The 57671-nt window shown below is 66.2% G+C and carries 43 protein-coding genes (1 of these 43 running past the window's edge); 19 read left to right on the forward strand and 24 right to left on the reverse strand.

Annotated elements, in window-relative coordinates:
* Positions 1–530 (forward strand): IS3 family transposase (locus IEX05_RS13850; RefSeq protein WP_188702868.1); only part of this gene is annotated, 530 nt, incomplete at its 5' end.
* 128 nt (positions 531–658) lie between these two features.
* On the opposite strand, the gene IEX05_RS13855 is transcribed toward IEX05_RS13850, so the two are convergent.
* From IEX05_RS13855 to IEX05_RS13880, 6 genes are all read right to left on the reverse strand, one after another.
* Positions 659–2119, reverse strand: a complete 1461-nt coding sequence (locus IEX05_RS13855; RefSeq protein ID WP_188702870.1) for a lipopolysaccharide biosynthesis protein — start codon at positions 2117–2119, stop codon at positions 659–661.
* 1 nt (position 2120) lies between these two features.
* Positions 2121–2996, reverse strand: coding sequence for a glycosyltransferase family A protein (locus IEX05_RS13860; protein WP_188702872.1), 876 nt, complete (start codon positions 2994–2996; stop codon positions 2121–2123).
* Entirely contained in the window at positions 2996–4066 is a 1071-nt protein-coding gene (locus tag IEX05_RS13865; protein WP_188702874.1) for a polysaccharide pyruvyl transferase family protein, read from the reverse strand. The genes IEX05_RS13860 and IEX05_RS13865 overlap by 1 nt, the downstream gene beginning before the upstream one ends.
* On the reverse strand, positions 4059–4886 hold the full coding sequence (locus IEX05_RS13870; protein WP_188702876.1) for a polysaccharide pyruvyl transferase family protein: 828 nt from the start codon (positions 4884–4886) through the stop codon (positions 4059–4061). Before IEX05_RS13870 ends, IEX05_RS13865 begins: the two co-directional genes overlap by 8 nt.
* 82 nt (positions 4887–4968) lie before the next feature.
* Entirely contained in the window at positions 4969–5769 is an 801-nt protein-coding gene (locus tag IEX05_RS13875; protein WP_188702877.1) for a glycosyltransferase, read from the reverse strand.
* 239 nt (positions 5770–6008) lie between these two features.
* On the reverse strand, positions 6009–7172 hold the full coding sequence (locus IEX05_RS13880) for a glycosyltransferase family 4 protein (protein ID WP_188702879.1): 1164 nt from the start codon (positions 7170–7172) through the stop codon (positions 6009–6011).
* 176 nt (positions 7173–7348) lie between these two features.
* On the opposite strand from IEX05_RS13880, the gene IEX05_RS13885 reads away from it, so the two are divergent.
* On the forward strand, positions 7349–8383 hold the full coding sequence (locus IEX05_RS13885; RefSeq protein WP_188702881.1) for a glycosyltransferase: 1035 nt from the start codon (positions 7349–7351) through the stop codon (positions 8381–8383).
* Positions 8384–8777: 394 nt separating this feature from the next.
* Here IEX05_RS13885 and IEX05_RS13890 read toward each other — a convergent pair whose 3' ends face one another.
* Both IEX05_RS13890 and IEX05_RS13895 read right to left on the reverse strand, forming a co-directional pair.
* Positions 8778–10097 carry an ISL3 family transposase gene (locus IEX05_RS13890; protein ID WP_229661338.1) on the reverse strand — a complete coding sequence of 440 codons (1320 nt, stop codon included), beginning with the start codon at positions 10095–10097 and terminating at the stop codon, positions 8778–8780.
* Positions 10098–11444: 1347 nt separating this feature from the next.
* Entirely contained in the window at positions 11445–13508 is a 2064-nt protein-coding gene (locus tag IEX05_RS13895; protein ID WP_188702883.1) for an acyltransferase family protein, read from the reverse strand.
* A 368-nt stretch (positions 13509–13876) separates the two neighbouring features.
* Between IEX05_RS13895 and IEX05_RS13900 the strand changes: the two genes are divergently transcribed.
* The 5 genes from IEX05_RS13900 (at position 13877) to IEX05_RS13915 (ending at position 20029) form a co-directional block, all read left to right on the forward strand.
* Complete coding sequence (locus IEX05_RS13900; RefSeq protein ID WP_229661339.1) at positions 13877–14827, forward strand: glycosyltransferase; 951 nt, start codon at positions 13877–13879, stop codon at positions 14825–14827.
* A 9-nt stretch (positions 14828–14836) separates the two neighbouring features.
* A complete protein-coding gene (locus IEX05_RS13905; protein WP_188702887.1) occupies positions 14837–15091 on the forward strand; it encodes a hypothetical protein in 255 nt (84 codons plus the stop codon).
* A 78-nt stretch (positions 15092–15169) separates the two neighbouring features.
* On the forward strand, positions 15170–17254 hold the full coding sequence (locus IEX05_RS13910) for an acyltransferase family protein (RefSeq protein WP_188702889.1): 2085 nt from the start codon (positions 15170–15172) through the stop codon (positions 17252–17254).
* 148 nt (positions 17255–17402) lie between these two features.
* Positions 17403–18548 (forward strand): hypothetical protein, encoded by a 1146-nt coding sequence (locus IEX05_RS15350; RefSeq protein ID WP_229661340.1) that lies wholly within the window; start codon positions 17403–17405, stop codon positions 18546–18548.
* Positions 18545–20029 (forward strand): glycosyltransferase family 2 protein, encoded by a 1485-nt coding sequence (locus IEX05_RS13915; protein WP_229661341.1) that lies wholly within the window; start codon positions 18545–18547, stop codon positions 20027–20029. The genes IEX05_RS15350 and IEX05_RS13915 overlap by 4 nt, the downstream gene beginning before the upstream one ends.
* A gap of 7 nt (positions 20030–20036) precedes the next feature.
* Here IEX05_RS13915 and IEX05_RS13920 read toward each other — a convergent pair whose 3' ends face one another.
* The 4 genes from IEX05_RS13920 to IEX05_RS13935 form a co-directional block, all read right to left on the reverse strand.
* Positions 20037–20582: a Dps family protein gene (locus IEX05_RS13920; protein ID WP_188702893.1), complete on the reverse strand. Its 546-nt coding sequence runs from the start codon at positions 20580–20582 to the stop codon at positions 20037–20039.
* A gap of 106 nt (positions 20583–20688) precedes the next feature.
* Complete coding sequence (locus IEX05_RS13925) at positions 20689–21993, reverse strand: HipA domain-containing protein (protein ID WP_188702895.1); 1305 nt, start codon at positions 21991–21993, stop codon at positions 20689–20691.
* A 3-nt stretch (positions 21994–21996) separates the two neighbouring features.
* Entirely contained in the window at positions 21997–22398 is a 402-nt protein-coding gene (locus IEX05_RS13930; RefSeq protein WP_188702898.1) for a helix-turn-helix transcriptional regulator, read from the reverse strand.
* Positions 22399–22513: 115 nt separating this feature from the next.
* Positions 22514–23470, reverse strand: coding sequence for an acyltransferase family protein (locus IEX05_RS13935; protein WP_188702900.1), 957 nt, complete (start codon positions 23468–23470; stop codon positions 22514–22516).
* A gap of 226 nt (positions 23471–23696) precedes the next feature.
* Here IEX05_RS13935 and IEX05_RS13940 point away from each other — a divergent pair, with 226 nt between their 5' ends.
* From IEX05_RS13940 to IEX05_RS13980, 9 genes are all read left to right on the forward strand, one after another.
* Positions 23697–24125, forward strand: a complete 429-nt coding sequence (locus IEX05_RS13940) for a helix-turn-helix domain-containing protein (protein ID WP_188702902.1) — start codon at positions 23697–23699, stop codon at positions 24123–24125.
* Positions 24126–24172: 47 nt separating this feature from the next.
* Positions 24173–24757 carry a PIN domain-containing protein gene (locus IEX05_RS13945; protein WP_188702903.1) on the forward strand — a complete coding sequence of 195 codons (585 nt, stop codon included), beginning with the start codon at positions 24173–24175 and terminating at the stop codon, positions 24755–24757.
* Positions 24758–24870: 113 nt separating this feature from the next.
* Entirely contained in the window at positions 24871–27237 is a 2367-nt protein-coding gene (locus tag IEX05_RS13950) for a glycogen/starch/alpha-glucan phosphorylase (RefSeq protein ID WP_188702905.1), read from the forward strand.
* A gap of 10 nt (positions 27238–27247) precedes the next feature.
* Positions 27248–29134, forward strand: a complete 1887-nt coding sequence (gene glgB / locus IEX05_RS13955) for a 1,4-alpha-glucan branching protein GlgB (protein ID WP_188702907.1) — start codon at positions 27248–27250, stop codon at positions 29132–29134.
* On the forward strand, positions 29131–30414 hold the full coding sequence (gene glgC, locus IEX05_RS13960) for a glucose-1-phosphate adenylyltransferase (protein WP_188702910.1): 1284 nt from the start codon (positions 29131–29133) through the stop codon (positions 30412–30414). Before glgB ends, glgC begins: the two co-directional genes overlap by 4 nt.
* Positions 30414–31808, forward strand: coding sequence for a glycogen synthase GlgA (glgA, locus tag IEX05_RS13965; protein WP_188702911.1), 1395 nt, complete (start codon positions 30414–30416; stop codon positions 31806–31808). The genes glgC and glgA overlap by 1 nt, the downstream gene beginning before the upstream one ends.
* Positions 31805–33703, forward strand: a complete 1899-nt coding sequence (gene glgX, locus IEX05_RS13970; RefSeq protein WP_188702913.1) for a glycogen debranching protein GlgX — start codon at positions 31805–31807, stop codon at positions 33701–33703. The genes glgA and glgX overlap by 4 nt, the downstream gene beginning before the upstream one ends.
* Before the next feature lie 63 nt (positions 33704–33766).
* Positions 33767–35506, forward strand: coding sequence for an O-antigen ligase family protein (locus tag IEX05_RS13975; protein WP_188702916.1), 1740 nt, complete (start codon positions 33767–33769; stop codon positions 35504–35506).
* A 13-nt stretch (positions 35507–35519) separates the two neighbouring features.
* On the forward strand, positions 35520–36557 hold the full coding sequence (locus tag IEX05_RS13980) for a hypothetical protein (protein WP_188702918.1): 1038 nt from the start codon (positions 35520–35522) through the stop codon (positions 36555–36557).
* Between the two features lie 484 nt (positions 36558–37041).
* Here IEX05_RS13980 and IEX05_RS13985 read toward each other — a convergent pair whose 3' ends face one another.
* The 3 genes from IEX05_RS13985 to IEX05_RS13995 form a co-directional block, all read right to left on the reverse strand.
* A complete protein-coding gene (locus tag IEX05_RS13985) occupies positions 37042–38112 on the reverse strand; it encodes a glycosyltransferase family 2 protein (RefSeq protein ID WP_188702920.1) in 1071 nt (356 codons plus the stop codon).
* Positions 38109–39299, reverse strand: a complete 1191-nt coding sequence (locus tag IEX05_RS13990; RefSeq protein WP_188702922.1) for a polysaccharide biosynthesis protein — start codon at positions 39297–39299, stop codon at positions 38109–38111. Before IEX05_RS13990 ends, IEX05_RS13985 begins: the two co-directional genes overlap by 4 nt.
* Positions 39300–39485: 186 nt before the next feature.
* The gene (locus tag IEX05_RS13995) at positions 39486–40442 is read right to left on the reverse strand and encodes a glycosyltransferase family 2 protein (protein ID WP_188702923.1); all 957 of its coding nucleotides are present in this window, start codon (positions 40440–40442) and stop codon (positions 39486–39488) included.
* 70 nt (positions 40443–40512) lie between these two features.
* On the opposite strand from IEX05_RS13995, the gene IEX05_RS14000 reads away from it, so the two are divergent.
* Together IEX05_RS14000 and IEX05_RS14005 are read left to right on the forward strand one after the other, a co-directional pair.
* Positions 40513–42729, forward strand: a complete 2217-nt coding sequence (locus IEX05_RS14000) for a carbohydrate binding domain-containing protein (protein WP_188702924.1) — start codon at positions 40513–40515, stop codon at positions 42727–42729.
* A complete protein-coding gene (locus IEX05_RS14005) occupies positions 42726–45191 on the forward strand; it encodes a DUF4012 domain-containing protein (protein ID WP_188702925.1) in 2466 nt (821 codons plus the stop codon). Before IEX05_RS14000 ends, IEX05_RS14005 begins: the two co-directional genes overlap by 4 nt.
* Positions 45192–46113: 922 nt before the next feature.
* Here IEX05_RS14005 and IEX05_RS14010 read toward each other — a convergent pair.
* From IEX05_RS14010 to rpsL, 5 genes are all read right to left on the reverse strand, one after another.
* On the reverse strand, positions 46114–46860 hold the full coding sequence (locus tag IEX05_RS14010; protein WP_188702926.1) for a VanZ family protein: 747 nt from the start codon (positions 46858–46860) through the stop codon (positions 46114–46116).
* A gap of 141 nt (positions 46861–47001) precedes the next feature.
* Complete coding sequence (tuf, locus tag IEX05_RS14015) at positions 47002–48195, reverse strand: elongation factor Tu (protein WP_188702927.1); 1194 nt, start codon at positions 48193–48195, stop codon at positions 47002–47004.
* A gap of 170 nt (positions 48196–48365) precedes the next feature.
* On the reverse strand, positions 48366–50480 hold the full coding sequence (gene fusA / locus IEX05_RS14020; protein WP_188702928.1) for an elongation factor G: 2115 nt from the start codon (positions 50478–50480) through the stop codon (positions 48366–48368).
* 96 nt (positions 50481–50576) lie between these two features.
* Entirely contained in the window at positions 50577–51047 is a 471-nt protein-coding gene (rpsG, locus tag IEX05_RS14025; RefSeq protein ID WP_114117334.1) for a 30S ribosomal protein S7, read from the reverse strand.
* Between the two features lie 5 nt (positions 51048–51052).
* Positions 51053–51421 (reverse strand): 30S ribosomal protein S12, encoded by a 369-nt coding sequence (gene rpsL, locus IEX05_RS14030; RefSeq protein WP_114117335.1) that lies wholly within the window; start codon positions 51419–51421, stop codon positions 51053–51055.
* 233 nt (positions 51422–51654) lie between these two features.
* Here rpsL and IEX05_RS14035 point away from each other — a divergent pair, with 233 nt between their 5' ends.
* Positions 51655–52290, forward strand: coding sequence for a spermidine/putrescine ABC transporter substrate-binding protein (locus tag IEX05_RS14035; protein ID WP_188702929.1), 636 nt, complete (start codon positions 51655–51657; stop codon positions 52288–52290).
* A 1-nt stretch (position 52291) separates the two neighbouring features.
* Here IEX05_RS14035 and IEX05_RS14040 read toward each other — a convergent pair whose 3' ends face one another.
* The 4 genes from IEX05_RS14040 to IEX05_RS14055 form a co-directional block, all read right to left on the reverse strand.
* Positions 52292–55789 carry an ATP-binding cassette domain-containing protein gene (locus IEX05_RS14040; protein ID WP_229661342.1) on the reverse strand — a complete coding sequence of 1166 codons (3498 nt, stop codon included), beginning with the start codon at positions 55787–55789 and terminating at the stop codon, positions 52292–52294.
* Between the two features lie 54 nt (positions 55790–55843).
* The gene (locus IEX05_RS14045; RefSeq protein ID WP_188702931.1) at positions 55844–56308 is read right to left on the reverse strand and encodes a DUF6121 family protein; all 465 of its coding nucleotides are present in this window, start codon (positions 56306–56308) and stop codon (positions 55844–55846) included.
* 115 nt (positions 56309–56423) lie between these two features.
* Positions 56424–57545 (reverse strand): ABC transporter, encoded by a 1122-nt coding sequence (locus IEX05_RS14050; RefSeq protein WP_188702933.1) that lies wholly within the window; start codon positions 57543–57545, stop codon positions 56424–56426.
* A gap of 107 nt (positions 57546–57652) precedes the next feature.
* Positions 57653–57671 carry the final stretch of a hypothetical protein gene (locus IEX05_RS14055; RefSeq protein WP_188702935.1) on the reverse strand. 1778 nt of this gene lie beyond the right edge of the window, so 19 of the gene's 1797 nt are visible here — the last part of the coding sequence; its start codon lies off the right edge, out of view — the gene reads right to left on this strand; its stop codon occupies positions 57653–57655.

Genomic DNA, 57671 nt, shown 5'->3' on the forward strand with positions numbered 1-57671 from the left:
AGCGTCACCGGTTCGTGGCGTCCCGGCCGAACCAGCTCTGGCTGACCGACATCACGGAACACAAAACGAGCGAAGGTCGGCTCTATCTTTGCGCGATCAACGACGCGTTCAGCGGCCGGATCGTGGGCTACTCGATCGACCCGAGAATGAAGGCATCTCTCGCGGTCCGCGCCGTCCGTAACGCTGTCAGGATGCGCGGGAACGTGAATGGTTGCGTCGTCCATTCGGATAGAGGATCGCAATTTCGAAGCAGGAAACTGCGCCGCGAACTCGCCGTCCATAATCTCGTCGGATCGATGGGGCGGGTTGCGTCCTGCGGCGACAACGCGGCAATGGAATCGTTCTTCAGCCTGCTGCAGAAGAACGTCCTGAACCGGCACTCCTGGGCCACCCGCGAGGAGCTGCGCATCGCGATCGTGACCTGGATCGAGCGGACCTATCACCGCAGGCGTCGCCAGGTCCGTCTGGGCCGTTTGACGCCGATCGAGTTCGAGACCATCATGAACAACGACCTGACCCTCGCGGCCTAACCAGAACTGTCACCAGTTCCTACATCAGACCCCCATGGAGCCCGCGCTACCCTGTGCCTTCGCAAGCATAAATGCACCAAGCCTCATACCACGTGGATGTAATCTAGCCGGCGAGGAAAGGGGATCAATCATTTGCGCTTAAAGGCTTTCGCAAAAAGTGGACGAATGGCGGACCTATTCTCATCTCCCGCCAGGAACCAAACCGTCACCGCGTAGCCTGTCAATGCAACAATTCCGGTGGGCACCGCGAACGTTAGCAAGGACCACTCAGATTGCGCCCAGGGCGTTAGTTGCAATAGAAGTACCGCCGCCACCCATGGCGCAACGGCGACAATCACTTTAGCAAGTTGAAGAAGGTACCGTCCTACTTCGAGCTGAATTACCTTGCGGAGCACCCAAAGTCGCACAGGCCACACGAACACGCGTGCCCACCGCGAAATTACGACTCCCGCGATACCCATCGGTAACAGCGCGAAAAGAAGCGCGACTCCAGCCGCGTTTTGCATTGCCGAAACCCAGAAAGCGGCTTTCGCGCGGCCACGCGCGAGCAAAGCCGCCCGATCGAAGTACATCACAGCGGAGAGCCCCCATCCCGCAGCAAGGCCCCACAGAATCGGAATGGCCGGTTCCCAACCATCTCCAAAGGCAACCGGAATTATCTGATGCGCGTAGGCTGCAACGAATCCAAAGATTGGCATCCCAACTGCGCCCGCAACAAATGTCATTTGGCGGAAGATCCGATTGAATCTTGGAAGGTCGTCCTGAACACGTGACAACGTGGTGAGCGACATCCTTGCAATAACAGTTGTGACCAACTCCGAAAGGATCGTACCGAGTCGCTGAGCAATGAAATAGTAGCCCAGCGTCACAGGGTCGAAAAACACGCCGATGACTATCTTATCAATGTTGGTCTGAACGGCGTCTAGTAACTCTGTTCCCATGATACTGAGTCCAAGAGGCGCCATTTCTCGGAGCGCAGCCGTCGAGTAGGCAAACTGCGGGCGCCACTCAGATGCCGCCCAAAGAGCTACGCACGCGACTATCGCTGTCGCTACGTTCTGCACTACAAGCGCCCAGACCCCGCCCCCGAGGAATGCTACGGGTAACGACACAGCGGCGCCCGCAACCGCAGCTACCACTTGCCGAATCGAAAGAGCCTTAAAACCGAAGTCTCGTTCTAGGAGAGCTGCTGGTGTTTGTGAGATTGCAGATATCGGCAGCACCGCGCCCATGACACGCAGAACAGGAACAAGTTCATCGTTACCAAGCAGGCTTGCAATGAGCGGCGCCGTGAAGAAGAGCGCGACATACAGCACCACCGCCAATAGAAGTGACGTCCAAAAGGCGGTAGACGCATCATGCTTCCCTAGCGTTTTGCGCTGCACGAGTGCTTTCGAGAAGCCTGCGTCGACCAACACTTGAAGAACGGCCACCACAGACATGGCTAGCGCGATAATGCCAAATCCGGCTGGACCGACCAACCGGGTAAGTACCGCCATGACCACGAGTTGAAGAAGACGTGATCCCCAACGCTCAAGCACTACCCAGCCGATTGAACTTGCGACCTTATTGCCCAGCTCGCCAGACATCTCAGTTAGCCCTTACGAACATCTGGCGAGCCCGACGAAGCGCCCGCGTAAACAACGACGCGAGACTCTGCCCCAAGGCTACAGGTCCGATGCAACGCCAAATAGTGGCGGCCTTTTTCTTACTAGATGGAATCCCGAACTCGTCGGCTAGCAGGCGATCCCACGGCTTCGCCACACCTCGAAGCTCCTTGCCGGAGTGATTTTCGCCCGTGTCCACATGATAAACAGCGCCCCTAAATGGCAGCTCACGGAGCTCGACGCCCCGTTCCCGAAACCAAGCGGCGGCGTTACGGTGGGCGCCGAGGACGGCCGGCAGCGTTTCGCCGTACGCCGAAAGAACTTCCTCCTGGCTGGAACTAATAGAAACGCCTTGTGGCACCGCATAGGCATCATAAGGGAGAATATGAGAAGTGCCGCAGGTTCCATTGAACCCGTCTTGCTTTCTGTACCCATTTCGCGCTTGCGAATAGACCCATCCTCGACGAATTACCCATCCGGAGGAACCTGGGTTGTCGTGCACGAAACTAACAATAGACCGATGAACAAAATCGTCGGCATCAAAGATCATTACCCAGTCCGGGTTCTTCTCCTGAGCTGCAATAAGGCCGAGACCGATCTTACTGCCCTTATCCCGAACGAATCCCGACCTATCCGCATGCGGCCCATGAACAGGAGCCGGAGGGTCAAAATCGACATTCACGTACGTAACTTTGTCGCCCATGGAAAAATCAGGCTCTCGGTTTCCGACTACGTATACGTGATAGTCGCTCGAAGTCTGAAGTGCAATCGATTCCAAGGTCTGACGCAGGAGAAATTCGTTGTACGAATAGTCCGTCGCGTTACGCGGATGACGCATACTTGTTACGAAAACTAACATCAGCGCTCCAGAACCTCGATCGTCGCGGCTCGCGCGTCATCTAGACCGACCACGTATGTCGCTGTTTCAAACCGCCCGGTGTAATCATCGAATACGCCGCCAAGCTTCTTGTAGTTATTATCTAAGAGAACATTAGGAATTCCTAGCAGTGAGGCGAGCACATGTGCATGGAGCCGATCGACGACAATAATCTCGCGTCCCACGTACAGGCGGACTGCGTCTTTCACATTTCGTCTGTTAAGAACGCCCAGAACTCTCAACATTAGATTCGCGGGGACAACGGGAATCGGGGCGCCAGTCTTTCGACGCAACCGCTTAATCTGCCAGTCAAACCAGGCGATACGTCGCGCGAACTTCCACTGGGGTGAGAATCCGGCGACCCTGGCCCAGTCGGTTTTCTCGATCGCAATGCCATCGAGCCAAGTCTCTGGGATACCCTGGAGACCGGATGCTGACTCATGGTCAGCCCTTGCGATGGCCAGTGCCGGAGCTCGCGTTGGCGTTTCGCCCTCCGGAACAATAGGTGTATAACCGAGCGCCATGTCAGGGCAAAAGATCGTTTTCACGCCTGGCAACTGCGTCGCCGCGCGCTCCATGGAAAGCGAGTCTCTGATGAGGGTTACAAAGTTCTTGTGATTTGCCAGGCGCGCGTTTGCTAGTGCTGCTCTCGATTCATCTGCGAAGAAGATGGACTGCGACAACTGCACGATCTTGTACTCCGGGAGTTCCTGCACGACTCGTTCACGGAGTCTCTGATGTCCTTCCCAGAGATCCCCAAAATTGCCGCCGCCGTGCAGTAGTACCACGCCCCCGTCCACGGGAAGCCGGCGTCGCACATCACGAGAATCATATCCCCGAATATCGGTGGCATACTTGATGCGCACTCCCAATAACTTCAGGTAAGCAAGCTCACCTTCCCAGATCAGCGAGTCTCCGATGTTCCGCTGATTGGGAGCATCGATGATCACGACTTCTCGGGCGCCGTCGAGCACGCCCTCGAGAATGGAAAGAGTCTGGTTACGAATATCACTCAGCGCTCGCTGGTCATTCGTACTCATCATTTTATGCATCCCTATCCATTAACGTGGAACCATTCGAATCGCGGACAAATAGGTTGTATGGCAGAGCCTCCACGAGGGCCGATTCGTCGTAGCTCAAAGGGTCGCTACCTCCCGCCCGAACTGCAGCTTCCACTGTTTCCGCCGGTTGCTGAGGATCGCGGCCTGACCCGAGGTAATAATCCTCATACTTGAACGGGTGTTCATGAACAGACTTGATAAGGCGTGCCGGAACACCAAGCGCATCGGCGAAAACCATCGCGTGAAGCGATGACCCTACAACAAGTTCGCTACGGGAGATCTCCGCGACTATCTTCTCAGGGGTTTGGAGTGGTGAGACCAAGTCGGGATGGCCACGGTAGATATTCATATCATTAAAGTTCGGAATCAATGCGACTGATCGACTCTTCTCTGACACAATCGCACTTCTAAGGCTAGGTACATGCTTGATCAGCAGCCCGGGGTCGCCGAACACCTTCGGCACGTCGACGCCGTTATTCTCGAGCACGGCTGCGGTCCGTGGACCACGCACCGCATGAACCACGACACCTTTCATATCAACCAGCTCCATAGGGCGCTTCGCGTTGATTCCCGTTCCCCATACGTGGTCGCCCGGCCTCACGAAGTGCATGACTGAACCGACTGAAAACAACCGGGCGTTGTCCGTACCGCCCGTCTCGCGGTCGATTCCTCGCTCCCGCAGGAGTGAGTCCACAACTAGTGGGCCGATCTCGTCACCGAAGTTCGGAACGGCCCGCTTTCGAATACGACGAATCACGGGCAGATTCAGCAACGGTGGCCGGTACTGCCAAGAGTAAAGGTCAATCGGCATCCCGCTTCTCCTTGTCGTCGCTGCCACGCGTCCCCTCAGCATAGACAGTGCCGTCTGGAGACTCAGTTGGAGCCCCTCGTGTTCACCCGAACACGGCAAGTTCGCGTGCGACGGCCTGCGCAGATGCCTCGATCGTCAGGTTCATCGCATTTCGCACGAGGTGGTCGGAGTACGTCCTCCGTAGCGCCTCGTCGCGGTGCAGGTCACGGAGTGCGTCCGCCCACGGTCGCTGGTCGGAGACGGGCAACACGAACTTGCGACGTAGCTCATCGTCAGTCACGAGCATTTTTGCGACGCCGAAAGCATCGCTGACGACGATTGGAATACCACTCATCGCGGCCTCCAGAGCGCTTCGTCCAAATGCTTCTCGCGTCGAGGTTCCGACATATGCGAAGGCGTTCTCCCAGAGCTGATCGGGTCCCGCCCATCCAGCGACCTCAATGTTACTGGGTGCGCTTATTCGGAGCTTATCTTCGAGCACCCCGCTTCCAAACATTTTGCCTTCAAATTCTTGATCTCGGAGCGCCTGGAAGAATAGTTCCGGGTTCTTATCCTGGTTATACCTGGCGGCCCATACGGCCGTTGACCGCGTGCCCTCCCCATTCCAGCGCCTCGGAATCTTCGCAATACCAGCCGTGACGAGCTTCGTTTCTTTTCCGTGCCCCATGTCGTCTCGCAGCGTTTGCGTTGTGGCCCAGACTGCGTTGGCGCGGCTCAGCGCGGTTTGTTCCAGTGTTTTCCAGATGATCCGCTTGACGCGACTGGCTTCACCTTGGGCGGGCCATGGTAGTCCGCGGACGAAGGCGATCCAGTCTCTTCTTGTCAGCGCCAGCGCCATATCTGTTTGAGGGATCAAGCTCACGATCATGTCGGCTGCGTTCACTGCGGGGTGTCGAAGCAAAGCGCTGCGCAATGCCCAAACACCCGAGGGACCGCTAGGTTCGGCAACGACTTCGTCTACCCACTTCGGGTCATTGCTCGGTCTCTGCCCTTTGGCTGACGCTGAAACCCCTAGCAGGAGCCTCCAGTCGTTTCCTTGAGAACGTCCGGCCTCTATAAGTTCTCGGGCGGATCGATAGACTCCGCTCCTCGCGGTCAAGGGCATCGCGACGAAGACCACCTTCACGACGCGTTCCCAGCCGCTCGACGGAACGCCTGCTCGTGGGCGAGCAGGATATCTTCCTCGCTTGGAATACTCGGATCGGCTACAACAGCATCTCGAATACGCTTTCGGAGGCTTTCGCTACCAACCACTCGCTGAAGGCTCGAAGAGAGGGCATCTACGTCGCGAGGCTTCACGACGATGCCGTTCCGTTCGTGGTCGACCCACTCCAGGGGTCCGCCTTCTCCCGCTACCACCGCTACTTTTCCGCGAGCAAGGTACTGAAGCACGTTCTGGCCAAGCGGCTCTGGTCGTATCGAATACTGTACGCAGATGTCGAGTGAGTCAACGGCCGCCTGCACATCGTGTTCGAAACCGGTGAAGTGCACGTTCTTCAGTTCAAGATTCTCGACGAGTAGACGAAGATCGCGCTCATAGTCGGAGTGCCCGAACGCCGCGTCGCCGATGAGTACGAGTTCTGCTTGCTGGTCAAGCGCTGCTCGAGCGTACGCTTCGATCAGCAAATTCTGGCCCTTCCATGGGTCAAGCCTCGCTACCATGCCGATGCGCAAGCGCCTCTCGGTTTCCTCGGGCGCTTTATTCACGCGTTGGACACCATACGGACTAGGGGCGACCTCTATAAACTGATCGCTGCGAAGTCGGGAACTCACGACCTCCGCTGTGGACTCAGAGTTTGCGATAAACCCGTGCGCTCGTCGCATCACGATCGTCGTGAAGGCGAGATGGCCAAGTTTCCCGATCGCATCGGGCTCCATCCTGTCGCGGAGGTGGACAATTAACCGCTTTTTGGTCCCGAGCGTTGAAAGCGCCGCGTATAGCGACGCGCGCGTCGAGTTGGCGTGTACGACATCGGCGGCACGGAAAGACTTGGTTCGTCGTACGTCGAGCGCTTGGCGAAGGACGCCCCATGCGAACGAAAACATCCCCACCAGCCCCGCGGCTGAAGCCCCCGGCGCCTGTGGTGCTCCAACTTGCTCAAGCAACTCGAGATGAGGGGCGGAGTCCTCGAACACGCCAGCCTCTCCGACGGGCATCACCAGCGACGCATCCCAGCGTCGATACTTGCTCGAGAGTAGTCGCGCAAGGGCGAGCTCCGCTCCTCCACGCTCACCCGTATGAGCCAGGTGAACTACAGACAGCGTCGAAGGTTCTATGGATGTCACGGGGCCACCCTATGCAGAAATCCTTACAAGGAACAGCACCGTGGCTCCATGGCGGCGCGCGGCCAATGGGCGCGCCTCCTTGCCGGGACCGTCGCGGAGGGTTCGCACCGGCGGCTCTTCGATACGCTAGGACTGCCAGCAGGTGCGGTCAAGCACCATCTTTTCCAAGGAAGACTATGCCCGAATCTGTCCCAATTACCGTGATGCAGTCGTTGGCCGCACCATCGCAGAACAAGCCGACTTCCAATCCGTACACACGCTTGCTTGTCGAATCCATGCCGGCAGAGCGGGTCCACACGAAGTACTTTCGCTGGTCTGGGTTTCTCTTCGATCAATTTGACGTGCTCCACGTGCATTGGCCGGAGGTACTCGTACGGCACCCGCGCAAGATCGTGCACTTTGCCAAGTGCGTCGCATTACGCATTTTCCTAGCGCGCATCCGGCTGCAGAAGAAGGCTATCGTCCGCACAGTGCACAATGTCGAGCCTCACGAACCGGGCTCGAGGATCGAATCGAGGGTTCTCGCGGCTCTAGATCGTCAAACGGATGTGCGTATCGTACTCAATGAGGCGACGCCGAATCCGTTAGGCACCCCGACTGTCCTCGTTCCACACGGACACTACAGGGACTGGTATGACGAGCCGTCGAGCGACCGCATCGTCTCCGGCAACCTCCTTACCTTCGGTTTCATCCGAGCATACAAAGGGGTCGACGATCTACTCTCAGCCTTTCGTGAGACAATGGACCAGAGCCTAACACTGACAATCGCGGGACGAGCCGATAGTCATCAAACCTCTAATTTCATTGAAGAACAGGCAGCACTAGATTCCCGAATCTCGCTTGATCTCCGCTTCATCCCTGACAACGAACTGGCCTCACACATCGCCCGGGCCGAAGTCGTGATACTCCCATACCGAGAAGTTCACAACTCTGGTGCTGCGTTACTCGCGCTATCGATGAATAGACCAGTGCTGATGCGGCGTTCTGATTCCACTTTGCTTCTTCAGGCGGAGTTCGGCGCGGAGTGGGTAATCTTGTTCGACGGAATTCTCACCCACGAAGTAATCGAACGTACAGTGTCAGCGATCCGAGCGACTCCTCGTTCACCTCGCGCTGATATGTCTTCTCGGGAGTGGCCCTTGCTCGCGGATAAGACCATCCAAGCTTATGAGATAGCTCACAAGCGGCATTCAAAACGGAACATTCACTGAACAAAAAGCTCGGTGTATGTGCGGAACACGGGTCCAGTTGCGGACCGCCACCGGGAAACGCAGTCCGATTTTCTACAGATGAGCATTTCAAAGTCGGTTCGTACGGGCGCATCGCAATTGTGGGTATGGCTGGGGTTTTAAGCGGCCTGCCCACGTAGCGAATATGCGACGCAGTTCGTTAGGTTGCGGAAGCCGAGTGCGGCGCCGCGGAGGTGCTCGGGTCGATCATTGATCGCCTCGGCGGATCGCTGGCCGGTGCGGGGCGATCGATGAACACGAGGATGTTCGCGGTTCAAGCGTTCAGCAAGCGGCCGAGGCGGAGCCGTTTCGCGAGCGCGCACGGCACTCCGGTGGGAGATCCTCGATAACGGGCTCTTGGGACATTGGGTGGGGGTCATGGGGTGAGTCCGCCGGCGGCGAGGAGCATGCGGAGGCGGTAGTTGTGCTGGTTGCGGTAGCCGCGGGCGAGGCGGCGGTGCAGCTCGATGATCCCGTTGACGGCCTCGGTGCCGCCGTTCGATGACCTCCCGGTCGTGAAGTAGGCCAGGAACGCAGCCCGCCAGCGGCGGAGGGTGCGGCCGAGCCTCGCGATCTCCGGGATCGGGCAGGTGCGGAACGAGTCGACGACCTTCTGCGCGATCCGCCGCCCCTCGGCGAGGTCTTTCTGGTGGTAGGCGGAGCGGAGTTGCTGCGCGCACTGCCATGCGACGAACACCTCGTCGTGCGCGGGATCGGCCTCGATCGCCGTCGCGAGCCTGATCCGCTGCTTCTCTGTGAGGTTCTCGGCCCCGGCGCGGAGGATCGTCTGGATCCCGTAGAGCGGGTCGCCCTTCCGACCGCGATGTCCGAGGGTGTCCTGCTGGACGCGGCGGCGCACCTCGTCGACCGCTTGCGTGCCGAGTTTCACGACGTGGAACGCGTCGAGCACCGCGGTGGCGTCCTCGAGCTTGTCGTCGATCGCGGTCTTGTAGCCCGCGAACGGATCAAGGGCTGCGACCTTCACATTGCGCCGGAAGCCGTCGCCGCGGCCTTCGAGCCAGGACGCATACGCCTTCCCCGACCGGCCGGGCACCAGATCCAACAGCCGCGCCCGCGTCTTTCCGCGCTCGTCGCGGCTGAGATCGACCATCCCGGTCAGCTCCTTCGGGCCGCGCTTGCGGGGGTCGACGTGATGCCAGATGTGCTCATCGACGCCGAGCGTGGTGACCCCATCAAACCGGGACTCATCGGCCGCCAACGTGACGAGCTCGGGCTCGACAGCGCGCCACACCGTCTTCCACGACGTCCCCAGCTGCCGGGCAAGTCCTGCGATCGTGGCGTGTTCGCGCCGCAGTTGTCCGATCGCCCAGCCGATGGCTCGGTTGGTGATCGACCCGCGCCTGGCGACCAGACCCGGCAACGGCTCCGTGAACGTCTTCCGCTCGCATTCCTGCTCACCGCATCGCCAGACCCGCTGTCGCCACACGACTCGCACCCGCATCGCGCCGGGCACGTCATGAAGCACCCGGCGGCGACGCCCGCGACCGACAGCTACGACCCCGCACGACGGACACCCCGTCGGGATCGCGGGACTCGAGACCGTCACGACCAGCAGCCCGTCGCGGCGGTCGACGTGCTCGACATGAACGCCGTCGAGGCCAAGCAGGAGGTCGCAGCGGGAACACGGATCAGCGGCAGAGCGCGCGTCAGCGCACCCCGAAGTAGGGTGAAGCACGTCGAGGTCCTCGTGATAGATCAGGGAGTTAGCGCTTCTGATCCTCGGGGACCTCGACCCCTACCCGCCAACCATCACCCGGCGAGCCCTAACCCACCGGATGTCCGAAGAGCCCGATAACGGCGTGCATTACGTTCGTTGCGAGCTCGCGCTCGTGCTCGGGGTTGGCGGCGACCATGCGCTGGTAGGCGCCTCCGGTCGCTTCGATCTCGACGTGCTCGGAACCGCCAATCAGCACTTCGAGTCGCGCACAAACGTTCGGCAGGCAGCGCCGCGTTGGTCTGGAGAGTAGTACGGGCGAGTCTTGTAGAGTGGGGCGTTCTTCTGCCCGCGGTGACCGCGAAGGCACTCCTGAACGCGCCGGCGGCAGGTATCGAGTTTGTCACCGGCGACATAGACGGTGTCGAAACGACTCCACCACCGTCACCACGTCGGGAAGGGCGTCCACAGCGACGGTCCTGAGGCCCGTGGCCTCGTTCATGGTGACGAGATCGGCCCGCTCGCGCCCTTGCCGGGAGGGGACGCGCGCCAGGTACTGAACAATGATATCAAGCGCCAGCGCCCTCAACCATGTCCATGAACCTGGACGGCCTCGTCTTCTCGCGGACTGTGGTGAGGTCGATGACCATGGTCATATATCTGCCTCCGAACCGCGCATGACACCAGACGAGTTCGCCGACGCCGAGCACGTGAGCGCCGTTTAGCGTGCTGGTTCGTCGATCAACACGCGGCGTCCTTCGATAGTGATCGTGCTGTCCGCGGTGAGCCAGGGCACTTACTGGGCAAGCACCGATGCGGAGCACGACAAAAGTGGCCGAGCACGAGTGCTTCCAGCGCGCATCGCAACCCAGGTCGGGATAGCTCCGCGCGCTCCGGTGTTGCCGCCGTGGTCCTCACACCAGGAGCACCCGCATCTAGCGCACCCGTGGCAGCGGACACGAATGAGCCGCATCGTCGGGCGATACCCGAACGGCTCCTGGCAAGAGGACGCGTGTCCGACCCACTCGGAAGCGCTTGATCGCCACGGGCCCATCACGAATCCAACCCGGCAACGGAAACTCGCTCTCCGCCCGCGCCGGCTCGAGACGTTGCCGACGGCGACAAGCCCGCGGTCGTCGAGGCTGTAAACATGATCAGGTCGAAGGCGCATGAATTCATGCGTACTACACCTCGAGGCCGTGGCGAATTAGCAGTTTAGGAACTTTCAGCCTTTGGCGGACACAAGCGGTACCCCGCCGACAAAACGCTCGCCCCATGCGCGCCCACCTGCGATTAACCTTGTACTTGCAAAATAATCTCTGTACACGAAGTGTTATCTCTGCCATGGGCCGGATGGGTACGCAAGTACTATAGTTTCGGCCCCACTTCGGCTTTGAATATGTTGCTAAGACGGGCCGAGAAACGGCTCGACAGATGTCCACCGTCCGCCCGTGTGAGGGTGTTGCCGATGAGGGCCGGACAAGTCCCACCTTCGTCGCAGGTCCACGACATCATGTCAACCGTCACGAAACCGTGCTCCTCAGCACTTTCGAGTTTAAACTCTTGCAATGCGCGCGTCGTAGCCGGCGGTTTTTCATCGTTACAGTCCCGCGGCCCGGTGAAACCGTTACGGGGCTTACAATTAGCGTTTGGCGGCGACTCAATCATCACTATTCTTCCCAGATAGGCCTGGGCAAGATCATCGTAGGAGTGGTCGACCGCTTCCCTGTAGATCTCCGACCGATCCTCAGACCCCTCGATCCCGTACATGCGGTTAAAGGTCGTCACTGTCGCGTCAGCAACTATTACTACATCGGGAGATATTTGCTGAATGAGACCCAAGTTCTTTTCGTTATGCGACTGACATTCTTCGAAAACCTTTGAACTTCCGCTACGCACGACCGCGACATCTACGACAGGGCACTGCGACAGGGTCAACGGAAGAATCCGATACTCGTCTCCGAAGGCACCGCGGAGTCCCTGCAATAGGTGGGTCGCGAACGAGTCGCCGATCACAACCATTGTTTTTTCGCTACTAGCGTCTCCGTACACGCACCGCTCACGCGCAGACTCGGAATCCACATCGATGCAATTGTCGACGACCCATTCTTCGGCTTGCGCGTCTCGGCCGCCCACCTGATCCGGTATCGGCCATGATCGCATACCGAGCGTCGCGTCAACTTCGCTCTGAAGCTCTTCAAGAGAACCGTAAGGAGCCTGGGATATCTGAGCCTCTTCGATTTTGGAGTCGATGATAGATACGGATGCTATAGCTACCGAAGAGATGGCTACCATACCCGTGATTGCAAATCCGTAGGAACGAGCGGAAGCACTCCAGAAGTTCCGGCTCCGGAACGGATCTTCGATCAATTTCTTTGAAATCCAAGCAATCGCCAGCATGATGACGAAAAGAGCTACTCCTCCCTTTAAGCCGATCGCGTGTCCCGCGACTACTGGATAAAGGACGACAAGTGGCCAATGCCATAGATAAAGCGAATATGAAATTTCCCCGATCCATTGAACGGGACCACTGCGCCCTAACAATGTCGCACTCCAGACACTGTCGTTGTCCGCCGCCCAAATGACAGCCGCAGTCCCAATGACCGGAAGTAGGGCAGTGAAGCTCGGAAAAGGCACGCTGCTGTCGTATTTAACTACTGAGTAAATGATCGCCGCCAAACCTCCCCAGCCAACAATGAGGTGCAGCTTCGTGCCCGATGGCGTTCTTGGCGGCTCGGCGAAACGGGAGGGCAAGAATGCAAGTAATCCACCAACAGCAAACTCCCATGCGCGCGTCGGCGTTACAAAATATGCACTAGCTGACGAAATTTCAGTCCAAAGAACTGACGTCACGAGCGAGGAGACGCATACAAATACGAGCACCCAGAGGATCGTTTGCTTTTGCGCCTTACCACTTCTTTTTAGTACGCGCGATATCAGCAACGCCGTCATGATTAGTAGCGGCCAGAACACGTAGAATTGTTCCTCTACCGACAGCGACCAGTAATGTTGCACGAGCGACGCCGAGTTTTCTGCGGCCAGATAATCGACCGAATCTGCCGCCAGCGCCCAGTTTTCAAAGTAGAGAGCACTCGCGATGATTTCTCGAAGACCCTGTTTCCATTCGCTCCACGGCAGAATGACGAGCGTCCCGACGAGAGCGAACACCAGCACAGTGAACGCTGCCGGCAATAGCCGCCTAATTCGACGAGCCCAGAATCTCCCGAGCCGGATTGTGCCTTCCCTGGCAACCTCGCGAAGTAGATGTGATGTAATCAGAAATCCTGAGATCACAAAGAAGACGTCGACGCCTACGAATCCTCCAGTAAGCCTGGAGGGAAAGAGATGAAATATGACAACCGCAAGCACGGCGACGGCCCGCAGTGCTTGAATTTCCTGTCGCATGCCACGCGCCTGAGCTGTACGCGTCATCTGTCGGGTTCCTCCCCAGTTAGCCAGCGGCGATCAACATCCGCCTGAACGTTGTGCGGATGATCCGCGTTGTTCCAACCAGCATCACCGATGCACAGCAAGCCGTTATCAGCCTGCAGAACGTCGCCGATCATAAAAAGGGGGATGGATGCCGGTTGCCTTTTCTCGCATAGTGCGCGAAAAACCCTTCAGACCAGCGCTTTTCCGAGCTCTTACGTCGTGGGCGACCAGCCACTCGCGCCTTGATGCCTAAGATAGATTACTCAAGTATCGCAGCTAGACGTATACGTGCCAGCCAGGGTAGAGGGTGCTATCCACGGCACGGCCAAAGCACCCGTCGCTCATCTCATAGACCTAAACTGGCTCAAGTGACAACCTGGATTGACCGCCGCTGGGCCGGCCAGCACGGCATTGGTCGCTATGCATCAGAGCTCTACGCGCGTCTGACGGTCGAAGCGCAGGATCTGCCCGTCTCCGGGCCCACTTCCCCCGGAACCGTAACATTCAACGCGGTGCCGAAGGGTCTGATCTACTCGCCCGGATACGGTGCGTTCGCGCGCGCCGAGCGCGAGCTCATTACGGTGCACGACCTCATCCACCTGAAGACCGCGTGGCCGGGTCGGGCGAAGTACCTCGCGTTCTACAACCTCGTCGCGAAGCCCGTGATCCGCCGCACCGGCGCCGTGATCACGGTCTCCGAGACCTCCAAGCGCGAAATCGAGAACTGGATCCGGGATCCCCGGGTCGAGGTCGTCAACGCCGGGCTCGGAGCCTCGGCCGCGTTCCACCCGGGCGTCGAGTTCGTCGTGCCCGAACGGCCGTACCTGCTCTACGTCGGCAACATGCGCGAACACAAGAACCTGCGCACCGCGATCGCGGCGCTGACGCACGTTCCCGATGCCGAGCTGCGCCTGCTGATCCCCGCAGACGAGCACGCGGACGCGCGCGCTGTCGCGACCGCACACGGCGTCGCCTCGCAGCTCGTGTTTCTGGATCCGCTCGACGACGATGCGCTCGCGCTGCAGTACCGCGCGGCGGCGGCGACGGTCATGCCGTCGACGCTGGAGGGCTTCGGTCTGCCGCCGCTCGAGAGCATCATGACCGGCACGCCGGTGATCTACTGGGAAGGTTGCGCGGCCGTCGCCGAGACCTCGGACGGGCGTGGCTGGGCGGTATCGTCCGCCTATGACGCGGAAGAATGGGGCTCGGCCTTCGCCGAGGCGCTCTCCTCCCCCACGCGCGTCGACGCCCCGGTCGGGCGCTACGACTGGGCTGCCACGGCGGGCATCGTGGACGATGTGTTGAAACGGCTCGCCTAGGCTCGAAGCGTGCCCTACATCGTCATGCTGCGCCCCACGGCGACAATCGAATTCGAGGTGCCCGAGCGCGATGGCCTCGACTACTTCAATGAAGATGCCGCGCGACTGCTGCCCGAGGGCCACGAGCTGATCGACATCGACCGCAAGCGCGGTGTCGCCATCGCGCGGTCGACCGAGACGAAGGCCGTCACGGTCGACCGCATCGAGGACGCCTTCACCTGCGCCCCGGAGGGCTGGCAGGCACTGAGCGTGCGCCCGGCGTAGGGGCCGATACCCCACTCCTGGGTTCGTTGCCCCGAACCGCTTTCAGCTTCTGGTTCCGGGCCTCGTAGAATACCCATCATGCTCGCGTCGACGACGAGCGCCCGCGTCGAAGCGGCGCCAGCAGCTAAACACCACCGTCGGCTCGATGTACAGGGCCTGCGGGCCGTTGCCGTTCTCGCGGTGATCGCGAATCACGCAATGGGATGGCCCCGAGCCGGGTTCCTCGGCGTCGATGTCTTCTTCGTCCTGTCCGGCTTCATCATCACCTCACTGCTCCTGCGCGAGCATGAGCGCACGGGCCGCGTCTCGTTCGCCGACTTCTACCGCCGCCGCGTCAAGCGCATCTTCCCTGCGGCGACGTTCGTCCTCGCCGTCACTGTGGTGGCGAGCTGTCTGGTCTTCGGCGGCGAGCGCGCGCGGCAGATCGGCTTCGACGCCGTCGCCTCATTCTTCTTTGTCGGCAATTGGCGCTTCGCCGCCGAGGGCGTCGACTACTGGGCAGCCACCGGCGAGACGTCGCCCCTCCAGCACTACTGGTCGCTCGGCGTCGAGGAGCAGTTCTATCTGGTCTGGCCCGCGGTCCTCGCACTCGCAGCCTTCATCGCCATCCGTCGCGGAGCACGCGTGCGCGTCATCACCGGTGCGGTGCTCGCGATCGTTCTTGCCGGATCCCTCGCCTGGGGGTTCTGGCAGACCGGCGCTCAGCCGACGGTCGCCTATTTCTCGTCGCTCACCCGCGCGTGGGAGCTGGCGCTCGGCGCACTCATCGCCGTCGCGGGGCCCGTATTCGAGCGTATGCGCGACGTGCGGCGCGCGCCACTCGCATGGTTCGGCGTCCTCGGCCTCGGTGCGTCGTTCCTGCTGCTCGACGAGGCCGGCATGCCCGTGCCGGGCGCGCTGCCCGCGACCCTCGCGACCGCGGCAATCATCGTCGCCGGCACGGGTGGCAATCCGCCCGAGCTCTGGCCGCTGACGAATAAGGCGACGGTCGCCGTCGGCGACTGGTCGTTCTCGCTCTACCTCTGGCATCTGCCGGTCATCATCTTCCTCGGCACGATCGTCACGGTGCACGAGCGCAAATTCCTCGTCGCCGTGCTCGCCATCACGTTCGTGCTCGCGATCGCCACGTACTACCTGATCGAGAACCCGCTGCGGCGAGCGCGCTGGCTCACCAGGGGTAGCGGGCGGCTCTCCTGGGTCGCTACCGGCGTCACCGCTGTTGCCGTCGTCGCGGGCGTCGCGACCACCGCGCTCGTCCCCGCGCCTATGGCCGCGATCGGCACCACGGCCATCGGCGTCGCCCTGCCGCTCACCACGCAAGAGCAGGTCGAGGGCAAGCTGCGCGAGGCGCTGCAAGACACCGAGTGGCCCGAGCTCACGCCGACGATGGCCGACGTGGCCGCTGCTGGTCTGCCCGAGGAGGACCAGGAGGGCTGCAGCAACGTCGATCTCACGGATCCGTCGGCGTGCAACTTCACCCACGAGGGCGCGACGCACACCGCCGTCGTGATGGGCGACTCGACCTCGATTGTGCTGCTCCCGATGATCCGCAAGGCGCTCGGTGACGACTGGAACGTCAAGGGGCTCATGATGGCCGGCTGCTACCAGGTCGACATCACGCGCTGGTACGACAGCGACGAGGCGAAGGAGGCGTGCGAGGCTCACAAGCCGGCCGCGCTCGACGAGGCCCACGCGCTCGACCCGGATCTCATCATCGTCAGCAACCTCTACACGGGCGTCTACCACCTGGATCCGCCGGCCGATGCGCTTGGCGGCGGCGGGTCGTACCGCTGGGCGTTCGAGACCGAGAAGCTCGCCAGCCAGCTGAAGCAGGTGACGGACGACGTGGTCTTCGTCGCCTCGCCACCGCGCCGGGAAGAACAGATCGGCTGCGCGGTCGCGGGCAGCGTTCCCGCCGACTGCGTGCACACCGTCGATGACCTCTACCGCGAGGTGACCGAGGGCGCCGGGGCCGCCGTCACCGCAGCGGATGCCACGTACCTCGCAACCGAAGAATGGTTCTGCGTCGACGGCAGGTGCCCCGCCTTCGCGGGCTCGACGCCGACGATGCGCGACGACATCCACATGACTCGCCAATACTCGGCACTCCTGGCGCCGCTCCTGCGCGACCGCCTCGAGGAAGCAGGCGTGCTGGGCGACTGAGAAACATACAGCCGCGCCCCTTATCAGCGAGCGCAACCACCAAACTGAAACGGCTGGCCTAAGCTCGAAGTGTGCCCTATATCGTCATGTTATGCCCCGCCGGGTGGCTTGACTTGAGCGTACGGCCCGCGCAGAAGAACTTGATTCCATGACCTTCCGTGCCCCGATGCCGACAGCGACGAGACGACGTGTCAACGAGCCGTTCCCGGCGAAGCCCTGGAGCCGCTGGCTGTTGCGCGCGGGGCTCGCGGCGCCCTTCGTCGTTATCGCCGTTTTGCTGATTCAGGATTCCGCTCTCCTCTCTCGCAGCGTCAACGGAACAGTCGAGGCGCGCGTCGACACGATCGACTGGGGCCGCGCCGACCTCAACTGGGTCGCAGACCTCTACCCGCCATTCGGAACCCTGCTCGTGCAGCTGATTCCTGGCGGGGCTGCCGGTCTCAGTATCGTCGGCGCCCTCGCCGCAGGTTGGTTCCTGCAGTACCTGATCCAGACGCTGCGCGAGCGCCGCTGGCAGCGTCGAAACATCGTGCTGACAGTGCTCGCTGTCGGCGGCAACCCGGTCTTCGCCTACCTCGTTGTCGGCGACCTCCTCGGCTTCCTGGGACTCGCATCGTTCAGCTACGGCACCATCGAGATGTACCGATTCATCATGCGCAGGAACACCGATGCCGGCTTCCGCGCGGGCGTCTGGTTCTTAATCTGCTCGCTCGTGGATCCGTCGGGTCTCCTCCTCATCGTGGTCGCGATGTTGACGGCGCCGGCGTTGACCGTCGCTCGGGCCAACGAACGAGGCGCGCGCCTGGCGAACATCGCGGTAATCTTCTACCCCACGATCGCGGCAGCTGCCACCATCATGCTGATGCAGGCGATCTACCTGAACGATCCGTTCGCGCTCTACTCGCGAGCCATCACCTACTCCCCCGAAAACTGGTCGGTCTTCGCGACGCTCTTCACGACACCGGGCGGATGGACGACCCTCCTCGCCGCGCTCTTCGGCGCCGCCGTCGCGGCCCTGGGCCGCAGATACGTCCTCGCGTTCATCGCACCCCTCGTGCTCGTCGCAATTCTGCTCGGGCGCGCGCTCGGGCTCGTTCCGTTGCAGGGCGTGGGCTACGTTCTGCTGACCACGACGATGATTATCGTCACGCTACTCCCCAGCCTAAGCGGGCGACTTCGGCGCACCGGTGTCAGCGTCGTGCTGTGCGCCTTCATCGTGCTCGGCTGGGTCACCGGTCTCGTGCGCGCACCAATTGTCGAGTGGTTCGTTTCATTTACCGGAGGCATCGCATGACCGGGCAGGTTACCCCCTCGACGCCGATCGTCCCCTCGGAGCAGACTGCACACGCCGCCGCCGAGGGGCTTTACGAACACGATCGGCTGCGATCTGGCAAGTACGTCCTCTCCACCGCGCAGAAGATCGGCGGCACGATCGCGATCGTCACCATCGTTGTGGTCGGCGTTCTCTGGCTGAGCAAACTGTTGCAGGCATTCCTCGTCGTCTTCAGCCTCGCCTTCCTCGCCGCCACGGCCTTCAAGTTCATCGTCTCGGTGCGCGGTGCCCGCTATGACGTGATCGAGCGAATATCATCGGCGCAGATCGCCGAACTTCGCGACGAAGAACTGCCGGTCTACACCGTGCTCGTCCCCGTGTTCCGTGAGGCCAACATCGTGGGCCAGCTCGTGCGCAACCTGGGTGCGCTCGACTATCCCACCGACAAGTTGGAGGTGATGATCCTCACGGAGGAAGAGGATCAGGAGACGCGCGACGCGATCGCCGCATCGAATCCGCCCGCACACTTCCGCGTCGTCCGCGCGCCGAAGGGGCACCCCCAGACCAAACCGCGTGCGTGCAACGTGGGCCTGGCGCTCGCACACGGTGACTACCTTGTGATCTACGACGCGGAGGATCGCCCCGACCCGGACCAGCTAAAGAAGGCGCTCATCGCGTTCAAGCAGAACGGTGACGAGGTCGCCGTCGTGCAGGCAGCGCTGAACTACTTTAACGACCGCGAGAACCCGCTCACGCGGATGTTTACGCTCGAGTACTCGTACTGGTTCGATTACATGCTCCCCGGCCTCGAGCACGATCGCCTGCCCATTCCTCTCGGCGGCACGTCCAACCATTTCCGCGTCGACGCGCTGCGCGAGCTCGGCGGTTGGGATCCCTACAACGTCACCGAAGACGCCGACCTTGGGATCCGCGCGAGCGCGCTCGGATATCGCGTCGGGGTGATCGACTCGACGACGATGGAAGAGGCCAATACCTCCATCCCGAACTTCATCCGACAGCGCTCGCGCTGGATCAAGGGCTACTTGCAGACGTCGCTCGTCCACGCACGGCGCCCTGTGCAGCTGATCCGCGAGGTCGGCGTCGTGAAATTCTCCGCCTTCGCGTTGCTGATCGCAGGAACGCCCATCACGTTCCTCGCGGTGTTGCCGTTCTACGCGCTCACGGCCGTCTCGCTCTTCCTCCCGCCGGAGGTGCTCTCCGACCTCCTGCCGGTGCCCGTGCTGTGGCTGGCGCTGCTCAACTTCGTTGTCGGCTCGGCGCTCATGGTGTATGTCACCATGATGGGCCCCTACAAGCGTGGCAGCTTCCACCTCGTTCCGTGGGCCTTGGTTAACCCCGTCTACTGGGTGCTTCACTCGATTGCCTCATACAAGGCGCTGTGGCAGCTCATCGTGAAGCCCCACTATTGGGAGAAGACCGAACACGGCCTGACCGCCCACGTCGACGACGAAGCCGTCGACGCAGGTGGTCAGGCCGGGTAGTCGGTCCTTACGCCGCGGGCTTACGGTTCTCGGCGCTGACCATCCAGGCGTACTGCTCGAGGGTCTCGAGAATCGAGTGCAACATATCTGCCGTCGTCGGATCCTCTTCGTCGACCGCGTCGTGCACGTCGCGGCAGGTCGCGACGACCGCCTCGAGGCGCTCGGTCACGAGGTCGATCACGTCGGTCGTGAAGAGCTCACCGTGCGGCAGCTCGGGAAGGGTCGTCGACTCGGCGACGGTGTCGCTGCGCCCGTCCGGCACGGCGTGCAACGCGCGCATGCGCTCGGCGATCGAGTCGCTGAAGCCGCGCGCCGCGTCGATGATCTCGTCGAGCTGACGGTGCGTGTCGCGGAAGTTCGTGCCGACGACGTTCCAGTGCGCCTGCTTGCCCTGCGAGGCGAGCTCGATCAGGTCGACGAGAACCTTCTGCATGTTCTCGCTCAGCGTCTTCGAGGCGGTGAAGCCGTTCTCGGCGTTCTGTTCCTTCGTCAGCCCCGCGCCCTTCGACGGGCGGCGCTTGTTCTTCGTCGTGGTGGTGCTGTTCGAAGCCATGAGGTTCTCCTTCGACGTCGAGCGTTTAGTGGATCACCGGCAGGCTAACGAGAACACGCAATGTGCCGCCGACCCCTTGAAGGAGCGCGGGAGGGCTGGTACAGGGTCAGCGTATCTCGCTCAATACGTTCCGCACGCGTTGACGTTGCGCGTAGATGACGAACGGGTAGTTTCTCACCGCAGTCAGCTGCTGCAGGCGTTCCGGCAACTCATCGATAGCATCGCGCAACGCGTCGGCGATCCGTTCTTCGAGGCGGCGAGCGAACTCGGCAAGGTATCCCGCCGGCAGCCCCGCGTCAGCCTCGAGTACACGCAGTGAGGCTCCCGAGAAATCACCAAGTCGGCGGCTCTGATTCACCGAGAACGCGAGTTCGACGGCGTTATAGGCCGAGTAGTCCTTGGCGCGACACGTCGACTCTGGCTCGAACACAAGATTGCAGTTGAGGTCGTAGAGCGGCGCAAGCAGCACCAGTCCTGGGTACATCTGAAGCGAGTAATTCTTCGAGTGGCCGTCGTTGTGCCCAACGAACCAGGCAAACACGAGGCTTTCAGCGAACTGGCGCTTTGCATCGAGAGCGAAAGCCGGTGCGAGCTGTCGTTCGAAGAGGAGAAAGAGATCAGCGACGCTCGGGCCGCCATCCTTCTCATACTTCTTGAGAACGGCGGTCCCCGTCGCTTGGGCGAGGTCCTCTTGATGGATGCGAACGACCGCGTCTTCTTCCCGCACTCGGTCGAATCGCTCAACCACGAGAACGTGCTCGCCGGCGAACTCACGTAGTTCGGTCGTCGCGACGCCCATACCCAGCGCGCGAGCTACTCGCATCGTCACATGCTCCGTGACGTCTGAGCCGTCATGTCCGTTGACTCCCGGCTTGAAGATATGCGTCGACGGCGCTGAGCCCCGCGGTTCGAACCATTGCCCGTCTTTGTACGCCAACGCGAACTTTCCCTGTGCTCCGCCAAGCGAGAATGGCTGCCCGGCGGCGCTTCTGTCAGCCCAGTTTGAGTCATCGCGTCTAATCTGGCGGATCCTGTCTGCGATCTCTTCGTCGTCCACCGGCCTGAGCTCTTGACGCTCGCTAGGCCCGACCCCGTGCGGATAGAACTCCAGTGCACCGGCCACGTCCGCGCCGTAGACGCTCAGCAATTCGAAGGCCGCGGTCGTATCAAGGCCAGCGTCTCGCGCCCACTTCGAACGCACTTCCTCGCGATCGGGAAGCAGGTTTTCAAGGAACCTATCGACCTTCTCGCCGCTGTACCCGCCGGGACTCACCGGAAACTGTACCGAGATGGGAATGCTAGCCTCCCGAAACGCGTACTCATCCGTGTACTTGAGACTCAGCACGCCTCGGCGGCGAGATATTGATGCGATGCGCTCGCCGTATAGATAGACGTCCAGACCGACGGCCACGTACTACTCCCCGGCGCTCTCGTCATGCTGCTCAGCAGCTCTCGCAAGCACCCCACTGGCCCGAAGCCTTTCGAGCGCAGCTTGCGCAGCTTCCTGCCCCAAGCCGTACAGCCGGTCTCGAGGGAATGCTGCTGGCGTCGTCGCCCCCGCCTCCCTGCTCCTCAGGTCATCGGCATCCACCGAAGCTCCGGTTCGCGAAACCTCTCCTCCGAGCACGATGCCAAGAAAAGCGAAGATCTTGAGGTAGGTCGCGAACGAGGCGCCGCCGTGCGCCTGCTCGATTCGGGCATACGACTGACGCGTCACGCCGATCGCCTCGGCCACGTCGCTCTGGGTCAGTTCGCGCCGCAGGCGCTGGGTCTTGATCAAACGCGCTGCATCTGCTGGGCTCTGAATCTTCACCATAGCCTCCCGGATGTTCTAGATACTTAACACTGTACCGCTGTTAAATATTTTTAACCCAACTCCAGCGCAATGTCATCAATATGCAACAATGCGCCCGTGTACGTAATTGAGAACATCAGCGCCGCGCCGGCCACACGAACAACGCCTCGGCCGGCCTCCACCGCCGGGCGAGGGCCGCGAGGCCCCAGGGCACGAGCAGTCCCGCGGCGAGCGCGGCGGCGAGCGCGACGCGCGGATCCACGAGCTGTTCCGCGCAGAGCTGCGCGACCAGCGACACCACGGGCCAGTGCACGATGTAGAACACGATCGAGTCCACGCCCACATAGCGGGCGGGCGCGAGCCACCGGGAGCGCGCGATGGGGTTCACGACGCCCGCCGCTCCCAGGATGAACAGCAGCACGATCGGCAGGTTCCAGGGCGCCTCGGGCAGCTGCAGCACGTGCAGGGCATGGCCGGCCGACAGGAGGAGGGCGGCCGCGAACATGACGAGGCTCGGCCAGAATCCGCGCACGATCCGGTCGCGGTAGGTCGACAGCACGACACCCGCGAAGAAGAATGCCGCGTTCCCCCAGAAACGCGGCCACTGACCCTCGATGGGCACCGCGGACAGCGCGATCACCGCGAGCAGCAGGTACGGCGCGGGGATCCAGCGCATCAGCATCGCGATGCCGAAGTACAGCAGCAGGTAGGCGAGGAACCAGAGGTGTTCGATCGGGTCGTAGAAGATGCGCCAGAAAACCTCCCACCCGAAGCCGATCCCCGTGGTCTCGAGCAGGGCCGCGAAGAACGCGATGATCAGTACCGACCAGAGAAGGTACGGCCACGCGATCCGCCGGAGCTTGCCCGCGACGTATCCGCCGGATCCCTTCGCGAGCGAGCGCGTGACGAACAGGCCCGACAGCAGGAACATCGCGGGCAGGCGCAGGGGCGTGACGATGATCGTCAGGGTCTCGAGCCGCGTGAACTCGTGCCCCGCGAACAGCTCGGTGCGCTGCATCGCGTGCACGAGGATCACGAGGATGACGGCCGCGCCCCGGACGACGTCGATCCACGAGTGGCGGACGGTGGACATAGGAGGCCAGACTATCGGTTTCGGCCCCTTAACCGGGGGCTCCACCCGTGCATCACGAAGGCGGCCTCGATGACACTCACCTTTGACCCCACCACGTAGCTTGCAGTTATAACTGAAATGCGGTAACGTGTGTTCTCCGGCGCCACTGAATCGTCCACATCGTGGCGCCGACCGCAACGCAACATTCCCAGCAACCACGTATCGCACTCATTCAGAAGGTCCCGTCATGTCGACGCAGGTACTCTCGCCCACCTCAGCCATCATCGAAGACCAAGTACGAGACGACGCACAAGAGTTGCTGTCGCAGGCGCATGATCGCCGGATTGTCGGCGCGAAGCTCGTGCTCGATGACGGAACCGAGATCACCGTGCCGCAACAGTTGTCCGAACTCCTCGGCTTCGTTGTGGCTGGGGTTACCCAGGGCTCGCTCTCAATTCGTTCGATGCCCGATGAGCTGACGTCGAACACCGCTGCTCAATTGATCGGCATCTCTCGGCCGACACTCATGAAAATCGTTGGGAACGGTGGCCTTGCGAGCCACAAGGTGGGGAGTCACCACCGGTTCACCCTCGCCGACGTGCAGTCGTTCATCGCGCGGCGACGTGCAGATCAGCATGACGCGTTCGAGGCATTGCGGGAGATCGACGCAGGCTAAGAACCGCATCCCGTCGTTTGTCGGAGCACGATCCTAGGCTCGAGCGCGTGCAGAAGATATTCGTCGACGCCAACGTACTGGGTAGCAAGACTCAGTACGACTGGCTGTTCATGCTACGCCTGCGCCTCGAGATGTTCACGCTCTGGACGTCGAACGACGTGCTCGACGAGGCTCACCGCGTATGGCGCCGCCGCAAGCCCGACCTCGGCGGCGCCATGCGCGCTCAGCGTGATGCACTCTTCCGCCGCCTCTTTGACGACGTCTCCGATGCCTGGAACGGCGGCGCCAGCGACACGATCAATGACGTACACGATGTCCATGTGCACAACGCAGCGCGATCGCTTGGGGCCGACATCCTCCTGACCAATAACGGCAAGGATTTTGGCGATCCGAACACGCTGCCGTACGACATATACTCGCCAGACGAGTTCTTCGTGTTGGTCAATGCCAACGCCCCGCAAGCGGTGCGTGATGTCGCCCGAGATCAGGCCCTCTACTGGCACCGACGCAGTGGAGACACTAAATATTCGCTGGCCAAAGCACTAGCAGAGGCAGGTTGTCCCTCGTTCGCGCGTGAGGTTGAAAGGCATTTGGTCGTACTTAGTGGGTCGTCAGCTTCGTTACCCTTGTAGCTACCCTCGTGAGAGGACGCAACCGGGGATTAACATCAGCGCCTTTCGCCATGTCTATGATGTGCGGCAAGCGGGTGTTCGACCCGCGCGACACGTGACCTCGGGGAGCGCCCATGTCAGACCAGATCCGCTCATCGATCCTGCGCCACCTGCGGTACACGGTGGGCGCCGACGCCGACACCGCGACGGCCCTCGAGTGGCGCACCGCGCTCTCGCTCGCCCTGCGCGACCTCGCGATGGATCCGTGGGCGGAGGCGACCCGCATCACAACGGACGAAGACCGCAAGCGCGTCTACTACCTGTCGATGGAGTTCCTCACGGGCCGTCTCATCGAAGACGCCGCGATCAACCTCGGCGTGCGGGACGAGGTCGAGCGGTCCCTCGCCGAACTCGACGTGAGCTTCGCCGACCTCGTCGCCCGCGAACCGGATCCGGCGCTCGGCAACGGCGGCCTCGGCCGCCTCGCCGCCTGCTACCTCGAATCGATGGCGACCCTGCAGCTGCCCGCCTTCGGCTACGGCCTGCGCTACGAGCGGGGCCTGTTCCGCCAGTCGTTCGACGAGGGCCGCCAGGTCGAGCACGCCGACGAGTGGCTGGGCGACGGATCCCCGTGGAGCCTCGCGAAGCCGAGCGACACCCACCGGGTGTTCTTCGGCGGATCCCTCGAGGGCGAGACCTGGACGCCCGAGTCGTCGATCGTCGCGGGCGCCTTCGACACTCCGGTCGCCGGCTACGGCGGGCGCTGGGTGAACACGCTACGGCTCTGGGCCGCCTCCGCGGATCCGGATCTGATCGACCTCGGCCGCTTCAACGCCGGCGACTTCTTCGGCGCCGCCGACGCGGAGACGTGGGCGAAGACCCTCAGCCGCGTGCTCTACCCCGCCGACGAGACCGAACTCGGCAAGCGCCTGCGCCTCTCGCAGGAGTACTTCCTCACCTCCGCCTCGGTGCAGGACCTCCTGGCGCGCTACACGAGCCGGCACACCGACCTCGAGCGCCTGCCCGAGTTCGTCGCGATCCAGATGAACGACACGCACCCGGCGATCGCGGGGCCCGAGCTCATCCGCCTGCTGATCGACGAGCACGGCTTCAGCTTCGACCGCGCCGCCGACGTCGCGACCGACGTGCTCGGCTACACCAACCACACGCTGCTGCCGGAAGCGCTCGAGCACTGGTCGGTCGAGCTGATGGGCTCGCTCCTGCCCCGCCACCTGCAGATCATCGAGAAGCTCGACGCCCGGATCCACGCCACCTACGGCCCCGCCGCCGACGGCGTGCACCTCATCGACCACGGCCAGGTGCGCATGGGCGACCTCGCGGCGTGGACGAGCCACCGGGTCAACGGCGTCTCGGCCCTGCACTCCGAGCTCGTGCGCACCGACCTGTTCTCGGCGCTCGACGAGCTCGAGCCCGAGCGCATCGTCAACGTCACCAACGGCATCACGCCGCGCCGCTGGCTCAAGCTCGCGAACCCCGCCCTCGCGCAGCTCATCACCGACACCCTCGGCGAGGGGTGGGAGACCGACCTCGAGAGGCTGCGCGGGCTCGAGCAGTACGCCGACGACCCCGCCTTCCTCGACGCCTTCGGCCACACGAAGCACGAGGCCAAGCAGCGCTTCATCGGCTGGGCGCGTGACGAACACGCCATCGACGTGCCGCAGGACGCGCTCTACGACGTGCAGATCAAGCGCATCCACGAGTACAAGCGGCAGCTGCTGAACATCCTGTGGACGATCGCGCGCTACCAGCAGATCAAGCAGGATCCGGGCGCCGGCTGGGTGCCGCGGGTAAAGATCTTCGGCGGCAAGGCCGCGCCGAGCTACGCCGTCGCGAAAGACATCATCCGGCTCATCAACGACGTCGCGAGCGTCGTCAACGCCGACCCCGACACCCGTGACCTGCTGCGCGTGATCTACCCGCCGAACTACAACGTCACGATGGCCGAGAAGCTCATCCCCGCCGCCGACCTGTCGGAGCAGATCTCGACGGCCGGCATGGAGGCCTCGGGCACCGGCAACATGAAGTTCGCCCTCAACGGCGCGCTGACGATCGGCACCCTCGACGGCGCGAACGTCGAGATTCGTGACGAAGTGGGTCACGACAATTTCTTCCTCTTCGGTCTCACCACCGAGGAGGTCGCGGAGCGCCGCACGAAGAAGAACCACGCGCGCACCGCGATCGAGAAAAGCCCCGTTCTGCGCGGGGTTCTCGACGCGATCGCGGCCGGCGCGTTCAGCCCCAACGAGCCCGGCCGCTACGGCGGCATCCTCGATCTCGTCTGGAACAGCGACTGGTTCCTCGTGGCGAGCGATTTTGATGCTTACGATTCCGCCCAACAGGTGGTAGACCTGACCTACCGCGACCCGCGGCAGTGGCAGCGAAAAGCAGTGCTCAACATCGCACGGATGGGATTCTTCAGCTCAGACCGCGCGATCCGCGAGTACATGAGCGAGATCTGGAACGTCGGCCCCGCACGGTAAAGGATCCGTCATGGTGGATGAATTCGAGCTCGGCGAGCTCGACGAATACCTCTTCGCGGAGGGCACGCACCGCCGCCTCTGGCAGATCCTCGGCGCGCACCCGGCGACCCGCGACGGCGTCGACGGCGTGCGCTTCGCCGTCTGGGCGCCGAACGCATCGGCCGTCTCGGTCGTCGGCGACTTCTCGCTCTGGGCGCCCGACGCCTACCCGATGACGCCGCACGGATCCAGCGGCATCTGGCAGGGCTTCGTTCCCGGCATCGGCGAGGGCACGCCGTACAAGTACGACATCCGCGACGCCTCCGGCGCGCGCCTGCCGCAGAAGGCCGACCCCGTCGGCTTCGGATCCGAGCACCCGCCCGCGACCGCGTCGGTCGTGCGGCGCCTCGGCACGCACGAGTGGCAGGACGGATCCTGGGACGCCCGGGCGGCGAGCGCCGCCGACCGCCCCATCTCGGTGTACGAGGTGCACCTCGGATCCTGGCGCCGCGCCGAGGGCGGCCGGCCGCTGTCGTACCTCGAGCACGCGACGCAGCTCGTCGAGTACGTGTCCGATCTGGGCTTCACCCACATCGAGGTGCTGCCGATCTCGGAGCACCCCTTCGACGGATCCTGGGGCTATCAGCCCGTGGGGCTGTACGCGCCCACGATCCGCTACGGCACGCCCGCCGAGTTCGCCGCCTTCGTCGACGCCGCCCACCACGCGGGGCTCGGCGTCATCGCCGACTGGGTGCCGGGGCACTTCCCAACCGACGAGCACGGCCTCGGCCGCTTCGACGGCACCGCCCTCTACGAGCACCTCGACCCGCGGCAGGGTTTCCACCCCGACTGGAACACCTTCATCTACAACTACGGCCGCCGCGAGGTCTCCGGCTACCTCGTCGCCAACGCGATGTACTGGCTCGAGGAGTACCACCTCGACGGCCTGCGCGTCGACGCCGTCGCCAGCATGCTCTACCGCGACTACTCGCGCGACGAGGGCGAGTGGATCCCGAACCGCGACGGCGGGCGCGAGAACTACGAGGCGATGAGCTTCCTGCGCGAGACGAACTTCGCCGTCGGCTCCTCCGGCGTCATGATCGCCGAGGAATCGACGGCGTTCCCCGGGGTCACGACGGGCGTGCACGACGGGGGCCTCGGCTTCGACTACAAGTGGAACCTCGGCTGGATGAACGATTCCCTCGCCTACTTCGGCAAGGATCCGGTCTACCGCTCGTACCACTCCGACCTGCTCACCTTCGGCCTCACCTACGCGTTCAGCGAGAAGTTCCTGCTGCCGATCAGCCACGACGAGGTCGTGCACGGCAAGGGCTCGATGTACGGGCGCATGCCCGGCTCGCACGCCGACAAGCTCGGCAATCTGAAGGCGTTCTACGGCTACATGTGGGGCATGCCGGGCAAGAAGCTGCTGTTCATGGGGCAGGAGTTCGGGCAGCCCGCCGAGTGGAACCACGACGACGAGCTCGACTGGGGCGTGCTGCACGACCCCGGCCACGCCGGCGTGCAGGCGGTCGTGCGCGACCTCAACCGCCTGTACCGCGCCCAGCCCGCGCTGCACGTGCGCGACACCGACGGATCCGGTTTCCAGTGGCTGCTCGTCGACGCCGTCGACGACCAGGTCTTCGCCTGGCTGCGCCGCGGCGAACCGGGCGACCCGCACGTCGTCGTCGTGCTGAATCTCACCCCCGTGGAGCGCACCGGCTACCGCGTCGGCTTCCCCGTCGCGGGGCGCTGGATCGAGGCGCTGAACACGGATTCCGCCGCCTACGGCGGCGGCGATCGCGGCCACGGCGGCGCGATCGAAACCGAGCCGGTGCCGACCGGCAACGAAGCCCAGTCGGCGCTGCTCACGCTCCCACCCCTCTCGGCCATCTACTTTGTGGAGGAACGATCATGACCGACTCGAAGCCGCGCAGGCCCACCCGGCTCGCCGATCAGGCGATGGCCTTCGTTCTCGCGGGCGGCCGCGGATCGCGCCTGGAGGAGCTCACCGATCGCCGAGCCAAACCCGCCGTGCACTTCGGCGGCAAGATGCGCATCATCGACTTCCCGCTGTCGAACGCGTACAACTCGGGCATCCGCAAGATGGCGATCGCCACGCAGTACAAGGCGCACTCACTGATCCGCCACATGCAGCGCGGCTGGAACTTCTTCCGCGCCGAGCGCGGCGAATACCTCGACATCCTGCCCGCGAGCCAGCGCGTCGCCGAGAACAAGTGGTACCTCGGCACCGCCGACGCCGTCACGCAGAACATCGACATCGTCGACGACTACGACATCGAGTACGTGATCATCCTCGCGGGCGACCACATCTACAAGATGGACTACGAGATCATGCTGCGCCAGCACGCCGAGACGGGCGCGGACGTGACGATCGGCTGCATCGAGGTGCCCCGCGAAGAAGCGAGCGCATTCGGCGTCATGGCGATCGACAAGGCGGGGAAGATCACCGAGTTCCTCGAGAAGCCGAAGGATCCCCCCGGCACCCCCGACAACCCGACGATGTCGCTCGCCTCGATGGGCATCTACGTCTTCAAGTGGTCGCTGCTGCGCTCCCTGCTGCTCGCCGACGCGGAAGACAACGAATCGGGCCACGACTTCGGCCACGACATCATCCCGCAGATCGTGGCCGCGGGCGGAGCCTACGCGCACCGCTTCAGCGACTCGTGCGTGATGACGGGCCTCGAGACGCGCCCCTACTGGCGCGACGTGGGAACGATCGACGCGTTCTGGCGTGCCAACATCGACCTCACCGAGTTCGTGCCGGCGCTCGACCTGTACGACAACGAGTGGGCGATCTGGACGTACTCCGAGCAGACTCCGCCCGCCAAGTTCATCCACGACGACATCGGCCGCCGCGGACAGGCGATCCAGTCGCTGATCTCGGGCGACTGCATCATCTCCGGATCCGATGTGCACAACTCGCTGCTCTTCACGGGCAACCGCGTGCACTCGTTCTCGGAGCTGAACGACGTCGTGTCGCTGCCGTACGTCGACGTGGGGCGCGGGGCGCGCCTCAGCCGCGTCGTCATCGACTCGCGCGTGCGCGTGCCGGAGAAGCTCGTCGTCGGCGAGGATCCCGAAGAGGACGCGCGCTGGTTCCGCCGCACCGCGGGCGGCGTCACCCTGATCACCCAGGCGATGCTCGATCGGCGCGCCGCGGCGCTCGGTCTGTGATGGCGCGGAAACGGCGCGTCCTCTCCGTCGCCTCCGAGTGCGCGCCGCTGATCAAGACCGGCGGCCTCGCCGACGTGGTGGGCGCGCTCCCCGCGGCGCTCGCCCCGCACGGCTGGTCGTCGCGCGTGCTGCTGCCCGGCTACCCGTCGGTCATGGCGCGCATGCCGCGCTCACGGCGCGTGTGGCGCACCGACGATCTCTTCGGCGGCCCCGCCGCCGTGCGCGACACGACGATCGACGGCTTCGACGTCATGCTGCTCGACGCCCCGCACCTCTTCGACCGCCCCGGCGGGCCGTATGAGTCGTTCGAGGACTCGCACGTGCGCTTCGCGGCCCTCAGCTGGGTCGCGTCGCGCATCGCGATCGAGGGGCTCGCGAGCGGCTGGCGCCCCGACCTCGTGCACGCCCACGACTGGCAAGCGGGCCTCGCCCCGTCCTACCTGAAGTACGCCGCATCCGAGGTGCCGTCGGTGCTGACGATCCACAACATCGCCTTCCAGGGCATCTTCGGCGCCGACCAGCTCGACCGGCTGAAGCTACCCACGTGGGACTTCCACCCCGACGCGCTCGAGTACTACGGCAACGTCAGCGCCCTGAAGGCCGGCATCGTGCACGCCACGCGCGTCACGACCGTCAGCCCGACGTACGCCGCCGAGCTGACGACGCCGGAGTTCGGCTTCGGGCTCGAGGGCGTCGTCGCGATGCGCGCGGCGCGCGGCGAGATGCACGGCATCCTCAACGGCATCGACACGAGCATCTGGGATCCGAGCCGCGACCCGATGACGCAGCCGTTCGACGCCGACGCACTCGCCGGGAAGGCGGCGGCCCGAGAGGCCCTACTCGAGGAGTTCGGTCTCGACGAGCCCGCGGGCCCGCTCGCCGTCGTCGTCACGCGCCTGACGCACCAGAAGGGCATCGACCTGCTGCTCGAGGCCCTTCCGCCCTTCGTCGACGCGGGCGGCGCCGTCGCGATCCTCGGATCCGGCGATCACCACTACGAGCAGGCCCTGCTGGCGCTTCGCTCGCCCCGGGTCGGCGTGCGGCTCGGATACGACGAGCCCCTCAGCCACCGCATGTACGCCGGCGGCGATCTCGTGCTCGTGCCGAGCCGCTTCGAACCCTGCGGCCTCACCCAGATGTACGGGCTGCGCTACGGCGCCCTGCCCGTCGTCGCCTCAACCGGCGGCCTCCGTGACACCGTCGACGACGGCCGCACCGGCTTCGTCTTCGACGACATCTCCTCGGCGGGCCTCTCGGCGGTCCTCGCCCGCGCCGCCGCCGCCTTCGGCTCCGCTCCCGAGTTCGCGCGCATGCGGCGGGAGGCGATGGCCGAGCCCGTCGACTGGGGAACGTCGGCCGCCGAGTACGCCGCGCTGTTCGATTCGCTCCTATGAGGCTCGGAGTCACCCTCACCGCCACCGGTGCCGATGTCGCCGTGTGGGCGCCGACCGCCGACCGCGTGTGGTTCTGCCGCATCGCCGACGACGGATCCGAGCGCCGCACCCGCCTGCCATATGCCGAAGGCGGCATATGGCATGGCTCCGTGCCCGATGTCGCACCGGGAACGCGCTACGGAATCCGCGCGGCGGGCCCGGGCCTCGACCCGCACACGCTGCTCGTGGATCCGTACGCGACCGCGCTCGACGGCCCGCTGCGGGCCGGATCCGCCACGCCGCACGGGATCGTGCTCGAACCCGCCTCCGCACCCGCATGGACGCGGCCCACGGAAGAGCTGATCGTCTACGAGGCGCACGTGAAGGGCCTCACCGCGCTGCACCCGTCGATCCCGGAGGACCTGCGCGGGACGTACGCGGGGGCCGCGCTCATGGCGCCCTACCTCGCCGAACTCGGCGTGACGGCGCTCGAGCTGCTGCCGATCCAGGCGTTCCTCGACGACGAGCACGTGCTCGCCCGCGGTCTCACGAACTACTGGGGATACCAGCCGATCGCCTGGCACGCGCCGGAACCGCGCTACGCCGCCCGCGACGCCGACGCCGAGGTGCGCGAGCTCGTCGACGCGATGCACAACCACGGCATCGCCGTCATCGTCGACGTCGTCTACAACCACACGGGCGAGGGCGGCCAGGACGGGCCGGTGCTGTCACTCAAGGGACTGGCACCCCAGGCGTACCGCATGCACGAGGGCGAGTATGTCAACGACGCGGGCACGGGCAACACCGTCGCCGCGGAGGAACCGATGGTGCTGCGCCTCATCCTCGACAGCCTCCGCCACTGGGCGACCCGTTACGGCGTCGACGGCTTCCGCTTCGACCTCGCGGCGACCCTCGGCCGCACCGCGCACGGCTTCAACCCGCGCGCCGCGTTCTTCCAGGCCATCGGGCAGGATCCGGTCCTCGCGAACCGCATCCTCATCGCCGAGCCGTGGGACATCGGGCCAGGCGGATACCAGCTCGGCGCGTTCCCGCACCCCTGGCACGAGTGGAACGATCGCTTCCGCGACGACGTGCGCCGCGCCTGGCGCGGGGATCCGCTCATGCTGCCCGCGCTCGCGGCGCGGCTGCTCGGATCCGCGGGCGAGTTCGACCACGACGGGCGCACGGCGCACTCGTCGATCAACTTCATCACTGCGCACGACGGCTTCACCCTCGCCGATCTCGTCTCGTACACCGAGAAGCACAACCTCGACAACGGCGAGGACGGCAACGACGGGCACTCGGAGAACTTCTCCTCCAACGGCGGCGTCGAGGGCGACACCGACGACGCCGAGGTGCTCGCCGTGCGCCGGCGGCGCATGCGCGGCATGATCGCGACCCTCGCCGTCGCCCAGGGCGTGCCCATGCTGCTCGCGGGCGACGAGGCGGGCAACTCGCAGCGCGGCAACAACAACGCCTACGCGCAGGACAACGCCATCGGATGGGTCGAGTGGGACGGCGACTCACACACCGAGTTCGTGCGCGAGGCGCTCGCCGTCCGCGCACGCCTGCCGATCCTGCGCCAGCGCGCCTTCCTGCACGGCGGCGAGCGCGGCACCTTCGGTCGCGACATCACCTGGCTGCGCGCGGACGGCAACCTCGTGGAGGACGACGACTGGCAGGATCCCGAGTTCCGCACGATCGTCGCGGTTCTGCGGGGCGCCGCGGGCGACCCGGACGGCGAGGCGGTCGACGGGGCCGTCGCGATCGTCGTGAACCTCGGCGCCGACGCGACCGTCGAGCTGCCGCCCGGATCGTGGCAGCTCGAGCTCGACTCGTCCGGCGCCGCGAGGCTGGAGCCGACGTCGCTCGACATCCCCATCGAAACCCTCGTCGTGCTTTCGCGCGACGACTGAACGGGCGTTCGGGCCGTCCCTGCGTACTATGGGAAGGCTGATCACGGCAAAAAGGGGAGGCTCGTGCTGCGGCTACAGACGGATCCGTCGTTTCTCGACTCGCACTCGACCGCGCAAATCGTTCTGATTCTCGGGGCCGTCGCGGTCGGAGCGCTCGTCGTCGCTACACTCGCCTTCCGGGTGCGCTCGCGGTGGCTGCTCGCCGCGACGCTGGCGCTCGGGGTGGTACAGCTGTTCGGTCCATTCGGCTTTACCTCCGTGGCTCTGCTGGCGACCTGCACGCTGTTCCCCGTCGCCTTCTGGCGCACGCGCGGGATCCGCGGCGTGCCGTTCGTCTGGGGGATCCTGCTCGGCGCGCTCGCGATCTGGGAGGCGATCTCGGTGATGTGGTCCGAGAAGCTCGGATCCGCCGGCTACGCCGTCATCTTCTCCGTCGCCCTGCTGACGGTGTTCCTCCTCGCGCTCGACGTCGTGCGGCGCGATGCGGGCGGCGGCCCGATGGCCGTCGCCGCCGCGGCGCCGTTCGTGATCGTCTCGGGCCTCATCGTCATCGCCTTCCGCTTCATTCCGCATCTCGAGGGGCAGTACCTCCTCTCCCCCGTCGCGCGGCTGTTCTCCGAGCCCGACGTGATCCTCATCTCCGAGAGCGAGATCAACATCGCCCTCGACCCGATCCGCTCGCTCGGCGTCTTCGCCGACGTCGCCCAGCCGCCCGGATCCACGGGGCTGCTCGAGGGTCTGTTCCTCAACAGCGAGCTGACGAACTTCCAGAACGTGCTCTCGCCCGACAAGGCGGGCGGCGTGTTCCTCAACGGCAACACGGCGTCGCTGTTCTTCGGCGTCGCCGCCTGCGTGTCCGTGTGGGCGCTCGCGGCGACCCGCGGCGGCGGGGTGGCGGCCGTTGTTGCCTCCGGCGATGCTTCCGCTGGTGCCGCTGGTGCCACGTCCGGGACCGGCGCTTCCGGCGCCGGCGTTTCCGGGAAGGCGCCGACGACGCAGCCCGTGCGGGTGCGCGACGCGGCCCCGGCCGCCGGATCCGTCGCCGCCGACCCCGCGCGCGGCTGGCTCGTCGCGGTGCACGCCGCGACGGCCGTCGTGTCCGTCGCGGCGCTGGTGGCCACCGGATCCAAGACCGCCCTCGTGCTGCTCGTCGGCCTGCCGCTTCTCGCCCTGTTCATCGCCTGGGCGGTGCGCCACCCGCTGCCGGGAACCATCGTCGGCATCGTGGGCGTGCTCGTGGCCGCCGCGGGCGCCACCGCCGTGCTCATCAAGCGACCCGATCTGCTCACCTCGAGCACGCTCGGCGACCGCCTCGGACTCTGGCGCATGGTCGCCGAATCCTTCCCCGAGCGGTGGTTCACCGGCTTCGGCTTCGGCAACTGGCGCTTCCACATCGTCGAGGAATGGCCCTTCTACTTCCCCGGCGTCGCCCCGCAGGTGTGGCCGCCGCACAACATCTTCCTGCAGGCCTGGACCAACGCCGGCATCGTCTCGCTGGTGCTCGTGCTCGTGCTCATGGTCCTGCCGCTCGTCGCCGCGCTGCGCCGCATGGGCGAGGCCCGCCGGTGCACCAAATCGGTGCCCGCGCGGCGCGGATCCGCCAACCGCTCCTCCGCCCCGCTGTGGACGTCGCCGTTCGCCCCCATCCCCATCGCCCGCGGCGCCGTCTTCGTCGGCCTCGCGTGGATCCTCGTGCACGGCATGGCCGACACCACCAACTACGCGGGCGACAACCACACGCTGCCGCTGGCCGCGCTGCTGACGGCCCTCGCCCTGACGCCGACGCGCAAGATCGCGGCCTGACGAAAGGTCTGCCATGACGACGTACGTGTACTACCCGCGCGGCCTCGCCACCGGGGGTCCCGAAGCGCTGCACCAGCTCGTCGACTCGCTGCGCCGGCAGGGCCAGGACGCCTACCTCGTGCCGATCCCGGGAACGGCCGGAGCCGAACGCGCCGAGCGATACGCCCACTACGACGCCCCCGAGGCGGGCGCCGTCGACGACGCCCGCGGCAACATCGTCGTCGTGCCCGAGACGCAGGCGTTGCTGCTGAAGCCGCTGCGCCGCGCCCAGGGTTACGTGTGGTGGCTGTCGATCGACTACGCGCCCCGGTTCGTCATCGAGCGCGACACGACGTCGCTGCTGCCCATCGAGCGCACCCGCAACACGCGCTTCCCGCTACTGCAGGTGCGCCGCGTCAAGCGCTTGGCCCGCGGCATCGCCACGGGCGAGGACGCCCTGTTGCAGCGCGTCGGGCACCTCGCCCAGTCGCACTATGCGTGGAGCCACGTCTTCGCGCACCTCGGGCGTGCGGGATCCATCGTCAGCGATTACACGCCGCAGGTCGCGACGGGCGCCGGATCCGCGGACCGCATCGCGCGCATCGCCTACAACCCCGCCAAGTCGCGCCCGATCATGGCCGAGTTCGCGCGCCGGTGGCCGGGGATCGAGCTCCTGCCGCTGCAGAACATGACGGGCGCCGAGGTCGCGCAGGCGCTCGAATCGTCGCTCGTGTACCTCGACCTCGGGGCGCACCCCGGCAAGGACCGCATGCCGCGCGAGGCGGCGCTCGCCGGATCCGTCGTGCTCGTCGCGAACCGCGGGGCGGCCGCGAACGGCGTCGACGTGCCCCTCCCCCAGGCGCACAAGATCGACGTGCTGCCCGACATCGTCGCGAACGCGAAGCGGGCCTACGACGCGGTCCTGGCCGATCCGGCCGCCGCCCACGCCGCCCAGGCGGACTACCGCGCGCGGATCCCCCGCGAGCGCGACGTCTTCGACGCCGAGGTCGCGGCCGTGTTCATCGACGGCAAGCTGGGCGCCGACGGCGCCTCCCCCACGCCGTTCAAATGACACCTTTGCGGGGTCGTGCGGGGGTGTGACTGCCCGTAGGTGTCATACGAACGGGGTGAGGGGGGCTTGCGGGTTGCTGCCCCCGGGGGCCGTTCGTATGACACCTTTACGGGGTTGGGTGGGGGTCCGACCCCTCACATGTGTCATTTGAACGGGATGAGGCGCGGACCGGCTCCCCTGGCCGTTCATATGACACTTTTACCGGGTCGGGTAGAGGTGAGACCCCTCGTATGTGTCATTTCAACGGGGCGAGGCGTGGGGCTTGCTGCCCCTGGGCCGTTCAAATGACACCTTTACGGGGTCAGGCGGGTGCCGGACCCCTCATAAGTGTCATTTCAACTGGATGAGGCGCGGGACCGGCTCCCCCACCCGTTCAGATGACACCTTTACCGGGTCGGGCGGGTGCCGGACCCCTCATAAGTGTCATTCGAACGGCGGGGCGGGGCAGGCGGGGCAGGCGGGGCGGGCGAGGCGAGGGGCAGGGTCAGCGGCGCCGGATGAGCTTGCGGAGGCGGCGCATGCCCGACTGCTCGGGCGGGAGGTCGTGCGTGAGCATCGCGTCGATATCGCCCACGGCCGCGGTCCGCGCGTCTTGGATCCGCCGCCGCTCGCGGCGGCCGTGCGTGAGCGCGATCCGGATCCCGCGCACGAGACCCGACCAGGCGGGCTTCGCGGATCCGGTCACCGTCGCCTTCGCGAGCATCATCGCCAGGAGCAGCACGAAGCGCGGCACGATGATGTGGCGCAGCCCCTTCGGCGCGTTCTTCGTGATGAGCACGGGCAGGTTCTGGAACGTCTGCCGCACGGTAAAGCCCGGGATCCGGCCGCTCGTCGCACCGATCTTGTGGTGCACGATCGCGGAGGGCTCGAACACGATCGCGTGGCCCCGGAGGCGCGCACGGAAGCCCACATCGATGTCTTCGAAGTAGGCGAAGAAGGTCTCGTCGAAGAGCCCGATGTCGCGGAACAGACTCGTGCGGTAGAGCGAGGCGCCGCCCGAGGCGGAGAACACGGGCTCCGATTCCGGGGCCTCGTGCGCGGGCAGACCGCGGTAGCGAGGAAACGGCATGCCCCACGTCGACACGGCGTCACCGGCGGTGTCGATCACCCCGGAGGGCTGCAGCATGAGGCTGGCCGCGACCGATGCTCCCGTGCGTTCGAGCGCCGCGTCGAGGTTCTCGAGCCACTCCGGCTCGGGCGCCGCATCGTTGTTGAGCAGCGCGACGGTCTCGTAGTCGCCGGCGAAGGCCCACCGGATCCCGACGTTCACGCCGCCCGCGAAGCCGAGGTTCTCGGCTTCGGTGTGCAGGACGAAGGTCGCGAGATTCTGACTTTTCGTCGAGGATCCGTCGGAAACGCGAGAATCTTCAGAACCTCGCGACATGTTCAGAATCTCGACGCGCTCGCGCAGGCGGGCGGCGTCGTCGCCGGCGGATCCGTTGTCGATCACCAGCACGTCGAAGCGCGGGTGGGTCTGTCGCTCGAGCGCGTCGAGGCACTCGAGGGTGTCGGCGAGGCCGTTCCAGTTCAGAACGACGACGAGCGTGCGCATCATGGGCGAGCTCCCTTCCGGCGGGTCACGACGATCATGGCAAGTTGCGCAATGAGCACGCTGGTTTCGGCGGCGGCGAGCCCTGCGGATCCGCCGACCGCGCCGAAGGCCGCGGCGAGCGCGAGCGAGGTGGGCACGCCCACGACGGCACCGATCACGACGCTCGCGAAGACGAGCTTCGGGCGGCCCCAGGCGATGAGCACGTGGCGGCCCGTGGCGGTCGACATCGACAAGCTGAACGTCGCGATACCGAAGAAGACGGCGGTGAGCCGGTCGATCCCGACCTGGAACAGCACCTGCGTGAGCCACGGTCCGAGCGCGGCGAAGGCGGCGAATCCCGCGAGGCCCAGCGCGCCGTGCAGCAGGAGCGCCCGGCGCGCGCGGTGGCCGAAGTGGGCGCGGTCGTCCTCGACGACCCAGCCCTGCAGCGCGTTGCCCTGCGCCCCGATGACGGTCTGCCCCATGCGCCACAGCTTGTCTGCCGAGATGTAGAGGCCGGCCTGCGCGGTCGAGGCGCCGAGGGTCACGATCGAGACCGCGAGCGCCGTGTAGGCGCCGCTGACGGCCTCGGTCCCGGCGGCCGCGAGCTGCGCGCGGGCGAATCGGATCGACTCGCCCCATCCCGTGAGCAGCTGGCGCAGCGGCACGACGCGGCGGGCATAGCCGAGCACGCCGCCGACGATCGCAACGATAAGGAGCGTCGGGTAGGCCCACACGAGGGCGGATCCGCCGAGCACGACCGCGACACCGCCGAGGCCCGTCGCGATCGCGCGGGGCAGCAGCTCGAATCCGACGAGGGGAATCGGCGTGCCGAGGCCGATGAGGTACCAGCTCGAGGTGAGCCCGCCGAGCGTGATCGCGATGGCCATGAGTGCGGCGTCGAGGCCGGATCCTTCGGGCGCGAGCAGCCACGCCGCGACCGCGCCGACGACGAGCGCGGGGAGGAGGAAGAGGATCCGCGCCCGCGTGCCGCGGGCGAAGAGGGCGGGCCGCTCGTCGGCGGGAGCGAGGGCGACGAGCGTCGGCCCCTGCACGTTCAGGCCGAGGGCGACGACGAGGGCGAGGAATCCGCCCACCGACTGCCCGACGCCGATCGCCACCCATGCGTCAACGCCCGCGGCGCGCGCCAGGAATGGCAGAACGAGGAAGGGAATGAGCGCACTAAACGCGGGAATTGCCGAGAAGCTCAACAGTCGACGAGCCAGCACCCTCACACCCCCCACCGTTCATATGACACTTCTTGGTACTTGGCAGGGCCGCGACGGTGCGTAAGTGTCATCTCAACGGCGCGGCGGCGGGCACGTCCCACACCACCCACCCGTTCAAATGACACCTTTCCGCAGTCACCCCGCGCACAACCCCACACAAGTGTCATTTCAACGGGTGTGCCAGTAGTCGGAGGTGCGCATGCGGATCGCCTGGCGGAAGCCGATCGTGGCGTCGATGCCGTCGCGCGGGATCTGCGGGCGTTCCACCCCGCGCGCGGCCTTCCAGCCCTGGATCCGGCCGACGAGCGCCGACGGATCCCGCTGCAGCACGAGCCGCCGCAGGCACACGAGCGCCTCGATCGCGAGCGCCGGGATCGCGCGGCGGGTGCGCAGCACGCCCCACGCGCGCAACAGGTAGCCGCGGCCGAAGCCCGCGAGGCGGATCTGCCGGGGCGTGCCTTCGCCCGCCGAGGCACCGCCGATGTGCACGCCGCCCGGGCGATCGAGAGCGACAGTGCCGTATCCGCCCGCGCGCAGGCGCAGGGCCAGGTCGAGCTCCTCGCCGTACATAAAGATGCCCTCGTCGAGCACACCGACCTCGTCGAGCGCGCGCCGGCGGTACGCGGCGACGGCGCCGTAGGGGCCGAGCACGGGCGGATCCGCGGGGCTCTGCCGCTCGAGCGGCGCCCCGTGATAGCGCACGAAGCCCGCGCACGTCGCGTCGGCGGTGATCCCCTGCGAGTCGATGGATCCGTCCGTACCCATGAGCAGCGGGCACACGCTCGCGACGGTCGGCCCCGCCGCGTCCAGCGCGTCGGCGATCGAGGCCATGAGATCCGGTTCGGCGACGACGTCGCTGTTGACGAGCACGACGATCTCGCCGGTGCCCGCGGCGATGCCCCGGTTGCAGGTCGCGGCGAAGCCCCGATTCGTGGGATTGCGGATCAGCGTCACCTCGGGGAAGGCCTCCGCGACGCGGTCGGCGGTGTCGTCCGGCCCGCAGTCGTCGACCACGATGACATTGACCGAGCGCGTCTGCGCGAGCAGGGCGCGGATGCAGGGTTCGACGTGCTCCCACCCGCCGTAGACCGGGACAATGGCATCAATCGTGGCGGTCTCAGGCATGGGTTCAGTGTAGTTGTCAGTGCTCCATGTGATGATGAGACCTGTTCACCATCGGAGGGGAATCGAGACCTTGGCATTGACGAAACGCGGTCGCACCGCACTCATCGCCGGATCCTGCGCGGCGGCTCTCGTACTGGTCGGCGGCGGCATTACCTACGCCGCCCTCTCGAAGGACGAGCCCGAGCCCGTCGCAACGTCCACCCCCACACCGACCCCGACGCCCACGCCGACCCCCACACCGACGCCGACCCCGACGCCCACGCCGGAGCCGGCCGAGATCCCGATCTCCACGCCCGTGAAGGCGATGTTCGACGGCTGGCAGGGCGCAGACTCGCACGTGATCGCCGACGTCATGCCCCAGATCGGCGACGCCGCCGAGGGCCGCATGTCGGCGTTCATCGATGCCCCGAAGGTGGCCGAGCCGACGAACGCCCTCTCGATCGAGGTGCCCGTCGAACAGGGCACCGAGTACACCCTCACGGCGCAGGTGCGCCAGGGCACGATCGAGCTCGCGGATGCGGCCGCGGAGCTCGTGATCGGCGACGAGACGATCCCCTTCGGCGAGATCAACGGCGACTGGTCCGAGATCGAGGGATCCTTCACCGCCGACGCCGATACCGCGACGATCGCCGTTCGGGTCACGGACGCCGTCGCCGCCCTCGGCGTCGACGAGATCTCCCTGACCCCCGCGGGCGGCGAGAATGTGGTGCCCAACGGATCCTTCGAGCAGGTCACGAGCGACTGGGGCGTGCGCAACAACACGCTGCTGCTGCGCGAGACCGGCGCCGCCATGGGCGTCGCGCTCGCGGATGGCGACGCGAGCTGGTCGGTCGCCGCGCGCGACGGATCCGAGGTCGCCTCGGGCACCGAGACCGTCGAGGGCGGCTTCGCGCGCATCGCGCTCGACGACGTCACGCAGGGCTACTACACCTTCAGCGTCACCGATGCCGACGGCCGCTCCGTGTCGACCCCCTTCGGCGTGATCGACTACGCCGGCGCGACGATCGCCACCGACGACCGTTTCGGTGTCGCCACCCACGTCGACCAGAACTGGTACTTCGACTCCGCCGACGCGATCGCGGGCACGGGCATCGGCCTGGCGCGCAACGACGTGCTGTGGGATCAGAACGAGAAGACGCCGGGCCAGTACTCCTTCTCCCCGCACTACACCGACGAGTTCGGCAAGTTCTCCTCGCACGGCGTGCAGCTGCTCGGCATCGTGAACTACGGCAACCCGCTCTACGACGGCGGCAACACCCCCGCCTCGCCCGCGGCCGTCGAGGCCTTCGGCGCCTACGCCGCGGCGATCGCGCAGAACTTCGACGTCGCCGGTCTCGAGGTCTTCAACGAGTTCAACCACGACCGCTTCCAGACCGGATCCTGCGGATCCGCGCCCGTCTGCTACCAGCCGCTCGTGAAGTCGACCGCCGACCACGTCGCCGCCGTCAACCCGGATCTGCCGATCGTCGCGGGCTCCACCGCGAACTACGACGGCGACTGGTTCCGCGGACTGTGGCCGACGGGCGCCGCCGACAGCGCCGACGCCATGAGCTTCCACCCGTACAACAAGTGGATCTACGACACCCCCGAGAGCCTCGGCAGCGTCATGGACGAGGCCAACGGAGACATGCAGAACCTCGCGGGCAAGAAGCTGCCGATCTGGATCACGGAGTTCGGCTGGACGACGGGCGCCGAGCTGGGCCAGCAGGTCTCGCGCGATGTGCAGGCCGAGCGCCTGTGGCGCGCGCAGCTGACGGCCTTCGCGTACGGCGCGGAGAAGTACTTCTGGTACGACCTCATCGACGACAGCACCGACCCGAACAACCACGAGGGCAACTTCGGCATGTACGAGCAGCGCCGGGACGGCGTGGCCGCCCAGCCGCCGAAGCCCGCGGCGTTCGCGCAGGCGCTCCTCATCAACGCCATCGACGGCCGCGAGACCGCGGGCCGTGCCGAGGCCGGCGACAAGGTGCGCAGCGCGGTTCTCGGATCCGGTGACGACACCCTGACCGCCGTGTGGTCGTTCGATGGCGAGCGCGAGGCGAGCCTCGAGGCCGCCGGCCCCGTCACCGTGACGTCGCTCACGGGCGAGGTCTCGACCGTCGAGCCGGAGAACGGCGTGGTGACGCTCACCGTCGGCAGCTCGCCGCTGCTGGTCGAGAGCTCGGGTGCCGCGGCCGAGGAGCCGGAGACCGAGGCGTCCGCGACGCCCGCGCCCGGCGAGTCCGGCACGCCCACGCCCACGCCCGTCGCGACCGAAGCCGCCAAGCCCGAGGACGACAAGTGACGAACGAGCACGACCCGCTCGCGGGCCTTTCCCGCCGCGAGCTGCGCGAATTGCGCGCCCGCCTCGACCAGGCCGAACGCGCCGCTGACGCGGCCGAGGCCGCCGCCCCCGGCGGATTCTATGACGGTGCACCGATCGAGCCGGGCACCGAGGAGGCGCGCGGTTCGGGCGCGTGGTCCGGTGGCGCCGCTGGTGCCCGATCCGACGCTTCTGCGGCGGGCGCCACCGCTGCGTGGACCGCCGGCGGCGCCGCTGGTGCCGGATCGAGCGAGTCCGCGGCGGGCGCCGCATCGGCGCGCCCGCAGGTCGCGGCGCACCCGGGTGCGTCCGCGCGCGAGCCGGCGACGCGTCGCGCGAACACGTGGGACCTGCCGACCGAGGCGTTGACGGTTCAGCACCACGACGACGCGCCGGCGTCGACCGTGCGTCCCGCGGGCGCCCCCGGCGCGTACGGGTCGAACACCCCCGCGGACGCCACCCGGGTCATGCCGACCTATCCCGACTCCGCCGCGACGGTCGCGATGCCCGTGGCGTCGCCCGACCACACGCGCACCGAGGCGATGCCGTTCGTCGACCTACCCGCATCGCAGGCCGCCCCGCAGGATCCGTTCCCGGCCGCGCAGCCGGCCCCGCAGGATCCATACGCGAGCGCCCCGACGCCGCCGCTCGGCACCGCCGCGCCCGCCGGCGCACCCGCGACGGCCGCGGGCGGCGCGGGAGACGGATCCGGAAACCCGCCGGGAGGCGACGACATGGCTGAGAAGCCCCGCAAGAGCCGCCGTGCGCGCAACATCACCCTGATCGTGCTGCTCGTTCTGATCGTGTGCGTGGGCTGGCTCGGCGTGCGCGCGCTCATGGTGAAGAACGACCTGCAGGCCGCGCAGCGCGTCGTCTCGCACGTGCAGCAGGAGCCGGACAGTTTCGACGCGGCCCTGCCGGTGCTCGGCGACTACGCCGGATCCGCCGCGAGCGTGCGGTGGGATCCGATCTGGCGCGCGGCGGAGTTCGTGCCCTGGGCGGGCGCGAACCTCAAGGGCGTGCGCCTGGCCGCGGAGTCGCTCGATGTCGCCGCGAACGACCTCGCGGTTCCCGCGCTCGAGGCGATGCGCACCGAGAGCGAGACGCCGATCCTGCAGCGCGTGCTGCCGATCCTCGACGAGGTGCAGCCGCGGATCACGTCGCTCGCCGACAAGATCCACGACGTCGCCGGATCCAGCTCTCTCATCGGCCCCGTGCGCTCCGGCGTCGACATGGTCGACAAGGTCATGCAGCAGGCCGGGCCCGCCATCGGCGTCGCCCCGGGCCTGCTCGGCGCCGACGGTGAGAAGAACTACCTGCTCGTCTTCATGAACAACGCCGAGTCGGTGGGTCTCGCCGGATCTGCCGCGTCGCAGACGCTCATCAACGTGAACGAGGGCGCCATCGAGATCGCGGCGCAGGCCGGATCCGGCGACTTCAACGAATTGGGCGGCGCGGTCGACGTCGAGGTGCCGCAGAGCGCGCTCGACCTGTATACGAGCTACCTCGTCGACCACGTCAACACGACGCCCAGCCGCCCCGACTTCCCGACGATGGCCGCCCTCGACCGCGCCTTCTGGAACCGCGACATCGGCGACCAGCAGATCGACGGCGTCGTGGGCATCGATCCGATCGCGCTCAGCTACATCCTCGACGCGACGGGCCCGATCACGATCGAGGAGACGGGCGACACCCTCACGAGCGCGAACGCCGTGCAGCTGCTGCTGAGCGACGTGTACTCGCGGTGGAGCGACTACGAGTCGCAGGACATGGCCGACGCCTTCTTCGCGGGCGTCGCCACGAAGGTCTTCGACAAGATCGCCACGGGTGACTTCGACATGCTGACGATGGTGTCGTCGCTGGGGCGCGGCATCGACCAGGGTTCGCTCCTCTTCCACAGCTTCGACGAGGAGACGCAGAACTACATCGCCGAGGAACGCGTGTCGGGGATCCTGCCTGAGACGAACGAGGAGGAAAGCGTCGTCGGCGTGTACTTCCGCGACGAGTCGACGTCGAAGATCTCGTACTACATGAAGTCGAACATCGATGTCATGCAGACGTGCACCGACGGCGGCGCCACCTTCGACGTGTCGACCACGCTGCACCTCGACCTCCCGACCTTCGACGGCCTGCCGGACTATGTGCGGCCGCAGAACCAGGCGTTCCCCGGCCTGTCCCGCACCGCGGTGTACGTCTACGGGCCCGCCGGCACGAGCCTCGACAGCGTCGAGATCGAGGGACGCCAGGTCGAGATCAAGAACCAGGAGATCGACGACCTCGGCCGCCCCGTCGCCTTCGTCTGGGCCTACCTCGGCCCCACCGAGATGGCGACCGTCAACGCCACCTTCTCGGGCGACGGCGACTTCGGCCCCGCCGCCGTGTGGTCGACCCCGATGGTCAACGCCAGCACCGGCACCGTCACCCCCTGCGGCGCGAAGGAGTAACAGAGCTCCCGCGAACGGCGGGGCGGATCCTGGACAAGGATCCGCCCCGCCGTTTCGTGTTGGGGCAGGCGCGGGGTCCCGCGGGCTGCCCCGGCGGATCCCCGTGCCAGCCCCGCGGATACGGATCCGGCTCCCTGGCGGACCCCCGAGGCCGGATCCGGCTCCCGGACGCATCTCCGGCGCCGTGAGTCCGCCATCTCCCGACAACTCCTCAAGTCTCCGACGAATCATCCGTCGACGCCGTATGACTTGTCGGAGACTTGAGGAGTTGTGGGATTTTGGCGGAATTGGGTGCCCCGGACGGCGCGTCCAGGCGCTCACGCGGGGTCCGCGGGCCGCCCCGGCGGATCCCCCGTGCAAGCCGCGCAGGTCCGGATCCGGCTACCTGGCGGATCCCCACAGGTCCGGATCCGCCTCCCGGACGGACCCCCGGCACCACGAGTCCGCCATTTCCCGACAACTCCTCAAGTCTCCGACGAATCATCCGTCGACGCCGTACGACTTGTCGGAGATTTGAGGAGTTGTGGGATTTTGGCAGAATTGGTTGCCTGGACGGCGCGTCCAGGCGCTCACGCGAGGCCCGCCGCCCTGGTGAATCCAGAGTGCAAGCCCCACGGATCCGGATCCGCCTCCCCGGCGGATCCCCGGCACCACAAGTCCGCCATTTCCCGACAACTCCTCAAGTCTCCGACGAATCATCCGTCGACGTCGTACGAGTTGTCGGAGACTTGAGGAGTTGGGGGATTTTGGCGGAGTTGTCGGAGACGTGCGGAGTTGGGGGCGACCCACGAGGCGAAGGCCGCGCACGAGGCGAGGGCCACGCGCAGCGCAAAGCCCACCCAGGCCGCCAAGCCCACGCACGGAACCAAAGCCCACGCACGGCGCGACAATGCGCCCCAAGAGCCCCCGAGCGCCCCGCCCGTCAGCGGGGGATGATCTGCGTCGGGGCGGTGGGTGAGTTGCCGCCGTTCCAGGCGTTGCCGTCGAGGATCTCGGTGGCGTTCGGGTCGTAGGGGCGCTGCGGGGCGGCGTAGGGGCGCGTCGGCTCCGCGGTCGGGCGCGCATCCGCACGGGGTGCACCCGCGTAGGGATCCACCGCCTGCGGCGCGGGAGCGGCCGCGGGGCGAACGTACTCGGACGGCACCGGCGCGGACTTCTCGCGCGGGGCGCGACCCTCGCGGCGCTCGTTCCACATGGCCCGCGCGATGACCTTCTCGTCGCGGGAGTGCACGAGGGCGCGGAGGAAGGCCGCGGCGAGGGTTCCGATCCAGGCGCCGATCGAGTTCGAGATGATGTCGCGGGTGTCGCTGACGCGGTCGCCGAGGAACTCGCCCTGGAACCACTCGATCCCGTAGGAGTACGCGGGCAGCAGGATCAGGGCGAGCCACCAGCCCCAGCCGGGCAACGCGAGGCCGAGGAGGAATCCGAGCGGGATGAACATGCCGATGTTCGCCGTGAACTCCAGCTGCATGAAGCCGAACGACTCGGGCACGCCGACGCGGTGCAGCACGCGCAGCACGCGGTCGGCGATGGAATCGACGCCGACTCCCTCGAGGGATGGCGACATGGTGACCCACATCACGAACGCGAGGTAGATCACGAACAGGACCGTCGCGAGGCCGACGCGGAGGCGGCTGCGGGCGGGCTTGCGGTCTTCGACGTACGTCATAGGCCGAGAGTAGACGCGTTTCATGTGAACGCACGTAGTGGCGGGCGGATCCAGAGGGGACCCACCCGCCACTACCAGCAACGCGAAACGGCGGGCGGATCCGAAGGATCCGCCCGCCGTTTGCAGCAGGACTAAGAAGTCTTACTTGATGATGCTGGTGACGGTACCGGCACCAACGGTGCGGCCACCCTCACGGATAGCGAAGCCGAGGCCCTCTTCCATAGCGATGGGCTGGATGAGCTCCACCGTCATGTCCGTGGTGTCACCGGGCATGACCATCTCGGTGCCCTCGGGCAGCGAGATGACGCCGGTCACGTCCGTGGTACGGAAGTAGAACTGCGGGCGGTAGTTCGTGTAGAACGGGTTGTGGCGGCCACCCTCGTCCTTCGAGAGGATGTAGGCGGTGCCGGTGAAGTTGGTGTGCGGCGTAACCGAACCGGGCTTCACGACAACCTGACCGCGCTCAACGTCTTCGCGCTTCAGACCGCGGAGGAGCAGACCACAGTTCTCGCCGGCCCACGCCTCGTCGAGCTGCTTGTGGAACATCTCGATACCCGTGACCGTGGTCTTCTGGGTGTCGCGGATGCCGACGATCTCGACCTCGGAGTTGATCGCGAGGGTACCGCGCTCGGCGCGGCCGGTCACGACGGTGCCACGACCGGTGATCGTGAAGACGTCCTCGATGGGCATGAGGAACGGCTTGTCGCGGTCACGCTCGGGGGTCGGGATCGACTCGTCGACAGCGTTCATGAGCTCAACGATGCTCTCGGTCCACTTCTCGTCGCCCTGGAGCGCCTGGTAGCCCGAAACGCGGACGACGGGAGCGTTGTCGCCGTCGAAGCCCTGCGACGAGAGGAGCTCGCGCACCTCGAGCTCAACGAGCTCGAGGATTTCCTCGTCGTCAACCATGTCGCACTTGTTGAGGGCGACGAGCAGGTAGGGAACGCCAACCTGCTTCGCGAGCAGAACGTGCTCGCGGGTCTGAGCCATGGGACCGTCGGTCGCGGCGACCACGAGGATCGCGCCGTCCATCTGGGCGGCACCGGTGATCATGTTCTTGACGTAGTCAGCGTGACCCGGGGCGTCAACGTGAGCGTAGTGACGAGCGGGGGTCTCGTACTCAACGTGCGAAACGTTGATCGTGATACCGCGGTCGCGCTCCTCGGGAGCCGAGTCGATCGACGCGAAGTCGCGCTGGACGTTGACGTCGGACGGGTACTTCTCAGCCAGCACCTTCGAGATGGCGGCGGTGAGGGTCGTCTTACCGTGGTCAACGTGACCGATGGTGCCGATGTTGACGTGCGGCTTGGTGCGGTCGAACTTGGCCTTAGCCACTGGGTCCTCCTCAGGACGTTCTTGGATCGATACCGGGCGCTGGATTGCGACCGGTTCTCTCCGGGGTTTGCTTCAGTCTACTGGAGACAAGTCTGTGTGAAGTTGTACGTGGTGGACGGGGCCGGAATCGGATCCGGCCCCATCCGAGAGCCATCAGGGCTGGGAGAGAATTACTCGCCCTTGCCCTTCTGGATGATCTCGTCAGCGACAGCCTTGGGAACCTCGGCGTAGCTGTTGAACTCCATCGCGTACACGGCGCGGCCGGAGGTCTTCGAGCGCAGGTCACCAATGTAACCGAACATGCTCGACAGCGGCACGAGGGCGCGGATGACCTTGACGCCCTGGGCGTCTTCCATCGACTGCACCTGGCCACGACGCGAGTTCAGGTCGCCGATGACGTCGCCCATGTACTCCTCGGGCGTACGAACCTCGACGCTCATCATCGGCTCGAGCAGCACGGGGCTGGCCTTCTGGACAGCCTCCTTGAAGCCCATCGAACCGGCGATCTTGAACGCCATTTCCGACGAGTCGACGTCGTGCGCCGCACCATCGGTCAGGGTCGCCTTGACGCCCACCATCGGGTAACCGGCGAGGACACCGACGTTCATCGCGTCCTGGAAACCGGCGTCGACCGAGGGGATGTACTCGCGCGGAACGCGACCACCCGTGACGGCGTTCTCGAACTCGTAGACCTTGTCGCCCTCGACCGCGAGCGGCTCGAGCTTGAACTGGATCTTCGCGAACTGACCCGAACCACCGGTCTGCTTCTTGTGCGTGTAGTCGTGACGCTCCACCGTGCGGCGGATGGTCTCGCGGTACGCGACCTGCGGCTTACCGACGTTCGCCTCGACCTTGAACTCGCGCTTCATGCGGTCGACGAGGATGTCGAGGTGAAGCTCACCCATGCCCTTGACGGTCGTCTGACCGGTCTCGGCGTTGTTCTCGACGCGGAAGGTCGGGTCCTCTTCAGCGAGCTTCTGGATCGCGAGACCCAGCTTCTCCTGGTCGGCCTTCGTCTTCGGCTCGATCGCAACCTCGATGACGGGCTCCGGGAACGTCATCGACTCGAGAACGACCTGGTTGGCCGAGTCGCAGAGCGTGTCACCGGTGGTGGTGTCCTTGAGGCCGATGACGGCGTAGATGTGGCCAGCGGTGACCGAGTCGACCGGCTGCTCCTTGTTGGCGTGCATCTGGAAGATCTTTCCGATGCGCTCCTTCTTGCCCTTCGTCGAGTTGACGATGGCCGCGCCCGAGTCGAGGTGACCCGAGTACACGCGGATGTAGGTCAGGCGACCGAAGAAGGGGTGCGTGACAACCTTGAACGCGAGGGCCGTGAAGGGCTCGTCGGCGTCGGCGTGACGCTCGATGACGATCGACTCGTCCTTCGGGTCGTGCGCCTCGATGGCGGGCACGTCCGTCGGAGCCGGGAGGTAGTCCACAACGGCGTCGAGCATGGGCTGCACGCCGCGGTTCTTGAACGCCGAACCACAGAAGATCGGGAACGCCTCACCGTTGACGGTGAGCTTGCGGATACCCGACTTGATCTCGTCGTTCGTGAGCTCTTCGCCACCGAAGAACTTCTCGAGGAGCTCGTCGTCGGCCTCGGCGGCCGCCTCGACCAGCTTCTCGCGGTACTCCTCGGCCTTGGCCTGGAGGTCGGCGGGGATCTCCTGCGTCTCGTACGAGGCACCCATAGTCACGTCGCCCTTGGCGTCGCCCGGCCACACGAAGGCCTTCATGGTGAGCAGGTCGACGACACCGACGAAGTCGTTCTCGGAACCGATCGGCAGCTGCATCACGATCGGCTTCGCCTTGAGGCGGTTGATGATCGTGTCGACCGTGTAGTAGAAGTCGGCGCCCAGCTTGTCCATCTTGTTGACGAAGCAGATGCGGGGCACGTTGTACTTGTCGGCCTGGCGCCACACGGTCTCCGACTGGGGCTCCACGCCCTCCTTGCCGTCGAAGACGGCAACGGCGCCGTCGAGCACGCGAAGCGAACGCTCGACCTCGACCGTGAAGTCGACGTGGCCCGGCGTGTCGATGATGTTGATCTGCGTGCCGTTCCAGAAGCTGGTCACAGCAGCGGACGTGATCGTGATGCCACGCTCCTGCTCCTGCTCCATCCAGTCCGTCGTCGCGCCACCGTCGTGCGTCTCGCCGATCTTGTGGTTCACACCCGTGTAGAACAGGATGCGCTCGGTCGTCGTGGTCTTACCGGCGTCGATGTGCGCCATGATGCCGATGTTGCGGACCTTCGTGAGGTCGGTGAGCACGTCTTGTGCCACTTCAAGGTTCCTTACGTGAGAAAAGGGATGAAACAGGAACGTCGGCCCCGAACCGCCCCGGAGAGCGTTCCGGGGCCGACGTTATGGCGCTGTTGCTTACCAGCGGTAGTGCGCGAAGGCCCGGTTCGACTCGGCCATCTTGTGCGTGTCCTCGCGGCGCTTCACAGCGGCACCGAGGCCGTTCGAAGCGTCGAGGATCTCGTTCATCAGACGCTCGGTCATCGTCTTCTCACGACGACCCTTGGCGTAGCTCACGAGCCAGCGGAGAGCGAGCGTGTTGGCACGGTGAGGCTTGACCTCGACCGGAACCTGGTACGTCGATCCACCCACGCGGCGGCTACGGACCTCAAGGGTGGGGCGCACGTTGTCGAGCGCCTTCTTGAGGGTCGTGACTGCGTCGGCCTCGGCCTTCGCGTCGACGCCAGCGAGGGCGCCGTACACGATGTTCTCGGCGAGCGACTTCTTACCGTCAACGAGGATCTTGTTGACGAGCTGCGTCACGATGGGCGCGCCGTAAACCGGGTCGTTGACGACGGGGCGCTTAGGTGCGGGACCCTTACGAGGCATCTAACTCAACCCTTCTTCGCGCCGTAGAGGCTACGCGCCTGCTTACGGTTCTTGACGGCCTGGGTGTCGAGCGCACCGCGAACGATGCGGTAACGAACACCGGGGAGGTCCTTCACACGACCGCCGCGGACGAGCACCAGCGAGTGCTCCTGGAGGTTGTGGCCCTCACCGGGGATGTAGGCCGTGACCTCGGTACCGTTGCGGAGCTTCACACGAGCGACCTTGCGCATCGCCGAGTTCGGCTTCTTCGGGGTGGTGGTGTACACGCGGGTGCACACGCCTGCCTGCTGCGGGTTCGCCTTCAGCGCCGGCGAGTTCGAAGTCTTCTTCTTCGACTGGCGGCCCTTGCGAACCAACTGCTGAATAGTTGGCACGTTTCTCCTTGAATGAATGCTGCACGGTGACAGCAAGGCGTGATGTTTCACGTCGATCCACCCGATCAGGCCTGAACCCGAAAGACTTCGATGGATATGCCGTGGGGGCGGGGCTGATTGCAGCCCCCATCCCTATGCCCGCGCGCACACGTTGCCGAATACACGCAGACTGATCAATCATACTCGCGCGACACGCGCGCCGCAAAGCGCCGGCCTGTCACTATCCTGTGTGCATGGAGCGCTCGCTCGAGACCCGCGTAACCCAGGCCGTCGATGCCTGGCTGGCGTGGCTGCCGCGATGGCAGCCCGCGACCCACCGCGGCCGCCGCTCGCCCTGCCGGCGCTGCTTCGGATCCCCCCTGCTCGCCGCCGTCGGCATCGGCGACACCGCGCCGCACGGGGTGCAGCACGGCCTGTCCGTGCGGCTGACGACGGTCATCGACCAGCGCGTCGCCCGATACACCGCCGACAACCTCCCCCTCCTGCAGGCCGAGCTCGACCAGCAGGCCGCCCGAAATCGCACGCGGAGCTACCGCCCGAGCGAGGGGCTGGATCCGGAGTTCGATGGGCTGCCGCTCGATCCGGATCCGGACCCCGGCGCGCCCTTCCTCTTCACGATCGCGGGCCTCGCGGAGGAGGCCACGGAGGCCGCTCCCCCGCCGCCGCCGCTGACGGAGGCCGAGAAGAACGCGCTCCGCCGCGAGATCGCCCTCGCGGACGACTACGCGAACGAGGTCGGCCAGGAGATCTGCATGCTCCTGCTCAGCCACCGCCTGCGCGTGCAGGCGGCGGTGCGGACGTTCGTGGATCCGCAGATCGACCAGATGCTGCAGGAGCTCTCGCGATCGCTCGACGACCCGTTCGTCTGAGTCAGCCCGCGAGGTGCGACCAGCGTCGGGCGAGCTCGCGCCACGGCCCGACGGACGCGACGCGACCGCCGTCGAGGACCACGACGCGGTCGGCCCGGGCGAGCGCGGAGCGCTTGGACGTCGAACCGATCACCGTCACGCCCTTGTCGCGCAGCGCCTGCCACAGCTCGATCTCGGTCGCGGCGTCGAGGGCGCTCGATACGTCGTCGGCGAGGAGGATCTCGGAGTCGGTCGCGAGCGCCCGCGCGGTGGCCAGGCGCTGCACCTGGCCGCCAGACAGCCGCACGCCACGGTGCCCGACGGCCGCGTGGATCCCTCCGGCGCCCGCGATGTCGTCCTCCATTCGGGCGATGCGGATGGCGTCCGAGATCTCGCGGTCGCGGTCGAGGCGGATGTTCTCGTCGAAGGTTCCGGAGAGCACCCGCGGCACCTGCGCCACGTAGGCGACCTGACGCGGCCGGAGGAAGGTCCCCTGCCGAACGGGCGCGCCGTTCCACCGCAGCTCGCCGGTGTGCGGGACAAGACCCGCGAGGCTCGCAAGGAGGCTCGACTTGCCGGATCCGATCCCGCCCGTGAGCAGGATGAGCTCTCCCTTCTCGACGGTGAGGTCGACGCCCTCGACGCCGATCGTGCCGTCGGCGTGCACGGCGGTGAGACCGCGCAGCTCGAGCGCGACGAGCGGATCGCGGTGCTCGGGCTCCGGCGCGGGGGCCGTTCCGGTCACCTCGTCGATGCCGGGGAGCGGCGCGAAGATGCTCTGCCCGCCGGCGAGACGCTGCGTGGCCGCCTGCCAGGCGCGCACGCCCGGCGCCTTCGTCACCACGGCGGCGGCGCAGAGGCCGTACCAGCTGAAGCCGAGGATGCTACCGGAGGCGAGGATCGTCGTGGCGAGGTCCCACACGCCGAGGAAGTACATGGCCCACGAGAAGGTCACGCCGCAGGCGATGACGATGCCGGGAACGCCGTCGAGGATCGCCTGCACGCGGTGCTCGCGGATCTGCGCCTCGACGCGGCGCACGTCGACGTCGTTCAGGTGCTGACGCACGGGCTCGACGCGGGCGGCGAGCTTCACGGTGCGGGCCGCATCGAGCGCCGAGACGAGGGTGCGACCGAACTCGACGCGGGCGTCGGCGGCGCGCTTCGCGGAGCGGCCCGCAGCGGGCCGACCCGCCCAGCTGGACGCCGCGGAGAAGACGAGCACGCTGGCGAGCAGCGCGCCGACGAGCCACGACCCGGACAGCAGCACGGAGAGGACGACGATCGTCATCGCGGAGACGAGGTCGCCCCACCGGTCGGCATAGTCCTGGATCCGGTCGCCGTCCATCGCGCGGGCGACGACCTCGCCCGGCGGCGTCGCCTGCAGGCGCGGCTCGCCGAGCTGCCCCGCGAGCACGCGCGTGCGGTGCCGGGTGAGGCAGGAGACCCACCAGCGGGGGTAGATGTTCACGGCGTAGCCGAACACGGCGGGCATGACGAGCACGGCGATCGCGGAGGTGACGATCACGAGCGGCCACACGTCCGCGCCGGCGGCGAGGCCGTCGGCCGTGCGCCCCCAGAGCCAGTTCGTCACGATTCCCTGCGGCGAGAGCGCGGCCATGACGAGGAACATCGTCACGCCGAGCAGGCCCCAGCCGGGCCGGTGCCGGAAGGCGCTGAGCACGGCGCGGGCAAGGCCCGGTCCGTCCTCGGGCTCGAAGACCTCGGGCTTCGCCGTGCGCCGGCGCACGCCGCCGATCGCGACGGGCCCCGTCGCGTCCGTGATCGGCGCCGTGGGCGGATCCTCGTCGCCGTCGACGATGCCGTGGTGCTCTTTCGAGGCGGCCAGCAGCTCCTGGAAGGGCCCGGGTTCCGAGGCGAGGTCGGCGTATCGGCCCTGCTGGATGACGCGACCGTGATCGAGCACCGCGACGTGATCGGCGCGCTCGATGGTCGTGAGGCGGTGCGCGATGAGCACGCCCGTGCGGCCCGCGAGCAGCCGCTCGGAGGCGCGCACGACGCGGCGCTCGGTGAGCGGATCCATTCGGGCGGTGGCCTCGTCGAGGACGACGACGGACACATCGCGGACGAGGAGGCGGCAGAAGGCGACGAGCTGCTCCTCGCCGGCGGAGAGCACGGCACCGCCCGGCCCGAGGCGCGTGTCGAGGCCCTCGGGGAGCCGGGCGACCCAGTCGGCGAGGCCGAGCTCGTCGATCGCCGCCTCGATGTCCGCGCGCGGGATGGGCGCGAACAGGGCGATGTTCTCGGCGAGCGTGCCGGCGAGCAGCTCGGTGCGCTGCGTGACCACGCCGATCGCGCCGCGCAACTTCTGCAGGTCGAGCGTCGTGACACAGACCCCGCCGAGGAGGACGGTCCCGGCGGGCGGCTCGACGGCGCGCGGGATGAGCGAGGCGAGCGTCGACTTCCCGGATCCGGTGCGGCCGACGAGGGCGAGCGTCTCACCGTCCGGGACGTCGATCGAGATGTCCCGCAGCGCGAAGGATCCCTCCGCGTAGGAGAAGGAGAGGTCGCGGATGGCGAGCCCGCTGCTCGCCGGCAGCTCGTCTCCCCCGTCGGCCTCGGGCTCGACGGCCATCATCTGCTTCACGCGGGTGATCGCGCCCAGCCCCTCCTGGAGCTGCGGGAGCTGGTTGACGAGATCGCCGACGCGGCCGATCAGGAGCGTCGTGGCGAGGACGAGCGTGATCAGCTGCGGCAGCTCCATGCCGCCGGAGGTGACCATCGCGACGCCCGCGATGAGCAGGCCCGCGAACAGGGCCTGCAGCACGCCCTGCGAGCGGAAGATGAGCTCGGCCTCCTTCGTCGCCATGTGCCGGAATGTGCGGTTGATGGCGCGGGCGTGGTCGGTGATGCGGCGCAGCGCGAAGGCCTGGCCACCGCTCGTGCGGAGGTCGTCGCGGGCGGCGACGACCTCTTCGAAGGCCGCGGCGTGATCCGTCCAGGTCTGCTCGTTGACGACCTTGCGCTGGGCGATGACCGCGAACAGCGGGCGGACGAAGAGCAGGTTGACCGCCACGAGCAGCGGCATGGCGATCCACGCCGGCCACCACATCGTCCCGGCGACGACCCACAGCGGGACGGCCCCGAGGACGGTCGCCATCATGCCCCACCACTGCTGACGCATGAGGTTGTTGATGGCGTTCGTGTCGTCATCGATGCGGTCGAGGATCTCGCCCACGGCCTGCTCGCCGAGCACCGGGAGCGGTTGCGCGAAGGCGGCCGCCAGGAGGTCGCGGCGGAGCCGGCCCGCGGCGCGATCGATGACGCGTGCCCAGCCCACCTGCGCGACGACCTGGATCAGCGCGGCGCCCACGATGAGCGCACCGAGCAGAGCCACGCCGCCCTGCGTCGGATGTTCGGCGAGCCGCCCGGAGACGACCGTCGCGATGGCCTGGGCGGTGGTCGCCACCGCGAGCGCGATGATGGCGAGCACGCTGATCGGCCCGGAGACGCGCCGCCAGGTGATGCCGCGCTCAGCGCCCGCACGTGTCTGCTCTGTCACTGTCTCCACAGTAGTGGGGAGCTCGGACAAACGAAGCCGCGGCGGGAGCGTCCCCTACTCGTCGTCCTCCCACGGCCAGCGCGGCGGGCGCGCGGCCGTGCGCCGCAGGGCGATGCCCGCCCACGCGGCGACGAGCGCGGATCCGAGCACCACCGGCACCACCCAGCCGAGGAGCACCTCGCGCAGCACGGATCCCGTCGTCGACAGATCGCCGCTCGAGACGAAGGCGGCGATCGCGAGCGCGATCGTGTAGATCCCCGCGGATCCGAGGGCCGTGGACGCGGCCGCCCAGTAGCTCGGGCGCTCGCGCGAGACGGGCCCCGCGAGCAGGAGCGCGAACGCCGCGATCGCGACCCCCGCGGCGAGGTACGCGGCCACGAGGCTCACGCCCGGCGTGGAGATGATGTCGTCGTCGACGACGGCGCTCGCCACGCCCAGCCCGGCGACGAGCAGCGCGAGGTATCCGATCGTCGCGAAGGCGACGAGCAGGGGCGTCGGCAACTTATCGGGCGCGGTCACGGATCCATTCTCGCGCGCCCCTCTCGTGCGGGCACCGGGACGGCCGTTGATATGACACTTTTGCCCCGTCCCGGGAGCCGGGACGGGGCAAAAGTGTCATACCAACGGGAGGGGGTTACGCGGAGGCGGCGGGGCCCTCCGCCATGACGCGCTCGTATTCGTCGCGCGCCTCCTTGTTCTGGGCCGTGATCTTGGCGCCGCGGCGCGAGGCCCAGCCGCCGAACCAGATCGTCACCTCGCGGGCGATGATGAAGGCGATGAGGCCGACGGGGGCGAAGGCGGTGCTGGTCAGGAGGTCGACGCCCTGCGCGCCCGTGATCTTCCAGAACGGCGCCTCGAAGAACACGCCGCCGAGGAAGCCGGCGTACGTCAGGAGCGCCACGAACAGGCCGAGCACCACCCACGACCACCAGCGGGCACGGTTCACGAACACGCCCAGCAGCCAGAACGACAGCCAGAACGCCACGACCGAGACCCAGAAGGGGCCCGACAGCAGCACCTCGGTCAGGAAGTCGACCGGCTCGAGCACGGGCGCGATGTTCATGGCCGGCACGAGGTCGACGAAGAGCTGCCAACCGTACAGGGCCGTGCCGTAGAGCGCGGCGTACACGAGGGCGGCGACGAGACCGATGAGGCCGATCGCGCCGCGGTTGCCGCGCTTGCGCGGGGGCTCGGGCGCCTGGACGAAGATCGGGGCGGGCGCGGCCGCGGGCTCCTCGACGACCGTCGTCGGGGCGGGCGCCGGAGCCGGGGCCGGCTCGTCCTGCGTGCTCGCCGCGGCGGCCGACGCCGTAAAGACCTCGGTCTTCGCGGGCTCGAACCAGGGATCCGCCTTCGCGACCGGCTCCTCCGCGGGCGCGGGCTCCGGCTGCGACGGCGACACGGGTGCGGCGGCGGCCGTCTCGGCCTCGAGGCGGTCGAGTTCCGCGGCCAGCGCCTCGTAGTCGACCTCGTCCTCGCGCTCCGGTTCCTCGGCGAGGAACGCCGACGGGGCCTCGTCGAGCGGCGCCTCCGCGCGCGCGACGGGCTCCTGGGCCGGCGCGGCGTCTGCGGGCTCGTCGTCCCGGGCGGCGTCGCGCTCCGGGGCGTCCGCCTGCGGCGTGTCGTCCACCCGCTCGTCGCCGAAGTCGACCGCGGGCGCGGTGCCCGGCCCGCTCGGTGCGCCCGCTTCGGGGGCACTGTCCAGGTGTTCGGCGTCTCGTTCGCCGTTGTTCTTCGAACCCTGTGTGTCACTCATCGCAGGCACTCCTCAACGATCGCGGGGATCTCCCTGTGCCGAAGAATACCCGCCGCAGGTGGGAGGATCCGCGCGCCACGCGCGCGGATCCTCCGCTCGATTCCGCCCTACAGCTGCGAAAGATCG

The sequence above is a fragment of the Microbacterium nanhaiense genome (assembly GCF_014646015.1).
Lineage (GTDB): Bacteria > Actinomycetota > Actinomycetes > Actinomycetales > Microbacteriaceae > Microbacterium > Microbacterium nanhaiense.

Bases quoted from the DNA above. Each gene is read 5' to 3' on its own strand.
- IEX05_RS13855 (WP_188702870.1), bottom strand. From the start codon at position 2,119: ATGTCTGGCGAGCTGGGCAATAAGGTCGCAAGTTCAATCGGCTGGGTA.
- IEX05_RS13860 (WP_188702872.1), bottom strand. From the start codon at position 2,996: ATGTTAGTTTTCGTAACAAGTATGCGTCATCCGCGTAACGCGACGGAC.
- IEX05_RS13865 (WP_188702874.1), bottom strand. From the start codon at position 4,066: ATGCATAAAATGATGAGTACGAATGACCAGCGAGCGCTGAGTGATATT.
- IEX05_RS13870 (WP_188702876.1), bottom strand. From the start codon at position 4,886: ATGCCGATTGACCTTTACTCTTGGCAGTACCGGCCACCGTTGCTGAAT.
- IEX05_RS13885 (WP_188702881.1), top strand. From the start codon at position 7,349: ATGCCCGAATCTGTCCCAATTACCGTGATGCAGTCGTTGGCCGCACCA.
- IEX05_RS13895 (WP_188702883.1), bottom strand. From the start codon at position 13,508: ATGACGCGTACAGCTCAGGCGCGTGGCATGCGACAGGAAATTCAAGCA.
- IEX05_RS13910 (WP_188702889.1), top strand. From the start codon at position 15,170: ATGCTCGCGTCGACGACGAGCGCCCGCGTCGAAGCGGCGCCAGCAGCT.
- IEX05_RS15350 (WP_229661340.1), top strand. From the start codon at position 17,403: ATGACCTTCCGTGCCCCGATGCCGACAGCGACGAGACGACGTGTCAAC.
- IEX05_RS13915 (WP_229661341.1), top strand. From the start codon at position 18,545: ATGACCGGGCAGGTTACCCCCTCGACGCCGATCGTCCCCTCGGAGCAG.
- IEX05_RS13920 (WP_188702893.1), bottom strand. From the start codon at position 20,582: ATGGCTTCGAACAGCACCACCACGACGAAGAACAAGCGCCGCCCGTCG.
- IEX05_RS13930 (WP_188702898.1), bottom strand. From the start codon at position 22,398: ATGGTGAAGATTCAGAGCCCAGCAGATGCAGCGCGTTTGATCAAGACC.
- IEX05_RS13935 (WP_188702900.1), bottom strand. From the start codon at position 23,470: ATGTCCACCGTCCGCCACTCGTGGATCGACGTCGTCCGGGGCGCGGCC.
- IEX05_RS13940 (WP_188702902.1), top strand. From the start codon at position 23,697: ATGTCGACGCAGGTACTCTCGCCCACCTCAGCCATCATCGAAGACCAA.
- IEX05_RS13950 (WP_188702905.1), top strand. From the start codon at position 24,871: ATGTCAGACCAGATCCGCTCATCGATCCTGCGCCACCTGCGGTACACG.
- glgB (WP_188702907.1), top strand. From the start codon at position 27,248: ATGGTGGATGAATTCGAGCTCGGCGAGCTCGACGAATACCTCTTCGCG.
- glgC (WP_188702910.1), top strand. From the start codon at position 29,131: ATGACCGACTCGAAGCCGCGCAGGCCCACCCGGCTCGCCGATCAGGCG.
- glgA (WP_188702911.1), top strand. From the start codon at position 30,414: ATGGCGCGGAAACGGCGCGTCCTCTCCGTCGCCTCCGAGTGCGCGCCG.
- glgX (WP_188702913.1), top strand. From the start codon at position 31,805: ATGAGGCTCGGAGTCACCCTCACCGCCACCGGTGCCGATGTCGCCGTG.
- IEX05_RS13980 (WP_188702918.1), top strand. From the start codon at position 35,520: ATGACGACGTACGTGTACTACCCGCGCGGCCTCGCCACCGGGGGTCCC.
- IEX05_RS13985 (WP_188702920.1), bottom strand. From the start codon at position 38,112: ATGATGCGCACGCTCGTCGTCGTTCTGAACTGGAACGGCCTCGCCGAC.
- IEX05_RS13995 (WP_188702923.1), bottom strand. From the start codon at position 40,442: ATGCCTGAGACCGCCACGATTGATGCCATTGTCCCGGTCTACGGCGGG.
- IEX05_RS14010 (WP_188702926.1), bottom strand. From the start codon at position 46,860: ATGACGTACGTCGAAGACCGCAAGCCCGCCCGCAGCCGCCTCCGCGTC.
- rpsG (WP_114117334.1), bottom strand. From the start codon at position 51,047: ATGCCTCGTAAGGGTCCCGCACCTAAGCGCCCCGTCGTCAACGACCCG.
- IEX05_RS14035 (WP_188702929.1), top strand. From the start codon at position 51,655: ATGGAGCGCTCGCTCGAGACCCGCGTAACCCAGGCCGTCGATGCCTGG.
- IEX05_RS14050 (WP_188702933.1), bottom strand. From the start codon at position 57,545: ATGAGTGACACACAGGGTTCGAAGAACAACGGCGAACGAGACGCCGAA.